Annotated in this window: 54 protein-coding genes and 1 other RNA gene (1 of these 55 only partly in view); 24 read left to right on the plus strand and 31 right to left on the minus strand. The window is 61.9% G+C overall.

The genetic code is table 11. From position 1 onward, the window contains the following. The 17 genes from ispD to rnpB all read right to left on the minus strand — a co-directional run. On the minus strand, positions 1-239 hold the beginning of the coding sequence (gene ispD, locus Q9Q94_RS00255; protein WP_305978012.1) for a 2-C-methyl-D-erythritol 4-phosphate cytidylyltransferase. 454 nt of this gene lie to the left of the window's left edge; 239 of the gene's 693 nt are visible here — the first part of the coding sequence; the start codon lies at positions 237-239; the stop codon falls past the left edge of the window. A gap of 70 nt (positions 240-309) precedes the next feature. Then, on the minus strand, positions 310-1,446 hold the full coding sequence (gene ftsZ, locus Q9Q94_RS00260) for a cell division protein FtsZ (RefSeq protein ID WP_371929824.1): 1,137 nt from the start codon (positions 1,444-1,446) through the stop codon (positions 310-312). Between the two features lie 157 nt (positions 1,447-1,603). Beyond that, on the minus strand, positions 1,604-2,833 hold the full coding sequence (gene ftsA / locus Q9Q94_RS00265; protein WP_305978014.1) for a cell division protein FtsA: 1,230 nt from the start codon (positions 2,831-2,833) through the stop codon (positions 1,604-1,606). Further along, positions 2,833-3,681, minus strand: coding sequence for a cell division protein FtsQ/DivIB (locus Q9Q94_RS00270; RefSeq protein WP_305978015.1), 849 nt, complete (start codon positions 3,679-3,681; stop codon positions 2,833-2,835). Before Q9Q94_RS00270 ends, ftsA begins: the two co-directional genes overlap by 1 nt. Beyond that, entirely contained in the window at positions 3,674-4,597 is a 924-nt protein-coding gene (locus Q9Q94_RS00275) for a D-alanine--D-alanine ligase (protein WP_371929805.1), read from the minus strand. Before Q9Q94_RS00275 ends, Q9Q94_RS00270 begins: the two co-directional genes overlap by 8 nt. An 18-nt stretch (positions 4,598-4,615) precedes the next feature. After that, positions 4,616-6,010 carry a UDP-N-acetylmuramate--L-alanine ligase gene (murC, locus tag Q9Q94_RS00280; protein WP_305978017.1) on the minus strand — a complete coding sequence of 465 codons (1,395 nt, stop codon included), beginning with the start codon at positions 6,008-6,010 and terminating at the stop codon, positions 4,616-4,618. A gap of 187 nt (positions 6,011-6,197) precedes the next feature. Continuing rightward, positions 6,198-7,259, minus strand: coding sequence for an undecaprenyldiphospho-muramoylpentapeptide beta-N-acetylglucosaminyltransferase (murG, locus tag Q9Q94_RS00285; protein ID WP_305979458.1), 1,062 nt, complete (start codon positions 7,257-7,259; stop codon positions 6,198-6,200). An 8-nt stretch (positions 7,260-7,267) separates the two neighbouring features. Continuing rightward, positions 7,268-8,467 carry a putative lipid II flippase FtsW gene (ftsW, locus tag Q9Q94_RS00290; RefSeq protein ID WP_371929806.1) on the minus strand — a complete coding sequence of 400 codons (1,200 nt, stop codon included), beginning with the start codon at positions 8,465-8,467 and terminating at the stop codon, positions 7,268-7,270. 35 nt (positions 8,468-8,502) lie between these two features. Then, a complete protein-coding gene (murD, locus tag Q9Q94_RS00295) occupies positions 8,503-9,897 on the minus strand; it encodes a UDP-N-acetylmuramoyl-L-alanine--D-glutamate ligase (RefSeq protein ID WP_305978018.1) in 1,395 nt (464 codons plus the stop codon). A gap of 102 nt (positions 9,898-9,999) precedes the next feature. Continuing rightward, positions 10,000-11,088: a phospho-N-acetylmuramoyl-pentapeptide-transferase gene (gene mraY, locus Q9Q94_RS00300; RefSeq protein ID WP_305978019.1), complete on the minus strand. Its 1,089-nt coding sequence runs from the start codon at positions 11,086-11,088 to the stop codon at positions 10,000-10,002. Between the two features lie 4 nt (positions 11,089-11,092). Then, positions 11,093-12,472 carry a UDP-N-acetylmuramoyl-tripeptide--D-alanyl-D-alanine ligase gene (gene murF, locus Q9Q94_RS00305; RefSeq protein ID WP_305978020.1) on the minus strand — a complete coding sequence of 460 codons (1,380 nt, stop codon included), beginning with the start codon at positions 12,470-12,472 and terminating at the stop codon, positions 11,093-11,095. Further along, positions 12,469-13,980 (minus strand): UDP-N-acetylmuramoyl-L-alanyl-D-glutamate--2,6-diaminopimelate ligase, encoded by a 1,512-nt coding sequence (locus Q9Q94_RS00310; protein ID WP_305978021.1) that lies wholly within the window; start codon positions 13,978-13,980, stop codon positions 12,469-12,471. The genes murF and Q9Q94_RS00310 overlap by 4 nt, the downstream gene beginning before the upstream one ends. Continuing rightward, positions 13,977-15,722: a penicillin-binding protein 2 gene (locus tag Q9Q94_RS00315; RefSeq protein WP_305978022.1), complete on the minus strand. Its 1,746-nt coding sequence runs from the start codon at positions 15,720-15,722 to the stop codon at positions 13,977-13,979. The genes Q9Q94_RS00310 and Q9Q94_RS00315 overlap by 4 nt, the downstream gene beginning before the upstream one ends. Continuing rightward, a complete protein-coding gene (ftsL, locus tag Q9Q94_RS00320) occupies positions 15,719-15,988 on the minus strand; it encodes a cell division protein FtsL (RefSeq protein ID WP_305978023.1) in 270 nt (89 codons plus the stop codon). The genes Q9Q94_RS00315 and ftsL overlap by 4 nt, the downstream gene beginning before the upstream one ends. Then, the gene (gene rsmH / locus Q9Q94_RS00325; RefSeq protein WP_305978024.1) at positions 15,985-16,947 is read right to left on the minus strand and encodes a 16S rRNA (cytosine(1402)-N(4))-methyltransferase RsmH; all 963 of its coding nucleotides are present in this window, start codon (positions 16,945-16,947) and stop codon (positions 15,985-15,987) included. Before rsmH ends, ftsL begins: the two co-directional genes overlap by 4 nt. Then, entirely contained in the window at positions 16,944-17,396 is a 453-nt protein-coding gene (gene mraZ, locus Q9Q94_RS00330; protein WP_305978025.1) for a division/cell wall cluster transcriptional repressor MraZ, read from the minus strand. The genes rsmH and mraZ overlap by 4 nt, the downstream gene beginning before the upstream one ends. 359 nt (positions 17,397-17,755) lie before the next feature. Next, positions 17,756-18,142: RNase P RNA component class A (gene rnpB / locus Q9Q94_RS00335), an RNA gene on the minus strand. Between the two features lie 115 nt (positions 18,143-18,257). Between rnpB and Q9Q94_RS00340 the strand changes: the two genes are divergently transcribed. Then, on the plus strand, positions 18,258-19,478 hold the full coding sequence (locus Q9Q94_RS00340) for an HD-GYP domain-containing protein (RefSeq protein WP_305978026.1): 1,221 nt from the start codon (positions 18,258-18,260) through the stop codon (positions 19,476-19,478). A gap of 3 nt (positions 19,479-19,481) precedes the next feature. On the opposite strand, the gene Q9Q94_RS00345 is transcribed toward Q9Q94_RS00340, so the two are convergent. The 3 genes from Q9Q94_RS00345 to pyrC form a co-directional block, all read right to left on the minus strand. Next, positions 19,482-20,000, minus strand: a complete 519-nt coding sequence (locus Q9Q94_RS00345; protein ID WP_305978027.1) for a YgjV family protein — start codon at positions 19,998-20,000, stop codon at positions 19,482-19,484. Positions 20,001-20,092: 92 nt separating this feature from the next. Continuing rightward, the gene (locus Q9Q94_RS00350; RefSeq protein ID WP_305978028.1) at positions 20,093-20,518 is read right to left on the minus strand and encodes a hypothetical protein; all 426 of its coding nucleotides are present in this window, start codon (positions 20,516-20,518) and stop codon (positions 20,093-20,095) included. Positions 20,519-20,532: 14 nt separating this feature from the next. Beyond that, a complete protein-coding gene (pyrC, locus tag Q9Q94_RS00355; protein WP_305978029.1) occupies positions 20,533-21,567 on the minus strand; it encodes a dihydroorotase in 1,035 nt (344 codons plus the stop codon). A 236-nt stretch (positions 21,568-21,803) separates the two neighbouring features. Between pyrC and Q9Q94_RS00360 the strand changes: the two genes are divergently transcribed. The 5 genes from Q9Q94_RS00360 to Q9Q94_RS00380 all read left to right on the plus strand — a co-directional run bounded on the left by Q9Q94_RS00360 (position 21,804) and on the right by Q9Q94_RS00380 (position 27,658). Then, positions 21,804-23,015 (plus strand): cation:proton antiporter, encoded by a 1,212-nt coding sequence (locus Q9Q94_RS00360; RefSeq protein ID WP_305978030.1) that lies wholly within the window; start codon positions 21,804-21,806, stop codon positions 23,013-23,015. After that, a complete protein-coding gene (locus Q9Q94_RS00365; RefSeq protein WP_305978031.1) occupies positions 23,012-24,136 on the plus strand; it encodes a YbdK family carboxylate-amine ligase in 1,125 nt (374 codons plus the stop codon). Before Q9Q94_RS00360 ends, Q9Q94_RS00365 begins: the two co-directional genes overlap by 4 nt. Before the next feature lie 140 nt (positions 24,137-24,276). Continuing rightward, the gene (locus Q9Q94_RS00370; protein ID WP_305978032.1) at positions 24,277-25,032 is read left to right on the plus strand and encodes a gamma-glutamyl-gamma-aminobutyrate hydrolase family protein; all 756 of its coding nucleotides are present in this window, start codon (positions 24,277-24,279) and stop codon (positions 25,030-25,032) included. 261 nt (positions 25,033-25,293) lie between these two features. Continuing rightward, positions 25,294-27,183 (plus strand): methyl-accepting chemotaxis protein, encoded by a 1,890-nt coding sequence (locus tag Q9Q94_RS00375; protein ID WP_305978033.1) that lies wholly within the window; start codon positions 25,294-25,296, stop codon positions 27,181-27,183. 202 nt (positions 27,184-27,385) lie between these two features. After that, positions 27,386-27,658: a DUF2164 domain-containing protein gene (locus tag Q9Q94_RS00380; RefSeq protein ID WP_305978034.1), complete on the plus strand. Its 273-nt coding sequence runs from the start codon at positions 27,386-27,388 to the stop codon at positions 27,656-27,658. Positions 27,659-27,710: 52 nt separating this feature from the next. Here the strand turns inward: Q9Q94_RS00380 and modC are convergent, their stop codons facing one another. From modC to Q9Q94_RS00400, 4 genes are read right to left on the minus strand one after another with little or no spacing between them, the layout of a single operon-like run. Next, the gene (gene modC / locus Q9Q94_RS00385) at positions 27,711-28,784 is read right to left on the minus strand and encodes a molybdenum ABC transporter ATP-binding protein (protein ID WP_305978035.1); all 1,074 of its coding nucleotides are present in this window, start codon (positions 28,782-28,784) and stop codon (positions 27,711-27,713) included. Then, positions 28,781-29,467, minus strand: coding sequence for a molybdate ABC transporter permease subunit (gene modB / locus Q9Q94_RS00390; RefSeq protein ID WP_305978036.1), 687 nt, complete (start codon positions 29,465-29,467; stop codon positions 28,781-28,783). Before modB ends, modC begins: the two co-directional genes overlap by 4 nt. Positions 29,468-29,482: 15 nt before the next feature. After that, complete coding sequence (gene modA, locus Q9Q94_RS00395) at positions 29,483-30,226, minus strand: molybdate ABC transporter substrate-binding protein (RefSeq protein ID WP_305978037.1); 744 nt, start codon at positions 30,224-30,226, stop codon at positions 29,483-29,485. A 45-nt stretch (positions 30,227-30,271) separates the two neighbouring features. Further along, a complete protein-coding gene (locus Q9Q94_RS00400) occupies positions 30,272-31,084 on the minus strand; it encodes a TOBE domain-containing protein (protein WP_305978038.1) in 813 nt (270 codons plus the stop codon). A 182-nt stretch (positions 31,085-31,266) separates the two neighbouring features. Between Q9Q94_RS00400 and Q9Q94_RS00405 the strand changes: the two genes are divergently transcribed. Further along, positions 31,267-31,695, plus strand: coding sequence for a molybdopterin-binding protein (locus Q9Q94_RS00405; protein WP_305978039.1), 429 nt, complete (start codon positions 31,267-31,269; stop codon positions 31,693-31,695). Between the two features lie 84 nt (positions 31,696-31,779). Here the strand turns inward: Q9Q94_RS00405 and Q9Q94_RS00410 are convergent, their stop codons facing one another. The 4 genes from Q9Q94_RS00410 to Q9Q94_RS00425 form a co-directional block, all read right to left on the minus strand. Next, positions 31,780-32,193: a hypothetical protein gene (locus Q9Q94_RS00410; RefSeq protein WP_305978040.1), complete on the minus strand. Its 414-nt coding sequence runs from the start codon at positions 32,191-32,193 to the stop codon at positions 31,780-31,782. A gap of 87 nt (positions 32,194-32,280) precedes the next feature. Continuing rightward, the gene (locus Q9Q94_RS00415; protein WP_305978041.1) at positions 32,281-32,415 is read right to left on the minus strand and encodes a hypothetical protein; all 135 of its coding nucleotides are present in this window, start codon (positions 32,413-32,415) and stop codon (positions 32,281-32,283) included. 83 nt (positions 32,416-32,498) lie between these two features. Then, positions 32,499-33,032, minus strand: coding sequence for a nitrogen fixation protein NifQ (locus tag Q9Q94_RS00420; RefSeq protein ID WP_305978042.1), 534 nt, complete (start codon positions 33,030-33,032; stop codon positions 32,499-32,501). A gap of 130 nt (positions 33,033-33,162) precedes the next feature. Next, positions 33,163-33,438 (minus strand): hypothetical protein, encoded by a 276-nt coding sequence (locus tag Q9Q94_RS00425; RefSeq protein ID WP_305978043.1) that lies wholly within the window; start codon positions 33,436-33,438, stop codon positions 33,163-33,165. Positions 33,439-33,657: 219 nt separating this feature from the next. On the opposite strand from Q9Q94_RS00425, the gene nifE reads away from it, so the two are divergent. The 7 genes from nifE to fdxB are packed head-to-tail and all read left to right on the plus strand — an operon-like array spanning position 33,658 to position 38,382. Then, entirely contained in the window at positions 33,658-35,064 is a 1,407-nt protein-coding gene (gene nifE, locus Q9Q94_RS00430) for a nitrogenase iron-molybdenum cofactor biosynthesis protein NifE (RefSeq protein WP_305978044.1), read from the plus strand. Next, positions 35,057-36,469 carry a nitrogenase iron-molybdenum cofactor biosynthesis protein NifN gene (gene nifN / locus Q9Q94_RS00435; protein WP_305978045.1) on the plus strand — a complete coding sequence of 471 codons (1,413 nt, stop codon included), beginning with the start codon at positions 35,057-35,059 and terminating at the stop codon, positions 36,467-36,469. Before nifE ends, nifN begins: the two co-directional genes overlap by 8 nt. 34 nt (positions 36,470-36,503) lie before the next feature. After that, on the plus strand, positions 36,504-36,911 hold the full coding sequence (locus Q9Q94_RS00440) for a NifB/NifX family molybdenum-iron cluster-binding protein (RefSeq protein WP_305978046.1): 408 nt from the start codon (positions 36,504-36,506) through the stop codon (positions 36,909-36,911). Then, positions 36,908-37,342, plus strand: a complete 435-nt coding sequence (locus Q9Q94_RS00445) for a SoxR reducing system RseC family protein (protein WP_305978047.1) — start codon at positions 36,908-36,910, stop codon at positions 37,340-37,342. The genes Q9Q94_RS00440 and Q9Q94_RS00445 overlap by 4 nt, the downstream gene beginning before the upstream one ends. Further along, positions 37,339-37,791, plus strand: coding sequence for a NifX-associated nitrogen fixation protein (locus Q9Q94_RS00450; protein WP_305978048.1), 453 nt, complete (start codon positions 37,339-37,341; stop codon positions 37,789-37,791). The genes Q9Q94_RS00445 and Q9Q94_RS00450 overlap by 4 nt, the downstream gene beginning before the upstream one ends. 11 nt (positions 37,792-37,802) lie before the next feature. Beyond that, complete coding sequence (locus Q9Q94_RS00455) at positions 37,803-38,033, plus strand: CCE_0567 family metalloprotein (protein WP_305978049.1); 231 nt, start codon at positions 37,803-37,805, stop codon at positions 38,031-38,033. A 49-nt stretch (positions 38,034-38,082) separates the two neighbouring features. Further along, positions 38,083-38,382, plus strand: a complete 300-nt coding sequence (gene fdxB / locus Q9Q94_RS00460; protein ID WP_305978050.1) for a ferredoxin III, nif-specific — start codon at positions 38,083-38,085, stop codon at positions 38,380-38,382. Positions 38,383-38,666: 284 nt separating this feature from the next. Here the strand turns inward: fdxB and Q9Q94_RS00465 are convergent, their stop codons facing one another. Further along, on the minus strand, positions 38,667-40,487 hold the full coding sequence (locus tag Q9Q94_RS00465; RefSeq protein WP_305978051.1) for a hypothetical protein: 1,821 nt from the start codon (positions 40,485-40,487) through the stop codon (positions 38,667-38,669). A gap of 576 nt (positions 40,488-41,063) precedes the next feature. Here Q9Q94_RS00465 and nifU point away from each other — a divergent pair. The 4 genes from nifU (at position 41,064) to Q9Q94_RS00485 (ending at position 47,855) form a co-directional block, all read left to right on the plus strand. Further along, a complete protein-coding gene (gene nifU / locus Q9Q94_RS00470; protein ID WP_305978052.1) occupies positions 41,064-41,978 on the plus strand; it encodes a Fe-S cluster assembly protein NifU in 915 nt (304 codons plus the stop codon). Positions 41,979-42,008: 30 nt separating this feature from the next. Further along, entirely contained in the window at positions 42,009-43,217 is a 1,209-nt protein-coding gene (gene nifS / locus Q9Q94_RS00475) for a cysteine desulfurase NifS (protein WP_305978053.1), read from the plus strand. Between the two features lie 185 nt (positions 43,218-43,402). Beyond that, the gene (locus Q9Q94_RS00480; RefSeq protein ID WP_305978054.1) at positions 43,403-46,939 is read left to right on the plus strand and encodes an ATP-binding protein; all 3,537 of its coding nucleotides are present in this window, start codon (positions 43,403-43,405) and stop codon (positions 46,937-46,939) included. After that, positions 46,920-47,855 (plus strand): response regulator transcription factor, encoded by a 936-nt coding sequence (locus Q9Q94_RS00485; protein WP_305978055.1) that lies wholly within the window; start codon positions 46,920-46,922, stop codon positions 47,853-47,855. Before Q9Q94_RS00480 ends, Q9Q94_RS00485 begins: the two co-directional genes overlap by 20 nt. A gap of 154 nt (positions 47,856-48,009) precedes the next feature. On the opposite strand, the gene Q9Q94_RS00490 is transcribed toward Q9Q94_RS00485, so the two are convergent. Beyond that, positions 48,010-48,894 (minus strand): LysR family transcriptional regulator, encoded by an 885-nt coding sequence (locus Q9Q94_RS00490; RefSeq protein ID WP_305978056.1) that lies wholly within the window; start codon positions 48,892-48,894, stop codon positions 48,010-48,012. A 126-nt stretch (positions 48,895-49,020) separates the two neighbouring features. Here Q9Q94_RS00490 and argC point away from each other — a divergent pair, with 126 nt between their 5' ends. Together argC and Q9Q94_RS00500 are read left to right on the plus strand one after the other, a co-directional pair. Next, positions 49,021-49,950, plus strand: a complete 930-nt coding sequence (argC, locus tag Q9Q94_RS00495) for an N-acetyl-gamma-glutamyl-phosphate reductase (protein WP_305978057.1) — start codon at positions 49,021-49,023, stop codon at positions 49,948-49,950. 130 nt (positions 49,951-50,080) lie between these two features. Beyond that, positions 50,081-50,890, plus strand: a complete 810-nt coding sequence (locus Q9Q94_RS00500) for a TIGR01458 family HAD-type hydrolase (RefSeq protein WP_305978058.1) — start codon at positions 50,081-50,083, stop codon at positions 50,888-50,890. Between the two features lie 224 nt (positions 50,891-51,114). On the opposite strand, the gene Q9Q94_RS00505 is transcribed toward Q9Q94_RS00500, so the two are convergent. Then, entirely contained in the window at positions 51,115-51,693 is a 579-nt protein-coding gene (locus tag Q9Q94_RS00505) for a hypothetical protein (protein ID WP_305978059.1), read from the minus strand. 950 nt (positions 51,694-52,643) lie between these two features. On the opposite strand from Q9Q94_RS00505, the gene urtA reads away from it, so the two are divergent. From urtA to urtD, 4 genes are all read left to right on the plus strand, one after another. After that, the gene (urtA, locus tag Q9Q94_RS00510) at positions 52,644-53,918 is read left to right on the plus strand and encodes an urea ABC transporter substrate-binding protein (RefSeq protein ID WP_305978060.1); all 1,275 of its coding nucleotides are present in this window, start codon (positions 52,644-52,646) and stop codon (positions 53,916-53,918) included. A gap of 149 nt (positions 53,919-54,067) precedes the next feature. Then, on the plus strand, positions 54,068-55,684 hold the full coding sequence (urtB, locus tag Q9Q94_RS00515; protein ID WP_305978061.1) for an urea ABC transporter permease subunit UrtB: 1,617 nt from the start codon (positions 54,068-54,070) through the stop codon (positions 55,682-55,684). 7 nt (positions 55,685-55,691) lie between these two features. Next, a complete protein-coding gene (gene urtC, locus Q9Q94_RS00520; protein WP_305978062.1) occupies positions 55,692-56,795 on the plus strand; it encodes an urea ABC transporter permease subunit UrtC in 1,104 nt (367 codons plus the stop codon). After that, the gene (gene urtD / locus Q9Q94_RS00525) at positions 56,792-57,658 is read left to right on the plus strand and encodes an urea ABC transporter ATP-binding protein UrtD (protein WP_305978063.1); all 867 of its coding nucleotides are present in this window, start codon (positions 56,792-56,794) and stop codon (positions 57,656-57,658) included. Before urtC ends, urtD begins: the two co-directional genes overlap by 4 nt. The last annotated feature ends 13 nt before the right edge of the window (positions 57,659-57,671 follow it).

Raw genomic sequence — 57,671 nt, forward strand, 5'->3', positions numbered from 1 at the left:
CCTCCCACGCGCAAAACCCGCAAGCGCGGCCCCAACCCCGTCCAATCGAAACTGTCCCACCACTCATCTTCCGGCGACAGCACAACAAACGCAGCGTCAATACGCGCCACCCTCGTCAGCGTAGCCAGTGCATGCCAGAGCAACGGCTTGCCACACAGGTCGAGGTATTGCTTGGGGCGCTCAGCCCCCATGCGGCTGCCGCTACCCGCGGCGGGAACGATGGCGAAATGGCGAGTCATGGCCGGAGTTTTAACGGATACAAAAAAGCCGGACGCTCGCGCCCGGCTTTCATGATGATCTCTCCCGATTTCAGTCGGCTTGTTTGCGCAGGAAGGCAGGGATGTCGTAGGTGCCGACGCCGTTCTCACTCATCGCCTGCACCGTATTGCGGGTGCTGCGGCGAATCACGGCCGGCATGGCCAGATCATCGTAATTGACTTCCATGGCAACGTTGTCGGTACCCGTCTTGACCATCTGGATCACCGGCTGACGTGCCACCGTCCGGGCGGCACCCAGCCCGGTTGCCAGCACGGTCACACGGATGCTGTCTTCCATGAGGTCATCGAACACCGTGCCATAGAACACCGTAGCGTCTTCGGTCGCAAAAGCGCGCACGGTCTGCACGGCTTCGCGCACCTCGGACATCTTCAGCGAACGGCTGGCGGTAATGTTGATCAGCACACCACGCGCACCGGACAACTCGACCCCTTCCAGCAGCGGGCTGGCAGCAGCCTGCTCGGCAGCAATGCGCGCACGGTCCATGCCGGACGCTTCCGCGGAGCCCATCATGGCACGTCCCATTTCGGCCATCAGCGTGCGGACATCCTGGAAATCGACGTTAACCAGACCCGGCACATTGATGATCTCGGCGATGCCGCCCACGGCCTTGAGAAGCACATCATCCGCATTCCGGAAGCACTCTTCCATGCTGGCGTCGTCGCCGTACACTTCCATCAGCTTGTCGTTGAGCACCACGATCAACGAATCGACGTGCTTGGAGAGTTCTTCCACGCCACTGTCCGCAACGCGGAGACGATTCTCGAAATCAAAGGGTTTGCTCACCACCGCAACGGTCAGAATGCCGAGCTCTTTGGCGATTTCGGCCACCACCGGTGCGGCACCGGTGCCGGTGCCACCGCCCATGCCGGCGGTAATGAACACCATGTGGGCGCCCTGCAGGGCAGAGGCAATCGCGTCGCGGGCCTCAAGGGCTTCGGCGCGCCCGGCTTCGGGCTTTGCCCCGGCGCCGAGACCGGACTGACCCAGCTGGATCTTGCGGGAAGCGAGGGAGCGTTTGAGCGCCTGGGCGTCAGTGTTGGCACAGAGGAATTCGACTCCCTGCACGCCTTCACGAATCATGTGATCAATTGCATTGCCGCCAGCACCGCCGACGCCGATCACCTTGATGACGGTACCACTCGGTTCTTTTTCGACAATCTCAATCAGATCCATATGCTCCCCTTTGCTGCTGTGTGAAGGTGTTTTGCCGCCTGTCAAAAACACCCTAAATGTAGTATATCGCCGTGAAGTTTACTACTAAATACGCGGGACGCGTACAAGTTATTCCCAAACGGTACAAACGACAATCCAAGTCCATGACAGATCAGAAGTTTTTCTCCAGCCACGCCTTCATGCGCTCGAAGCTGTGGCGGAAACTGCGCGTGTCGCGCGCCTGCAGACCCCGCCGGCGCTGGGCCGCGCCTTCGAGTACCAGCCCCATCACGTTGGCGTACTGCGGCTGGCACACCACATCGGCCAGCGAGCCCTGATAAGCGGGAACACCGACCCGCACCGGCAGATGGAACACCTCGTCGCCCAACTCGCAAATCCCCGCCAGTTGCGCGGTTCCCCCGCTCAGCACCAGTCCTGAGGAAAGCAACTCTTCGTAGCCGCTGCGACGCAATTCGCCCTGCACCAGCTCAAACAGTTCCTGCACGCGTGGCTGAATCACGGCAGCCAGACTTTCGCGCGACAGGCGACGCGGGGCACGATCACCCACGCTGGGTACATCGATAGCTTCCCCCGGATCAACCAGGCGTTGCATTGCGACACCGTAATCGAGCTTGATGCCTTCGGCTTCAGCGGTCGGGGTGCGCAAGGCCATGGCGATATCGTTGGTGATCTGGTCTCCGGCAATCGGGATCACGGCAGTGTGACGGATCGCACCTTGCGTAAACACGGCCAGATCAGTCGTTCCGCCCCCTACATCGACAAGACAAACCCCCAGATCCTTCTCGTCTTCGGACAGGGTCGCAAAGCTCGAAGCCAGCGGCTGCAGCACCAGATCAACGACTTCCAGCCCGCAGCGGCGCACGCACTTGACGAGATTCTGCGCTGCAGAAACCGCGCCGGTGATGATGTGCACCTTCACTTCGAGCTTGACGCCACTCATGCCGATCGGCTCGCGCACTCCATCCTGCCCGTCAATGATGAACTCCTGGGTCAGGATGTGCAGAATCTGCTGGTCGGCCGGGATCGGCATGGCGCGCGCCACTTCGATCACCCGCTCGACATCGAGTGGCGTGACTTCCTTGTCCTTGATCGCCACCATGCCGTTGGAGTTGAAACTGCGGATGTGGCTCCCTGCGATGCCGGTGTAAACATCGCGGATCTTGCAGTCGGCCATGAGTTCGACCTCCTGCACCACACGCGAGATGGCATCCACCGTCGCTTCGATGTTGACCACCACGCCCTTCTTCAGACCTGAAGAGGGCTGGGTTGCCACACCGATCACCTCAAGGCGGCCATCCGGGCGCAATTCAGCCACCATCGCGGTGACTTTGGAGGTGCCAACGTCCAGACCGACGATCAGATCCTTGCTGTCCTTGCTCATTATTTGCCTTTTCCTTGTTCGCTGTTCGCCATGCGCAGTGCAAATCCGCTCTGATAACGCAAATCCGCCACCAGCACCGGCCTCCCCAGTTTTTCCCGTGTTTGCGGCCACAGAGCGACAAACCGCGCAAGTCGCTCCTCTGGCGTCGCCTTGACCTTGCGGTCATCCTGATCCTTGCTCAGATCCTTGCCCAACTCGATCACCATGCCATCATCCAGCTTGAGTTGCCAGGCATGCCGGCCAGACAGACTCAGCGCCACGATCTTGCGCTGCATCGGTTGCAGCACTTCGTTCAGTTGACGCATTTCGGCAAGGATCTGGGCACTGCTGTCAGAGGGGCCACTGAACACCGGCATGCTGTCATTCGCCGCTGCATCGAAAAGCTCTCCGAAGCTATTTACCAGACGAGTATCCCCGGAATCCACGCTGCGCCAGTACGCCACCGCGACATGCTCTTCGAGCACGACTTCGATGGAACCCGGCCACAGCCGGCGCAATTGCGCATTGCGCACCCAGGGAAGATTCTCGAAGGCCTTGCGCGCACGATCAAGATCCACGGTAAAGAAATTGCCCCGCAACGAAGACGCCGCCACATAGCGCAGTTGCGCATGGGTGACATGCCCCAGCGGCGAAATCACCACGACTTCGCGCAAGGCGAACAGGGGCATCTTCACCACGACCTTGAATGCCACAATTCCGAACATCACCGACGCCAGCAGGATGAGGACGCCGGAGACCAGATTCATCCAGTCGGGACGGTGCCAGAATCCCCCGTCGGCCTGACGTGCGCTGGCCTCGCGACCCCGCGCTCCAGTCGTCTTGCCGAAGGCTGGCTGATGTTCAGTCAAGTTTTGCCTGTTCCAGAATGGTGAGACACAAGCGGGTAAAGTCGATCCCGGCAGCACGCGCGGCCATCGGCACCAACGAGTGTCCGGTCATGCCCGGCGCGGTATTCATTTCAAGGAAACTGTAGCTGCCATCAGGGCGCAAGATCACGTCAGCACGCGCCCAGCCACGACAGCCCAACACTTGGAAAGCACGCAATGCATCCTGCTGCACGGCCTCTTCGGTTTCCGGCGCGATCCCCGCCGGACAGTGATAGCGCACATTATCGGTGAAATACTTGTTCTGGTAGTCGTACTCACCCTGCAGCGGCTCGATGCGAACCAGCGGCAAAGCTACATCGCCCAGCACCGCCGCAGTCATTTCCTGCCCGCTGACAAATTCCTCGGCGATAACCAGCGGATCCAGCCTGTATGCGGCTTCAAACGCGGGCGCAAACTCGGCCGGAGAGCTGACCTTGCTGACCCCGATCGAGGAGCCTTCACGTGCCGGTTTGATGATCAGGGGCAAGCCCAGATCGTCCATGACATCGGAAAAGTCGGTTCCTGGCGCAAGCATGCGGAACTTCGGTGTCGGCACGCCCGTGGCCTGCCACACCAACTTGGTCCGCCATTTGTCCATCCCGATGGCCGAAGCCATCACACCGCTGCCGGTGTACGGGATTCCCATGCTCTGCAAAGCTCCTTGCACCGTGCCGTCCTCACCAAAACGGCCATGCAGGGTAATGAACGCCCGCGCGAAACCAGCCTGCTTGAGTTCCCAGACCGGACGCTCGGCAGGGTCAAAGGCATGTGCCTCGACACCCGCATCCAGCAATGCTTTCAGAACGGCATTGCCGGAGAGAAAGGAGATGTCCCGCTCCGCAGAGGGGCCTCCCATCAGAACCGCAACCTTGCCAAAGGTCTCTGCTGCACTTGTCACAAATCGTCCCTCAATTCATCAAGCTTCTGCGGCAACCAGCTTCGCCGGCACACCGCCAATCGAACCCGCGCCCATGGTCATCACCACATCCCCATCACGCGCCGCTTCGAGAATGCGGGCAGGCATGTCACCAATTTCTTCCACAAACACTGGCTCAACCTTGCCCGCCACGCGCAGCGCACGCGCCAAGGCCCGACCATCGGCAGCTATGATCGGCGCTTCTCCAGCGGCATAGACCTCGGCAAGCACCAGTGCATCGACCGTCCCCAGCACCTTGACGAAATCCTCGAAACAATCCCGGGTCCGCGTATAGCGATGCGGCTGGAAAGCCAGCAGCAAACGCTTGTCCGGAAAGGCGCCACGCGCCGCAGCAATCGTCGCCGCCATTTCGACCGGGTGATGCCCGTAATCGTCGATCACCGTACAAGTCCCGCCGGACGGCAGCACGGCTTCGCCATAGCGTTCAAAACGCCGGCCGACGCCGCGAAACTCTTCCAGCCCTTTCTGGATTGCCGCATCGGAGACCCCCAGTTCGGTCGCCACCGCAATGGTGGCCAACGCATTGAGCACGTTGTGCACACCCGGCAAGTTCAGAACGACCGGCATCCGTGAAACCTCACCGTTCTGCCGCACGCAATCGAAGTGCATCTGGCCGCCGACGGCACGCACGTTCTCGGCGCGGACCTGGGCGGACGGGTCGAGACCGTAGCGTACGATCTGTTTGGATACAAAGGGGATGATCTCGCGCACGTGCGGATCATCAACGCACAGCACGGCCACTCCGTAAAACGGCAGACGATGCAAAAAGTCGACGAACGCCTGCCGCAACTGGGAAAAATCGTGCCCGTAGGTATCCATGTGATCGGCGTCGATATTCGTCACCACCGACACCACCGGGCTCAGGAACAGGAAGGATTTATCCGATTCATCGGCCTCGGCCACCAGAAACTCGCCGCTGCCAAGTTTGGCATTGGCGCTTGCTGCATTCAGACGCCCGCCGATCACAAAAGTCGGGTCCAGCCCACCCTCTGCCAGCACGCTGGCAACCAGGCTGGTTGTTGTTGTCTTGCCGTGAGTCCCTGCTATCGCAATGCCTTGCTTGATGCGCATCAGTTCCGCGAGCATCTGGGCGCGCGGCACAACAGGGATCTGCCGGCTGCGTGCCTCGATCACCTCGGGATTGTCATTCTTCACAGCGGTGGACACCACGATGGCATTAGCCTGTGCCACATTTTCGGCGGCATGGCCGATATGTACCTGCACACCCAAAGACTGCAGGCGACGGGTCGCCGCCCCAGGCGCCAGGTCAGAACCGCTGACCTGATAGCCGAGATTGCTCAGCACCTCGGCGATACCGCTCATGCCTGCACCGCCAATGCCGACAAAGTGGATGCTTTTAACCTTGTGTTTCATGCGCGCACTCCAGTGCGAGCACCGTGAATATGGACCATTAAACTGCCTGTCTGCAAAATCGCCCAGCGCATCCATGCGCTGGCGCGCGCAGAGTGTCGCAAATTTTGTGCGCCAATACACGTCTTGACGGCTCCGGCGGCACACTCTCTCTGGCGTCCGTATTGGCTCGCGATGGATTTGTCTATTTTCAGCATCGGCACAGGCTGACACATAAATCCGCAACCTCGTCCGCCGCCTTGGGGCGCGCTACGGAACGTGCCGCTTGCGCCATTCTCAGCAGCTGAGCGCGATCCACTCTCTCCAGCCAGTCCGCCAAGCGCTGCGGACTCAGTTCCGACTGGGGAATCAGCTCGGCAGCTCCCTGTCCAGACAGAAAGCGTGCATTGCCTGTCTGATGATCATCCACAGCATGCGGCAACGGAATCAGGACGCTGGCAACACCAACTGCAGCGAGCTCGGCTACGGTCAGGGCGCCCGACCGACAGATCACCACATCGGCCGCCGCATAGCGTGCAGCCATATCCTCAATGAACGGCAGCAGTTCGCCTTCCACTCCCGCCCCGGCATACGCCTGGCGCAGGGAGTCAAGCTGATTGGCGCCCGACTGGTGGGTTACTACCGGGCGATTCTCTGCCGGCATCAGGGCCAGGGCTTGAGGGACCGTATCGTTCAATGCCTGCGCCCCCAGCGAACCGCCAACCACCAGCACCCGCAAGGGGCCACTTCGGCCAGCAAAACGCTCTTCGGGCTCAGGTAGGGCGGCAATATCGGCCCGCACCGGATTACCCAGCCAGACACCGCCCTTGATCACGTCAGGGAAGCCACTGACCACATGCCGGGTCACGCCAGCCAGAACCTTGTTGGCCAGGCCCGCGACCGAATTCTGTTCATGGATAACCAGCGGCTTGCCAAGCAGCGCGGCCATCATGCCGCCTGGAAAGGTGACATACCCGCCCATCCCCAGCACCACATCCGGCTGAACCCGTCGAATCGCTCGCAGTGCCTGCCAGAAGCCCCTCAGCAGATTCAGCGGCAGCAGGAACTTCTGCGCCAGCCCTTTTCCGCGCAACGCTCCAAAACGGATCCAGGCCAATTCATAGCCCAACGGTGGAACAATCTTCGCTTCCATGCGGTCGGCATTTCCCATCCAGGCAATCTGCCAACCTCGCTTGCGCAATGCCTCGGCTACAGCGACTCCCGGATAGATATGTCCTCCCGTACCGCCAGCCATCACCAACAACTTGGGGATACGCCTTGTCACGTCCCGCCTCCGCGTGTGACCTGCCGGTTTTCCCAGTCGATCCGTAGCAGGATCGCAAGAGCAAGGCAGTTTGCAAGAATACCGGACCCACCAAAACTCATCAGCGGCAATGTCAGACCTTTGGTTGGCAATACACCCATGTTCACCCCCATGTTGATGAGTGACTGGATCCCGAGCCACAACCCTACCCCCTGAGCCACCAGTCCGGCGAAATGCTTGTCCAGCTGGTGCGCACGACGGGCAATAGCGAACGCACGATGCACCAACACCGCAAACAGCGCGATCACGGCCATTACTCCCGCAAAGCCAAGCTCTTCGGCAATCACCGCAAGCAGAAAATCGGTATGCGCTTCAGGCAGGTAGAACAGTTTCTCGACGCTGGCCCCCAGACCGACTCCCAACCACTCGCCACGCCCGAAAGCGATCAACGCATGGGAGAGTTGGTAGCCACTTCCCAAGGAGTCCTTCCATGGATCGGCAAAACCGAACAGGCGTTCGCGTCGATACGGCGACAGCCAGATCAGCAACACGAAACCAACCAGCGCCACGACCAGCAGCAAACCAAAAATCCGTGCGTTCAGACCTCCGAGGAAAAGTATCCCGAAAGCGATGCAACTGATGACAACGAAGGCCCCGAAGTCAGGCTCGCGCAGCAGAAGTGCGCCAATCAGCAGGATCATGCTGGCCATGGGTAGAAATGCGCGCTTGAAACTCTTCATGTCCGGCAACTTGCGTGCGGTGTAGTCGGCCGCATACAGAACCACGAACAGCTTCATCAGCTCAGAGGGCTGAATATTGGCAAAGCCCAGAGGAATCCAGCGCCGCGCTCCATTCACCTCACGACCGATGTGCGGAATCAGGACCAGAACCAGCATCAGCAGTCCGGCTCCGGCCAGCCAGGGTGACAGCTGTTGCCATGTGCGCACCGGAACCTGAAAAGCAACGGCGCCGGAAACCAGCCCTACAGCCAGAAAGATGATGTGCTTCCACAGGAAGAACCCGGCCTGGTGGCCGGACATGCGACTGCCTTCGGCGTAAGCGATTGACGAGGAATACACCATCACCAGTCCGAAAATCAGCAGGAGCGCCGCGGACCAAAACAACAACGGGTCGAGTTCTCCCGGATGTGTCACTCGTCCCCCCAGTCGCCCGGAGGCCAGACTGGAAGCCCGTGTATCGAAAGGGTTCAAGCTCACCCCTCGGCCTGCCCAGGAAAGAATACCAGCAGCTCTCACTCGCTTACTCCTTGCAAACTCCGCACCGCTGCAATGAATACCTCGGCGCGATGCGCATAATTCCGGAACATGTCCAGGCTGGCACATGCCGGCGACAGAAGCACCACATCGCCGGCTTGAGCACACTGATTGGCGATCCGCACAGCCTCTTCCATGCTGCTGGCGTGCAGATACTCGACACCGCTGCCAGCTGTTTCCGCTTCGATTCGCGACGCATCACGCCCAATCAGGACAACTGCTCGCGCATGGGAGCGAAACGCTTCGCGCAAAGGAGAAAAGTCCTGTCCTTTGCCGTCTCCGCCAGCAATCAGTACCACTTTGCATCCCATTCCCTGCAGTGCTGCCAGGGTAGCGCCAACGTTGGTTCCTTTGGAGTCGTCGTAAAAGGCCACCCCATCGTCACGCAACGCGACACGCTCGACGCGATGCGGCAATCCACGAAACTCCTTCAGAGCTGCCAGCATCGGAGTCATCGGCAGCCCAATGGCAGCCCCAAGTGCCAAGGCCGCCAGTGCATTGGACAGGTTGTGTTCTCCAACCATCGGCAATCCGGCGCAGGGCAGCAACTGCTCGTCTCCGCGGACCATCCAGCGCACCCCGGCAACCTCACGAATGCCGAAGTCATTCTCCCCTGGAGGAAGATTCAGACCAAAACTCACCACCCGCCGCCCTGAACGCGCCATTTCCGACGACCATGCATCCTGACGATTGAGAACCTGCACGCCGCTACCGTCGAAAATCCGGGCTTTCTCATGCGCGTACTGAGCCATCGAACCATGGCGGTCCAGATGATCATCCGTAACGTTCAGCACGGTCGCAGCATCCGCCTGCAAGGCCGTAGTGGTTTCCATCTGGAAACTCGACAGTTCCAGAACCCACACCTGTGGCAATCTTCCTGCATCCATGCACCGCATCAATTCATCCAGCGCAGCGGGCGAAATATTCCCGGCAACCGACGTTTCCCTGCCTGCTGCACGCGCCAGCACGCCACACAGACTGGTGGTAGTGGTTTTGCCATTGGTTCCGGTAATCGCCAGCACTTTGCAGCGCTGACGCTCCCCCAGAGAAACCAGAGCCTGGGCAAAAAGTTCGATTTCGCCACAGACGGGAATCCCGCGCGAATGTGCTTCGCGCAGCAGGGGTGTATGAATCGACAACCCAGGGCTAAGTGCTACGACATTCACCCCGTCAAGCAGCGCTGACGAAAACGGGCCACATATCAACTCGGCGCCTGCACAGGATTCACGCAAGGTCTCGACCCCCGGCGGAATGGCTCGGGAGTCAGCGACACGCACCTGCGCACCACAGCGCAACAGCCATCTGACCATGGCAAGACCGGACTCACCGAGCCCCAGCACAAGATAGCGCCGAGCGCTGTAATCGGGCTTCATTCCTGCCCGCTCCTGCAACGCAAAATGCTGCACGCCTTGCGGGGTGCAGCATTTTGACTCATGGCGACAAACTTGCTGGCCATTCTCGAAAGCATCATTTTCTCATCGCAATTTCAGTGTGGACAAACCGAACAGGACCAGCATCAGGGTAATGATCCAGAAACGCACAACCACCTGGGTTTCCTTCCAGCCACTGAGTTCGTAATGATGATGCAGAGGCGCCATGCGGAAAATCCGTTTGCCGCCGGACCATTTGAAGTAGGCAACTTGCAGCATCACCGACAGGGTTTCGGCTACAAACAATCCACCCATGATGAACAGCACGACCTCCTGTCGCACCACGACAGCAACCGTACCCAGTGCGGCACCCAAGGCCAGAGCACCAACATCGCCCATGAACACATCTGCCGGATAGGCGTTGAACCACAGAAACCCGAGCCCCGCCCCCGCCATCGCGCCACAAAATACGGCCAGCTCGCCGGCCCCGGCGATATACGGCACGCCAAGATATTTCGAGAACCCCATGTGACCAGCAACATAGGCAAAGATCGCCAGCGCTGCAGCCACCATCACGGTCGGCATGATTGCCAGACCATCAAGGCCGTCCGTCAGGTTGACCGCATGGCTTGTTCCGTTGATCACGAAATAGGTCAGTGCCACAAAACCATAAATGCCGAGCGGATATGAAACAGTTTTGAAGAAGGGAACGATCAGCTGGGTATGCGCCGGAGTATCGGCCGTCATGGCCAGAAAGACGGCAGCACTAAGGGCAATCGTTGAAGTCCAGAAATATTTCCAGCGGCTGGCCAGACCTTTCGGATCACGATGAACAACCTTGCGCCAGTCGTCCACCCAGCCGACCGCGCCAAATCCCAGAGTAACAAGCAGCACTACCCAGATGTAACGATTCGACAGGTCTCCCCACAGCAAAGTGGTGATACCGATAGCGATCAGGATCAGGGCGCCTCCCATGGTAGGCGTACCGGCCTTGGTCAGATGCGACTTGGGGCCATCATCACGCACGGCTTGGCCAATTTTCTTGGCCGCCAGCCAGCGAATCAGCGGAGGGCCGAAGATGAAGGAAATGATCAGCGCAGTCAGCGCCGCAAGCATGGCACGCAAGGTGATGTAGCCGAACACGTTGAATGCGCGGATATCCTCACCCAGCCAGAGAGCAAGTTTGAGTAGCATCGGTCTATAGACCTCGTTGATTCTTGTCCTGCGGCAGGGCCAGGGCCTCTGCCACGCGTTCCATGCGCATGAAGCGCGACCCTTTTACCAGCACCACAACATCCGCTCCAAGCACAGGTCTGATGGCTTCAACCAATGCCTCAACACTGTCAAAATGCTCTCCACCACTGCCAAAATTCCTCGCCGCCAGCGCGCTCTGCTCGCCAAGGGCAAACAGAGCATCCACGCCTGAACTTTTGGCATAGCCACCAATTTCATCGTGATACTGAGCGCTCATCTCGCCGATTTCGCCCATGTCGCCGAGAACCAGAAGCTTGCGTCCCGGCGTGGCGGCAAGCACATCGATTCCGGCTCGCACGGAATCCGGATTGGCGTTGTACGTATCGTCGAGCAAGGTTGCTCCACCAATGGCCGGTTTGGGCTGCAAACGCCCCTTGGCTGCTACAAAACCGCTCAGCCCGGACACGACCGCATCAAGCGGTGATCCGGCAGCAAGACACGCCGCGGCGGCTCCCAGAGCATTGCGTGCGTTATGCAGTCCCGGCACAGGCAGGAAGAAACTCGCCACACCCTGTGGAGTCAGAACATCCATCCGGCTGCCCAGACCCTGTGCCTTGCATTGCGCAGAGGTATTAGCCGTATGCTCCAGCCCGAAGCTGCAGATATCGGCCTCGCCATGGTTCGCGTACCAGTACGCAGCATGCTCGTCATCTGCATTGATGACAGCCACCCCATCCGGCGCAAGAGCCCTGAAGATTTCACCCTTTTCTTCGGCCACTGCCTGCAGTCCGCCCATCCCGGCCAGATGAGCACGCTGCGCATTGGTAACAATGGCGACCGTCGGTCTGGCAAGTGCAGCGAGATAGGCTATCTCACCCGGGTGATTCATTCCCATCTCGATGACTGCAGCACGATGTGTCGTATTCAGGCGCAGAAGCATCTGCGGCAATCCGATGTCGTTATTCAGGTTTCCCTGAGTAGCCAATACACTTTCCGGACCTAGCCAGGCTCGCAGAATCGCTGCGCACATTTCCTTGACCGTAGTCTTGCCATTACTTCCCGTCACGCCAATCACGGGCAGCTTGAACTGATTGCGCCAGTAGCCAGCCAAAGCCCCCAGCGCCAGCCGGGTGTCGGCCACCTGCAACAGCGGCAAGCCAGCCGGCACTTGCAATCCTTCACGCGACTCGACCACTGCCGCCACAGCCCCCTGGGCAAGCGCTTGTGCAAGAAAGTCATGTGCATCGAAACGTTCGCCACGCAAGGCAACGAACAGCTTTCCAGCAAGATTCTCACGCGTATCGGTACTCACCGACTGGAACTCGACATTGTCACCAATAACCCTGCCGCCGACAGCCTGTGCTGCTTCCTGCAGCCACATCATTGGCGTGACTCCTGTTGTTGACGATTCCATGCGGTCAAGGCCGCCACCGCATGATCGGCATCACTGAAATGGTGTTTTTGCCCCTGAATTTCCTGATAATCCTCATGCCCCTTGCCGGCGATCAGAACAACATCATTTACACCAGCCTGCAGCACGCATTCGCGAATTGCCTCTGCCCGATCAATAATGCATCGGGCACCGGACGCCCCCTGCGCCACTTGCGCCACGATCCCGGCAGGGCTTTCACTGCGCGGATTGTCACTGGTAATCACCACTTGATCAGCCAGGCGGGCAGCAACTTCGCCCATCAACGGACGCTTGCCCGGATCGCGATCGCCGCCGCAGCCGAACACGCAAATCAGACGCCCTTGCCGTGACCCTACCGTGTGTCTGAGTGCAAACAGGGTCTGTTCCAGTGCATCTGGCGTATGGGCGTAATCGACCACCACAAGCGGCTCGCCAATACCACCTAGCGTTTGCATGCGACCTTCGGGTGGGGTGAGGTCCCGCGCAGCTTCGATCGCCTGTTCGAAGCTGTAGCCGGACTGAATCAACACACCGATCACGGCCAGCAGGTTGGATACATTGAACTGCCCGACCAGCCCCACGGACATCTCGGCGCGTTGCCCGTCAAACAGCACGTTAAAACGCATTCCAACTGTCGTGGTGCGCAGATTCTCGGCAATCAGCATGTGGTGCGCAGGCGCAGCAGACGCATTGTCCGGAATCAGGCTGTAGCCCATGATTTGCAGGTTGGTGTTGGCAGCCAGACGACGAGCCTGCACGACCCCCATAAGATCGTCAAAATTCAGCACCACCGACTTCAGCCCGGGCATATCGAACAGCCGCGCTTTGGCTGCCGCATAGGCATCCATGGAATGGTGATAGTCAAGATGATCACGGGTCAGATTGGTAAACACCGCAATATCCATGCAGCAACCGCTCACCCGCCCCTGGTCCAGACCAATGGATGAAACCTCCATCGCAACAGCTTGCGCACCATCAGTCACAAACCTTGCCAGATCCTCCTGAAGAACAATGGCATCCGGTGTCGTATTGCCCGTGGTGTTCAGACGCCCGGGAAAACCAGAGCCCAGTGTGCCAATCACGGCACACTTGCGCCCCAGCTGATTGAAAGCGCGTGCCACCCACTGAGAAATTGAAGTTTTTCCATTCGTGCCGGTCACCCCCACCATCCACAACTTTCCGGATGGATTGCCAAACACTTCGTCGGCAATGTCACTGGCCAGCCAGCGCAAATTATCGACAGGCAGGTTGGGCAGCTGCATGGAACCATCCCACTCGAAACCTTCACGCTCCCACAACACCGCAGCCGCACCGCGACTGATAGCGTCGCGAATGTACAAACGACCATCACTGGCGTGACCCGGATAGGCCAGAAACACATCACCAGGCTGAACTGCACGAGAGTCAGCCGACACGCGCCGCAGGCTGCCCGCCTCGGCACGCAGCAACGCCATGATTGCGCCGGCCAGACTGGAGGTCACATATCCTCCTTCACTGGATTGACCTTCTGCTGCGCCACCTGCATCGGCACGATCGGAGCGTCCGGCTGAATACCCAGCGCCCGCAACGATCCGGCAACCACCTGCGAAAACACCGGGGCAGCCACATCCCCACCAAAGTGCTGCGCCCCGCCCGGTTCATCAATGGCCACAGCCACGATCAGGCGTGGATTTGACGCAGGGGCAAACCCGACGAAAGACGACAGGTACTTGTTGGTGTACTGCCCATTGACCAGTTTGTAAGCCGTACCCGTCTTACCCGCAACACGATACCCAGGCACCTGCGCGCGCACCGCGGTTCCGCCCGGCTGAGTCACGGTTTCCAGCATGGCCCGAACCTGGCGCGCCACTTCTGGACTGAACACCTGCTTGCCATGCAATGCAGGGGCTTCCACGCGGGTCAGAGACAGGGGGACCAATTCCCCGTCGCGTGCAAACACCATGTAGGCATGCGCAAGCTGCATCATGGTCACGGACACACCATGACCATAAGCCATGGTTGCCTGCTCGATCGGGCGCCAGGTTTTCCAGGGTCTCAGACGCCCCCCCACCTCGCCCGGAAAGCCCAACTTGAGTGGTTGACCGAATCCGAGCGTATCGTAGAGTTGCCACATGTGCTGCGGAGGGAATGCCAAAGCGATTTTTGCGGCACCTACATTCGAAGACTTCTGGATGACCTGCGCAACCGACATCATCCCGCCACCGCCATGCGAGTCACCGATGGTCGCCCCATCAATCGTCAGTTTGCCACCCTGGGTATCGATCATCGAGTCGGCACGAAAACGGCTCGACTCAAGCGCCATGGCGGCAATGAACGGTTTCATGGTCGAACCCGGCTCAAAGCTATCCGTCATAACCCGATTGCGCAACTGCTCACCGGAAAGGCCCTTGCGGTTATTCGGATTGAAAGTCGGGCTATTCACCAACGCAAGCACTTCGCCGGTCCTGGCGTCCAGCACTACCGCCGCGCCAGCCTTGGCCTTGTTTGTCTGCACAGCCTGCTTGAGCGCGCTGTAGGCCAGATACTGGATCTTTGCGTCAAGCGCCAACTGCACGTCACGTCCATCCTGTGGACGCTGCATGGTTTCGACGTCTTCAACAATCTGCCCACGCCGGTCCTGAATAACCCGACGCGACCCTGATTGACCCGTCAGATCCGAGTTGAAGGCCAACTCGATACCTTCCTGTCCGCGATCATCCACATTGGTGAAACCCACCAGATGCGACGCCATCTCACCACTCGGATAGTAGCGGCGGAACTCCTGCTGCGCCTGCACTCCAGGCAGCTTGAGAGCCAGCGCACGCTCGGCCAGATCCGGCGAAACGCCACGAGCCAGGAAAACATAATCCTTGCCGCTATCCAGTTTGCGCCGAACTTCGCGCGGATCAAGTTCAAGAGCTCGTGCCAGTTGAACCAGTTCGGCTGGCGATGCCTTGACCAGATCAGGAATCGCGAAAATCGACTTGACCGGTGTGCTGGTCGCCAATGTGTCGCCATGGCGGTCCGTGACCTTGCCGCGATTGGCAGGCAACTCGAGGGTTCGCGCATAGCGCGACTCGCCCTTGCGCTGCAGGAAGTCTTTATTGACCCCTTGCAGATACATCGCTCGCCCGACCAGTGTGCAGGAGCCCGCCAGCAGCAGGATCAGCACGAAACGGGCACGCCACTGCGGCAACCGGTCAGACAGCAACGGATTATGGTTAAAGGTGTAGGTCTTTTTCATCGACGCCCCTCCCTTGAGAGGTCCAGCGAAATCTGGGTATCCTTGCCCGGCACATCCATGCGCAATGCTTTGCGCGCAAGCTTCTCGACCGTGGGCAAAGCCGCCACGGCCTGTTGTTCGATATCCAGCCGGGTAAATTCTTCCTGCAAGGCACGGGTATGCGCCTGCTCGCGCTCAATCTCGGTCACCAGCCGGCGTGATTCGTGCTGCGAACTCACCACGCCCAGCGAACACGCGATCACGGCCAGAATGAGAACTGCTGTCATGCGGACCATGCGGCACCTCCACCAAAGACCGCAGCGCTACGTTCGGCCACACGCATGATGGCGCTGCGTGAGCGTGGATTGGCGCGCACTTCGCCCTCGCTCGGACGCACCGCATCACCAATCAGCTGCAGCGGAGGCTGGGGTCTGTCCACTTCGCGCACCGGCAAACCCCTGGGGAGCGCAGGCGCCTTCGCGTGATCACGCATGAAGCGCTTCACGATCCGGTCTTCCAGCGAATGGAAAGAAATCACCACCAGTCTTCCCCCGGTCTTCAATCGCTGCACTGCCAGCGGCAGGATCAGCGACAACTCCTCAAGCTCGCCGTTGACGCAAATCCGTAGAGCCTGGAAGGTACGCGTCGCCGGATGCTGCCCCGGCTCGCGTGTGCGGACGGTCGCCGCAACGATCTCGGCAAGCTGTCCTGTGGTAGCAACATTGCCCCCCTGCCGAGCAGTGTCAATCGCCTTTGCAATCGCGTAAGCAAACCGCTCATCTCCGTAATCCCTCAGCACGTTTGACATCTCGGCCACACTCGCGCGGGCCAGCCACTGCGCGGCGCTCTCGCCCCGCGTCGGATCCATGCGCATGTCCAGCGGCGCATCGAACCTGAAACTCATTCCCCGGCTCGGATCGTCCAGTTGTGGCGACGACACGCCCAGATCCATCAACACCCCATCCACTGCATCCACGCCCAGCGCATCCAGCGTGCTGGCAAACTCCGAGAACGGCTCATGCACCAGCGTCAGGCGCGGATCGTTCAGCGCCTTGCCAGCTTCGATCGCTCGCGGATCGCGATCAAACGCAATCAGCCGCCCCTGCGCACCCAGTGCTGCCAGAATCCGCCCGCTGTGTCCGCCGCGCCCGAAGGTCGCATCTACGTACACACCGTCCGGCCTGATTGCCAGGGCCTCCACTGCCTCGTTCAGAAGGACAGTGATGTGACTGAATTCGCCACTCACAGCGAAAGGTTTTCAAAACCGGCCGGCAGTGCGCCGCTGGCAAACAAGGCAGCCGCCTCATCCTGCTGCGTGTTCCACGCCTCTTCCGACCACAACTCGAAGCAACGGCCTTGCCCCACCAGACGTACTTGCTTGTCCAGCTTCGCAAAGCCACGCAATTCCGGCGCCACCAGGACCCGCCCCGCAGCATCCATTTCTTCATCCCGTGCATTGCCGACAAGCAGGCGCTTGAGCGCTGCAGCGCCCCGGTCCAGCCCCGGCGCCGCCAGGATCTGATCGCGGATCGGCTCCCAGGCCGGCCGCGGATAGACCAGCAGGCAGCCGTGCGGGTGCGCGGTCAGCACCAGATTGCCGCCGCACTGACTCATCAGGGCGTCACGATGCCGCGCCGGGATCGCCAAACGACCCTTCGCATCGAGACTCAGTGCAGCTGCACCCTGAAAAGACATTGATTCCCCTCTGAAACCCCGGGAAGCGGCGATGGATACGAGCACCACTTCAGCGCCCAGTTAATCCACTCTCACCCCTTTTATCCCACTTCGCTCCACTTTAGTTGCAAAGAACAGACCGGTCAAGCACGGCTGACGGAAAACCGGCGAGCGAACAAGGACTTGCGCACAAGCCTCCAGCCGGCCAGCAGGGGCCAACAAGATGAATGTCGTCAGGACTTGTCAGAAGGGAGTCGAAGAGCCGCCACTGGCGTGGCTTTACAGCACATGGCAGCGCAGATGGCCGCAGGGAGCGGCTGCGCGAGAAGGGGGTCTGGAGAGCGCCACCAGAGGCGGCTCTTCGAGAGGAGTGAAGCGAAGTGGGAAGTTCGCCGATAAGCCGGGTTCTGTCGCGCCGGCTTGCGCCGACGGGGCAGTCATTCCTCTGGGCCTTACGTTACCGCAAGGCTCTAGCAGCCTACCCGGGGGCTCTGCGGGCCACATCAACGCCCCCCTATTTGGCCTTGCCCCGGATGGGGTTTGCCAAGCCAGAACGTGTCACCACGTCTGCGGTGGGCTCTTACCCCACCATTTCAACCTTACCTGATCTCCTTGCGGAGCCATCGGCGGTATGTTTTCTGTTGCACTTTCCGTCGCCTTGGGTCTTTCGACTTATAGCGCCCGGCCGTTAGCCGGCATCCTGCCCTGCGGGGCCCGGACTTTCCTCCATGTACGCACGCGCACACAGCGACTGCCTGGCGAACTTCCCGCCACGATTATACGGGCAGGCCGGCCCGAGCCCGGATAAAACCTTGTGCCTTCATTTTCAGCAGAAAGTGCCGTAGACAGGAGGGAACAGAAATTACCTCCCGAGAACCGAGCATGATCAAGAAGATCCCTTCTGCCGATTTGCGTCTGGGCATGTATATCCATGAACTGGATTGTGACTGGCTGACCCACCCGTTTCTCAAGAACCAGTTCAAGCTCAACAGTGATGCCCAGATCGAAAAGATCGTTGAAACCGGCATTCACTACGTCTACATCGACACGGACAAGGGACTCGATGTCCCCGATGCGCCAACCGAAGACGAGGTACGCGAGACCCTGCAGCAGGAGATGATCGATCTGGTCACGGCCGAGCAGCCGATGATCATTCACGCCACGCGTGACGAAGAAATCCAGCGCGCCCACGCCATCAAGGGCCGCGCCCAGGCGCTGGTGCGCAACGTGATGGCCGATGCCCGCCTCGGGCGCGCAGTCGAAGCCGAACAGGTCGACCACGTAGTGGAAAGCATCACCGAATCCATCCTGCGCAACAGTGGCGCCATCGTCGGCCTGCTCACCATCAAGAACAAGGACGACTACACCTTTTTGCATTGCGTCAGCGTCTGCGCACTGCTTGTTGCCTTCTGCCGCACCCTCGGGCTGGATGCTGAAACCACGCGCCAGGCCGGCATGGGCGGTTTGTTGCACGACACCGGCAAGGCGCTGGTGCCGGATGAAGTGCTCAACAAACCCGGCAAGCTGACGGATGAAGAATTCGAGCTGATCAAGCGTCATCCGCGGGACGGCTATGAAATCCTGCTGAAATCCCCCGAAATCGGTCCGATCCCGCTGGACATCACTCTGCACCACCACGAGCGCATGGACGGCAACGGCTACCCTGATAAATTGCCGCCGGACAAGATCCAGCAACTGGTGCGCATGTCCTCCATCGTCGACGTGTATGACGCGATCACCGCTGACCGCTGCTACCACCGCGGCATTCCGGCCACCGACGCGCTGCGCAAGCTGCACGAATGGAGCAGCTTCCACTTCGACCCGAAACTGGTTCAGGCCTTCATCCGTTGCGTGGGCATCTACCCGGTCGGCGCACTGGTCAAGCTGGAGTCAGGGCGGCTGGGCATCGTGGTCGAACAGAACGACAGCAGCCTGCTTCAGCCGCGCCTGAAGGTCGTGTTCAACGCCAAGACCAATAACCGCGTCGAGCCTTACGATCTGGACCTGTCCAAACCCATGGGATCAGGCGGTGCAGATCGCATCCTCGGCCACGAAGACCCGGTCAAATGGAAGATCGACACTACGCCATTCATCAGCGCATGAGTCTCAGGCTTCCTGCGCAGCCAGCTGCCGGTCGCGCCGCAGGCGGAAGATCGTCACGCAACTGACGATGGTGATCACAACCTCCATCGCCGTGCCGCCAATCGAGCCGGTCAGGATGTTATTGGCCAGCCACAGCAGGGTGGCGACCAGCATGCCGTAACGCAGCTGCAGCCCCTCCAGGCGGAACATCGACACGGTCGCCACCGCAACCGCCAGCAGCGGCAGCACATTCCAGGCAGACTTGACCACAAAAAGACTCAGCAGCAGATTGGCCGCCAGCAACACCCCGGCCACCCACAGGGCCCGCGTCCGCATCGACAGCAGGTTGCGCGCCATCGACAGCCCCATGCTGGCTACGGCTGCCGGATTGCCCATCAGGTAGAAATGCACGGCGTAGAGAAAATTCTGCGCCGTCAGCCAGCGCTTGAAATGCCCGTCGTGCTTGCGTGAGAAGGTGACCATGCCGAGCAGGAACGTGGCATAGCCGAACAGTTGCGGCAGGGAAAATATGTCGGAGTACAAGGCGTTACGGCGAGAAAGGATGGCCTCCAGTCTCGCAGCAGAGCGCTCCCGGATCAATCCGGTGTGCTACGTAGGCAGCAAGGCCAATCCGCCTACGGCCCGACGGCCAAGGGCGTGAAGACGAGCTGGCCGTCCTTCTTCTCGAAGCTGCCAATAAGGCGGCCGGGCGGGATCACCGGCGGCGGCTCCTTGAATTTCTGCAACTGGCACTCCTCGGTCCCCAGCGCGTACCAGGTCGAGCCCTGCTGCGCAGCGTAGAGCATCGGGCGGACTTCATAGAGATCGACCTTCACCATCTCGGTCGTAGCCGAATCGACGGTGTAGCGGCGCTGACATTCCGGAAAGCGGGAAATCACGAAACGCTGCTCGACCGGCCCCACCCAGGCCAGATTCTGCTCGCGCACCAGCGCAATCGAGTGATCCTTGGTGTTGTCGATCACATAAGAAGCTGCGTTGTTTTCACAGCCAGCCAGCAGCAGCGCGCAGGGCGTTGCAAGGAGACACAGCAGCTTCTTCATCGATCCACTCCTTTTCAGGTCATTCGCCAGGCAATCGTCTCGCCCGCGCGCAATGGCACCAGCGGGTCACCGGGCAGATAGTCCAGCGTCGCCGGCACCTGCCAGGCATCCTTCACCAGCGTGATGCGCTCTGCGTTGCGCGGCACGCCATACCAGTCCGGCCCGTTGAAGCTGGCAAAGGCTTCCAGCCTGTCCAGCGAGCCGGCCGCCTCGAATGCCTCGGCATACAGTTCGATGCCCGCATTGGCCGTGTAACAGCCGGCGCACCCACAGGCGTTTTCCTTGGTGCTCTGCGCGTGCGGCGCCGAATCCGTGCCGAGGAAGAAACGCGGGTTGCCAGAAATGGCCGCTTCCACCAGCGCCCGGCGATGCGTCTCGCGCTTCAGGACAGGCAAGCAGTAATGATGCGGGCGGATGCCGCCCGCAAAGATCGCATTGCGGTTCAGCAGCAGGTGGTGCGCGGTAATCGTGGCCGCCACGTTGGGGCCAGCCTCGCTCACGTATTGCGCCGCTTCCCGCGTCGTGATGTGCTCGAACACCGTACGCAAACCCGGCAGTCTTTGCGCCAGAGGTGCCAGTACGCGATCAATGAACACGCGCTCGCGGTCAAAAACATCCACGTCAGCATGAGTCACCTCCCCGTGCACGCACAAGGCCAGACCGAGATCCTGCATGTGTTCCAGCACGGAATACCGCTTCTCGATCGACGTCACGCCGGCATCCGAATTGGTTGTGGCGCCCGCGGGATACAGCTTCACCGCATGAATGAAGCCACTCTCTTTGGCCCGTTTCAGCTCGTCAGCCGTCGTGTTGTCTGTCAGGTACAACGTCATCAGCGGCTCGAACTTGAGACCTTCGGGCACTGCAGCCAGGATGCGGGCGCGGTAGGCAGCGGCCTGCTCGACGGTCGTGACGGGCGGGCGCAGATTCGGCATGATCAGGGCACGACCAAAGTGGCGCGCAGCGTCGCCCACGGTAGTCGGCAGCGAAGCTCCATCGCGCAGATGAAGGTGCCAGTCGTCGGGGCGGGTAATGGTAATTTGCTGCATGAATGACTTCTTGTAACAAGGCGGTGGCCGGATTGTAGTGGAAGCCTGCCGGCACGGCACGGGGAACTCTGACGCAGATCAGTAGTCACATCCTGCACAACAAGCATTAACGCGCCTCTTCAAACATCCTCCACGAAGAAGGCCGCCCATAGCCGGTCTTCGGCACACACCCTTGCAAACCCTTGCCACATGCGGCTTTGCAAGCAGTCTTACCACAGCAAGAAAGGAGCCCTTCCATGGCGTCTCTGCTTGATCTGCATTTCTGGCCAGACTGGCCACTCGCGCTTGATCCGCTGGCCTGCTTCGGCCTCATCCTGTTCCTCGCCATCGCGCTGGGCGAGCTGGCCAAGCGCCTGCACCTGCCGCGCATCAGCGCCTACATCGCCACCGGGGTGCTGCTCAGCTTCGCCCGCAGCGAACCGACGCTGACCGGCCTGCTGCCCGCCGCCCACGTCGTCTTCGAGCTGGCGTTTGCCTTGATCCTGTTCGAGCTCGGCCAGCGCATCGACCTGGGCTGGCTGCGCCGCAACCCCTGGCTGCTCGCCTCCAGCCTTGCGGAATCGCTGCTGGCCTTTCTGGCGGTGGGCGCGCTGATGCTGCTGTTTGATCAGCCGCTGATCCTTGCCGTGATGATCGCCGCCCTGGCCGCCTCCACCGGCCCGGCCGTGGTGCTGGGGGTCACGCGTGACAGCACCTCGCGCGGTCAGGTCACCGATCGCCTGTGCCTGCTCAGCGCGCTGTCGAGCTGCTACGGCTTCGTCGTGCTCGGCGTGGCGTACGCCTGGCAGCACAGCGAAACAGCCGCCCCGCTGGCCACCGCCCTGCTCCATCCGCTCTATCTGATCGCCGGCTCTGCCGCGCTGGGCGGACTGACCGCCTGGCTGGTGCTGCGCCTGCTCGCGCGCATCCGCCCCGGCAACTACAGCCAGCCACTGGCCGCAGTGGGGCTGATCATCATCGCCGTGGCGCTGGCCAAGACGCTGGAACTGTCGGTCGTGATCAGTCTGCTGTTTGCAGGCATCCTCAGCCGCAGCCTGGATCGCCAGCACCGCCTGCAGCCGATGGACTTCGGCCTGCTCTCGCGCCTCGCCCTGATCGTGGTGTTCGTCGCCACCGGCTCGCTGCTGGAGCCCAGCCAGTTCGTGGCGGCCCTGTTGCCTGCCGTCGGCCTGCTGGCGGCCCGCGCGCTGGGCAAGGGAATCGGCGTATTCCTGTTTGCGCGCCCCAGCGGGCTGTCACTGCGCAAGGCTTCGCTGCTGACCATCGGTTTGCTGCCCATGTCCGGCGCGGCCCTGCTGTGGGTTGAGCGCACGGCGGCAATCTGGCCCGAGCTGGGTGCCCAGCTTGCCGCCATCGTGCTGACGGCCCTGCTGATCATGGAATTCCTCGCCCCGCCTGCGCTGCAGTTTGCCCTGCGCCGCGCCAACGAGACCGGAGATACGCAATGACTGACACCTCACTCGAATTCACCCAATCGGCCGCGCTCTCGCTGGGCGTGGAACTGGAGCTGCAGATCATCAGCCGGCTGGATGGCGACCTCACCGGCGGCGCTACCGAGCTGCTGGCGCTGATCGAGCGCAAGAAGCACCGCGGCGACTTCAAGCCAGAAATGACCGAGAGCATGATCGAAGTCAGCACCGGCGTGCATCACGACGCGACCGAGCTGGGCGAAGAGTTGCTCGACGTGCGCCAGACCCTGCTCGCCGCCGCCGACAAGCTGAACCTGCTGATCAGCGGCGGCGGCGCGCATCCCTTCCAGCACTGGGCGGAGCGCAAGATTTTCGACAAGCCGCGCTTCCATCAGCTGGGCGAGCTGTATGGCTATCTCGCCAAGCAATTCACCGTATTCGGCCAGCACATCCACGTGGGCTGCCCGAACGGCGACGAAGCCATCTTCCTGCTCCACGGCCTGTCCCGCTTCCTGCCGCACTTCATCGCCCTGTCCGCCGCCTCGCCCTATTACCAAGGCGTGGACACAGCCTTCGAGTCCTCGCGCCTGAACGCCATCTCGGCCTTCCCGCTCTCGGGCCGGGCTCCGCTGGTGAAACGCTGGAGCGAATTCGTCAGCTATTACGACGAGATGAAGAGCTTCGGCGTGGTCGAAAGCATGAAGGATTTCTACTGGGACATCCGCCCCAAGCCGGAATTCGGCACGGTCGAAATCCGCATCTGCGACACCCCGCTGACCATTCAGCGCGCCACCGAACTCGCCGCCTACGCCCAGACGGTGTGCCGCTACCTGCTGGTCGAGCGCCCCTTCCTGATCGATGAATCGCTGTACGCGGTCTACACCTTCAACCGCTTCCAGGCCGCGCGTTTCGGTTTCGACGGCGGGCTGATCGACCCGGCCAGCAAGCAGAAAGCGCTGCTGCGTGAAGACTTCCTCGCCACGCTCGACAAGCTGATGCCGCACGCAGCCGAGCTGGGCACCAGCACTCACCTGCTGCGCCTGCGCAAAATTGCCGAACAGGGCAACGACACCCGCTGGATGCGCGACACTTATGCCCGCTCCGGCAGCTTGCCCGATCTGGTGTGGGAGCAGGCCCGGCTATGGCGCGACAGTCAGTAAATCCAGCTCCAGACAGAGACGAAACGCGAAGACGAGCCGACGACAGTGCTAAAGCACGGCAAGGCAAAGTCGACAAAGTGTCGTCTCTGTCTGGATCTGGAAAAAACCAGCCGCTGCGCATCGGGCTGTCAGCACGGCTGATGCACCGGCCGCCGCTGGAGCTCGGCTTTCGCGGCAAGACCCTGCAATACCTGGAGCAATCCATCGCCCACTGGATTCTCTCGGAAGGCGCGCTCGCCTTCATGCTGCCCACGCTGGAGAGCGGCGGCGGCCTGCACCGCAGCGCCGTACACATCCGCGATTACGTCCGCGCCATCGACGGCCTGGTGCTGCAAGGCGGCATGGACGTCAGCCCGGAAAGCTACGGCGAATCCGCCCTGCGCCCGGAGTGGGCCGGCGACCGCGTGCGCGACTTGTACGAGCTGGACCTGATCTGGGAATGCATCTTCCAGGGCAAGCCGGTGCTGGGCGTATGCCGCGGCTGCCAGCTGCTCAACGTCGCCTTTGGCGGCAGCCTGCATCAGGACATTCTCAGCCAGATCCCCGGCGCCATCGCCCACGTCGACGCCGAAGCCTACGACGCCCACACCCACCCGGTGCGCTTTGCCGACGAGTCGCTGCTGGCGCGCCTCTACCCGCACAGCGACGGGCAGGCGCGCATCTCCAGCATCCACCACCAGGCCATCAACCGGCTCGGCAACAGCCTTGTGATCGAAGCGCACTCCAGCGTCGACGGCATCGTCGAAGCCATCCGCTGGCAAGGCAACAGCTTCGTCTACGGCGTGCAGTGGCATCCGGAATTCCACGCCCCGGCCGACAACCAACTGCTCGACAGCAGTCCGCTGCTGCGCGAATTCCTGCGCCAGGCCACCAGCGCCAGACAGCAACCCGCCTGAAGAGCCGCATGCAGCGGACTTCTTCAGCACGCCATGCTGAAGACCGAACCCATATGCGAGCTGCGGGACTGGCATGCTGAAGACGCCCGCCGAAAGCGGCTCCCAGGCCACTCTCCACGCCTTTCCGCGTGCGCACCCGTTTGGGCAGGGCCAAAGGTTTCAGGTTTGCATCCGACCACCCGATACCTGAAATGCGGGTCTTTGCTCCGACCTGAATCGTCGCACCCGCCGCCAGCGGGAGGAACAGAAAGGATCGTCATCATGAACTTCCGCTCCATCCGGATTCGCCTGCTGACCATGATGGCGATCCTGGCGCTCGGCTTTGCTTTCTACCTCGCCCGCGAAATCGGCGTGAACTACCTCGCCATGCAGGAAAACCGGCACATCGCCGTCATCAGCGAAGTCGCGATTGCAGACAGTGCGCTGGTCCATGAGCTGCAGAAGGAGCGCGGCCTGTCTGCCGGTTTCATCGGCAGCAAGGGGCAACAGTTCCGCAGCGAGCTGGACGCCCAGCGCAAGGAAACCGACCAGCGGGTCAAGGCACTCGATGCTGCCATCAAATCCGGTGAAGCCTCGCTTCCGGAGAGTTTCCGCGAGCAACTGGGCAATGCGGCCCGGCATCTCGGCCAGCTCGACACCAGTCGCGCAGCCATCAGCGCGCTGACCCTGCCGGGACCTGACTCCTTTGCGTTCTTCACCCGGGCCATCGAGCTGGACCTGCTCGCCATCACCAGCGTCACGCCGCAGCTGAGCAACGCAGCCATCATGCGCCGCTTCATGGCCTACACCATGTTCCTGCAAGCCAAGGAGCAGGCCGGGCGCGAGCGCGCCACCCTGAACACGGCCTTTACCGCCGACAAGCCCTTTGATCTGGCGCTGCTGCGCCGCCTGGCCGGCATCGTCGCCAATCAGGACACCTACCTGGCCGATTTCACGAGTCTTGCAAGCCGTGACGACATTGCCGCACTGGAGCAGCTGCTTGCCGCCCCGCCTGCCCAGGAATCCGTCGAAATGCGCAACACAGCCCTGAGCAAAGCCGCAGAGGGCGGATACGGTATTGCCCCCGCAAACTGGTTTGCCACCATCACGCGGAAAATCGACGCCATGAAAACGCTGGAGGACCAGCTGGCCCAAGGCACCATCGCTGCAACAGAGGCGCTGCAGGGGGCATCCCGCAATGCACTGCTCGCCGCGGTGCTGCTGGGTATGCTGGCTTGCGCGCTTGCGGTGGTGTTCGCACGCCTGCTCTTCTGCATGCTTCGCGACGTGCAGCAGATTACCGACTCCGCCCTGCAGATCGCAGAAGGAGATCTCAGCCCAAGCGTCACCGTCGACCGCCACGACGAAATCGGTGACCTGCAGGGCGCGATTGCACGCACCATTACCAACCTCACCGGCATCATCGGTGAAGTCCACGCGGCAACCGACAACCTGAGCAACGCCGCTGCCCAGGTATCAGCCACCGCCCAGTCACTGGCCCAGTCCTCGTCGGCGCAAGCCAGCGGGGTGGAGCAGACCACGGCTTCCATGGAGCAGATGGGTGCTTCGATCGACCATAACGCCGATAACGCCCGCATGACTGACAACATGGCGGCACAAGCGGTCCGCGAAGCTCAGGAAACCGGTGCAGCGGTCACACAGACGGTCGAGCACATGCGCAGCATCGCCAGCAAGATCGGCATCATTGACGACATCGCCTACCAGACCAATCTCCTGGCACTGAACGCTGCGATTGAGGCGGCGCGCGCGGGGGCTCACGGCAAAGGCTTCGCCGTGGTGGCCGCCGAGGTTCGCAAGCTTGCGGAACGCTCGCAGGTAGCGGCGCGGGAAATCGACGAGCTCTCCGCCTCGTCTGTCCGGCAGGCCGAAGGGGCGCTGCAACGACTGAGCGCGATGGTGCCCAGCATCAACAGCACCTCGGGACTGGTGCAGCAGATCGTCACGGCCTCCGCCGAGCAATCAAGTGGAGTGGGACAGATCAATCAGGCCATGGGGCTGCTCAGCAACGCCACCCAGCAGAATGCGGCGGCATCCGAACAACTCGCGGCCACCGCCGAAGAGTTGGGGGCGCAGGCGCAGCAGCTGCAACAGACCATGACCTTCTTCAGTCTGGATGGCAGCCGGCAGCCTCGCTCACGAGCTCGTGCCTGAAACCCGCATACAACGGACCTCTGCAGCACGGCCTGCTGCGGAGCCGCACCGAGCGCAGATTTCCGGCAACACCTGCTGAAGAAGCCCGCCACATGCGGCTTTACAGCCACATGCCGAAAGAAAAGCTCAGCGCGTCGCCACCCGTGCGAAAATCCGGACTCGCGCCGCCCGGCGCCCACCTCCCTGCCAGACCCGCATCGTCATGAGCATCGAAATCTCCAAGGAATCCCGCGAGCAACTCATCGCCTCCATCCAGCGCTACTTCAAGGAGAACATGGACGAGCCGATCGGCAACCTCGCCGCCGGAGCACTCCTCGGCTTCTTCATCGACGAACTCGCCCCGCTCGCCTACAACCAGGCCGTCGCCGATGTGCAACAACGCCTGCAGGCCCGCGTCGCGGAAATCGACATGGAAGTCTATGCCGACGAATTCCAGTACTGGGGCAAACAGGCGCCGGGGCGCAAGAAGAAATAAGCACCGCCTGAAGAGCCGCCAGCAGCGTGCTTCTTCAGCAGGTCCGCCCGCCTCAGTCCAGCAGCGCCACCGCCTTCACCTGCGCCCACACGCCCTGCCCCACGGCCAGCCCGAGCTGCTCGGCCGCACGCCGGGTGATACGCGCCAGCAGCGGCACGCCGCCGGCCTGCAAACCGACCAGACATTGCGCCGGGTCTTCGGCGGGTGCGATGCCGGTGATCTGGCAGGCGAAACGGTTCTGGATGCTGGAGGCGTTGTCGCCGCTCATGGCGATGCTGATATCGCGCGCAAGAATGCGTACGCGCACCGCCTGGCCTTCGCGCAAAGGGCGCTGCGAGACATGGATGTCGCCACCAGCAAAGCGCAAGCGGGTCAGGTGCCAGGCGGGGTCATGATCCAGCACTTCGGCCGCAATCACAACGCTGGCATCCTGATCGCGCGCCAGCGGCGAATCGAGGCGTGACAGGGCTTCGTCCAGCGGTGCGCTGGTGACCACCTGCCCTCGCTCCAGCAAGACCAGGTGATCCGCCAGCCGCGCGGCCTCTTCAATCTGGTGCGTCACGTAAAGCACGGGAATTTCGAGCTCGTCATGCAGGCGCTCCAGGTAGGGCAGGATTTCCTGCTTGCGGGCGGCATCCAGCGCAGAGAGCGGTTCATCCATCAGCAACAGGCGTGGCCGCGTGAGCAAGGCGCGGGCAATCGCCACACGCTGGCGTTCGCCGCCGGACAGGCCATCGGGTTTGCGGGTCAGCAGATGTTCGATACCGAAGCGCTGCGCCATGGCGCGGATTTCGTCCTCACGCGCCGCCCCCGTCGCGCGTTTCATGCCGAAGGCGAGATTGCCCCGCACATCCAGATGCGAAAACAGGCTGGCTTCCTGGAACACGTAGCCGATCTCGCGCTGCCAGGTCGGCACAAAGACCTTGTCATCCTGCCAGCGGCTTCCGTTAACTTCGATGCGCGCCTGCCCGGCCCGCTCCAGCCCGGCGACGCAGCGCAGCAGCGTGGTCTTGCCCGAACCGGAGTGGCCGAACAGGACGGTGACGCCGCGCCCCGGCAATTGCAGGTCGACATCCAGCGTGAAGCCGGGGAAAGCATGTTGAACGCGCAGACTGATAGCGCTCATGCGGCCTTCCTCCGCGCATCCGGGTTCAGGGTGTAGAGCAGCAGGAGCACGGCAAACGAGAAGGCCACCATGCCCCCCGCCAGCCAGTGGGCCTGGGCGTATTCAAGCGCTTCTACGCGATCGAATATCTGCACCGAAATCACCCGGGTAACACCGGGAATGTTGCCGCCTATCATCAGCACCACCCCGAACTCGCCCACCGTGTGCGCGAAGCCCAGCACCGCAGCAGTCAGGAATCCCGGCCGGGCCAGCGGTACGACCACCGACCAGAACGTATCCCACGGCCGCGCACGCAGGGTCGCCGCCACTTCCAGCGGGCGCGGGCCGATGGCCTCAATGGCGTTCTGGATCGGTTGCACCACGAAGGGCAGCGAATAGAACGTGGAGGCCACCACCAGACCGGTAAAGGTGAACGGCAGGAGACCAATGCCCAGCGCCTGGGTGAGTTGTCCGACCGGGCCATGCGGCCCCAGCACGAGCAGCAGGTAAAAGCCCAGGACGGTGGGAGGCAGCACCAGCGGCATGGACACCAGCGCACTGACCGCACCACGCAGACGCGAGTGCGTGCGCGCCAGCCACCAGGCCAGCGGCGTGCCGAGAATCAGCAACAGCACGGTAACGGTGCTGGCAAGTTTGAGGGTCAGCCAGATGGCAGACCAGTCCTGGGAATCAGGTAGCAGCATGCGGCCCGGGAATCATCAGAATTCGTAACCGTAGGATTTGATCACAGCTTTGGCTTTGTCGCCCTGCAGATATTTCAGCAGCGCCTCGGCGGCAGGTTTGCCTGCACCGTTGGCAAGCAGGATGGCGTCCTGACGGATCGGCGCATAGTCAGCCTGGGGCACGATCCAGGCAGAGCCGCTTTTCAGCGCACCATCCTGCCACACCTGCGAGAGTGCCACGAAGCCCAGTTCGGCATTGCCCGTGCTGACAAACTGGAAGGCTTGCGAGATGTTTTCACCCTGCACGATCTTTGGCTGCACCGCATCGAACACGCCCAGTTTTTTCAGAACCTCAACGCCCGCTGCGCCATAGGGCGCTGTCTTGGGGTTCGCCAGCGAGAGCTTGGCGTAATCCCCTTTCTTCAACACTTCTCCCTTGGCATCGACGAAGCCGGGCTTGGCACTCCACAGCACCAGCTTGCCGATCGCATAGGTAAAGCGGCTGCCTTTCACGCCCGCACCTTCGGCTTCGAGCTTGGCAGGGGTTTCATCATCAGCCGAGAGGAAGACCTCGAACGGTGCGCCGTTCTTGATCTGGGCGTAGAAAGCACCGGTCGCCCCCGTGGAGACCAGCGCCTTGTGGCCGGTGTCTTTCTCGAACTCCGCCGCAATCTTCTGCATCGGCGCGGTGAAATTGGCGGCGACGGCGACTTTCACTTCGTCGGCGAACGCAGGAGCGGCCAGACCGGCCAGCAGGAACAGGGAGAAGAGCTTTTTCATGACAGACATCCTTTTCTTTTCGGGGAATGAAACTAACAAGAGCGCTCAATCAAATGCACAAAGCATCACGCTGGACGCCTTGAACAACGCACAGGCACGGCTGCCTTCGCGCAGATCCAGTTCAGAGAGGGATTCACGCGTGATGATCGCGCTGACCGTGCGCCCGGTCGGCAGCGCCAGCACCACATCCACGGCCACAGGCCCTTCGTGGATGCGGATGACGTCACCCCACAACTGATTACGCGCGGAAATACGCACGCTTTCGTCGGTGAGCAGAATGACCGCCGATGAATTCACCCAGGCATGCAGCTCACGGCCGATATTCAGACGCATCTGCTCGGCACCCTCGCGCGAAACCTGTGCCACGATTTCGTTGTGGCCATCAAAGCGGATGCCCACTTCAAAAGTCACCTCGCCCGCGCGCAGGGTGGTGACCGGGCCGATGAACTGATTACGCGCACTGGTCGTCACACCCACGCTGCGCATCAGGCGGCGCAGGGCCTGCGGATCGGCCGTCTCCGTGCCGGCAAGGCTGGCGGTGACGCGGTCCAGCGCCAGTTGATACTCGGCCTCCATGGCCCGGTACAGACTCACCACGCGCTTGCCGTAGTCGGTCAGCAAGGTGCCGCCGCCATGCCGCCCACCCACCGCGCGCTCCACCAGCGGCTGTTCGGCCAGATTGTTCATCGCGTCGACCGCATCCCAGGCCGCCTTGTAGGAGAGCGGCACGTCCTTGGCGGCTTGCGAGATAGAGCCACAGCGCTCGATCGCCTCCAGCAGGCGGATGCGCGTATCCCCGAGAAAGCTGCCGGCATCCAGATCCACGCCAAAGCGCCCGATCATCCTGTGTGCTTTCATTGCATGCGTTCCTTTGTCATTCGTTTCGTTATATCTTTGCATACATACCGACTTTCATCAAAAAAGGCCGGCTGGCCGTGAATTTCCGGCAAGCGCTGTGGTTGAAGCATCTCGCAAGCAGCCCCACCATTTGCATCGCGCGCTCGCTGCGCACTCCCTCTCACCACACAAGGCAGAACATCATGAAAATCAGCGCACGCAATGTATTCGAAGGCACGATCAGCGCACTCTCCAGCGGCCCGGTCAGTGCCGAAGTGGAAGTCAGCACCGCCGGTGGCGACAAGCTCGTCGCCACGATTACCCAGGGCAGTGTTGCCTCGCTGGGGCTGACTGTCGGCAAACCCGTCGTCGCCCTGATCAAGGCCAGCAACGTGATGGTGATGACCGACGCGACCGGTGTGAAACTCTCGGCGCGCAACTGCCTCGCTGGTACGGTAAAGAAACTGGTGCAAGGCCCGGTCAGTGCTGAGGTGATCATCGCCCTGCCCGGCGGCGCAGAAGTCTTCGCCAGCATCACCCGCGACGCCACCACGGAACTGGGTATCAAGGAAGGCGCTCCGGCGACCGCCGTGATCAAGGCTTCGTCGGTAATCATCGGCGTCAAGAGCTGAGCGCTTTGGCGTGATGTCCCGCCGGCCCGTCCGGCGGATAACACGTCCTCTGCTAACTGGCTTCGTCATGTTGTTCACGTCCAGTCAGCGCGGCATTTCATCCGCAAACGAAAAGAAGGATTGATGCTGCGGGCAGTCCTCGCCATGCGTGATGCGGCGATGGATCAGCCAGCGCCCGTCGACGAGTCGCCAGGCCACCAGATGCTCGCCATAGGTGGGCGCAAGGAAGTAAGTCTCGTCATCGTCTGAACGTACATCCGTGAGCACGAAGTAGTGTTCGCAGTAACAGGGCGAATCTTCGCCTTCGTGCTCGTGGCCGAGTACCCGCTCCGAAAAAATCTCGTAGTCGCGAAACCGCGAAAAGACCTTGGGCTCAACAACACTGGCCGCCCACTCGCGGGGCAACACGCTGCGCCAATCCGGCAGATCCTCTTTGCCATGACAGCGCCTCCGGTGCGGTGCTGCGCAACGCTGACTGGAAACATTCAAGTCGTGCATGGTGTTCTCCCTTCCGGAGCTTCCGGATTCGCTATGTTTGATCGTATATAGCGAATTGCATGCCAGAAAAGGAAAGGCCGATTGTTTTCAGAGCCGGGTAAAAATGACTTTCACGTCGCGCGGCGGCGCGAAATAAGGCGCGGAGCTGACCAGAAAATCCGCACCAGCGCTGGCGTAAGCCACGGCATTCTCCAGCGTCACACCGCCTGCCGGAGCCAGCAAGGCGCTGCATCCGTGCGCCGCAAGGGCCGTCTTGCACTCACTCAAGGCGGCCGGGCTGATCACTCAGACTGATTCGCATGGCATCAGATTTCCGGTCCGAAACAGGCCGGATGATCGACACAGACGCCACAGCTGGGTGATTTGCAGATCGGCACCCCGGCTTGCTGGCAAAGCTGGCGGTAGAAAAACTTCTTCCATTTCATGTCATCCACGTTCAGGGCGGCGAGAGTTGGAAAGCGTTCGCGCAGGATGGCGTTGAGCTCGCGCCGCGAGGGCAGGCCCATGTCCTGCCACAGGTGATTGTCACGCTGGGCTGCAGTGGCAATCGCAGCAGCCAGCCAGATGCTCATCTGGTCCAGCGGCGCAGCATGCTCGACAAGCAGCTCGAACAGTTCATCGAATTCATCGACGCCTGGCGCGGGGGCGCTGCCGTTATCCAGCATCACTCCGTCCAGGCAAACCATACGCAGGATGGAAAACGAAGCAGGCCCAAGACCGCGAATCATGGGGCTCGCCCCCACGCGCCGTGATTCGGCCACCATGCAGGCAATGACGAGTTGCGCCAAGGGTGGGCGGGCGGCAATCAGACGTGACAGGGCTGGCTCGGGTGCGTTCATCGCAAAGTCCTCCTGCCCGAATCCTTGCAAAGACCAGGCCATGCCTGCAGAGCCGCTCTGGGCGCGGCTCTTCAGGCATGCTTCAGGAACGGACTTGTCTCAATTTGTCGGACAGGCGACAAATTGACTCTCAGTACCTTGAACGCTCCCAGCGCCCGCGCTCCGGCTCGCGTTCCCGTGGCGACGGCTCCCGACGCTGCGGACCGGCACTGGCGCGGGGTGGCGGCGCGCTGAAGCGTGGCTCGTGATCGTGATCGCGGTATGCCGGCGCCAGAGGCCGATAGCCCGGCTCATCCCAATCCCGCCGACGATGGTAAGGCCCATCGGCCACCGGGTAAGCCACGCAGCCCTGCAGCACCAGGATGCCACACAGAAAACCCGCAAATTTCCAGACAGTTGCTTGCATTTTTGTTCTCCACCGGGACGCCCCGTCGCTGCCTGCAGCGTGGCAGAACAGGCTGACGCCGGCCTGACGACAGGCTGAACAAGGCCTGATCTGTGTCCTTGCCAACATTTTGTAGGGTTCGCCACAGACCGTATCAGCACCAATCCTCATGCAGATCAAGGCCTTGCGTACAGGCACAGGCTTTGCGACAGGCAGTCTGACCATCAATGGGATTGCGCCGTGAAAGCCTCCGAAATCACCGCTCTGCAAAACGAACCCGCCTGCTCCCACAACAAGGAGGAAAAGGCGGGATGCGCGCGCCCTAAGCCGGGCGCCACCGCCGGCGGCTGTGTGTTCGATGGCGCGCAGATCGCGTTGCTGCCAGTGGCCGACGTCGCTCACATCGTGCACGGCCCGATCGGCTGCTCCGGCAGCTCCTGGGATAACCGCGGCACACGCTCCTCCGGGCCGACCCTGTATCGCATCGGCATGACGACCGACCTGACTGAACAGGATGTGATCATGGGCCGCGGCGAGAAGCGTCTGTTCCATGCCATCAAGCAGGCCATCGACGAACATGCGCCGGCTGCCGTATTCGTCTACACCACCTGTGTCACTGCCGTGATCGGCGACGACACGGCGGCCGTGTGCAAGGCCGCCGAGGCGCGCTGGGGCGTGCCGGTGGTGCCCGTCGATTGCGCCGGTTTCTACGGCAGCAAGAATCTGGGCAACCGCATTGCCGGCGAAACCATGCTCAAACATGTGATCGGCACGCGCGAACCAGACCCGGCGCCTTACATCCCCGGCATGCGCGTGCATGATGTGAACCTGATCGGCGAATACAACATCGCCGGTGAATTCTGGAACGTCGCGCCGCTTTTCGATGAGCTGGGCCTGCGCATCATCGGCTCGCTATCCGGTGACGCACGCTATCGCGAAATTCAGACCATGCATCGCGCCGAAGCAAGCATGGTGGTATGCGCCAAGGCACTGCTCAACGTGGCGCGCAAGCTCAATGAAAAATGGCAGGTCCCCTTCTTCGAGGGCAGCTTCTACGGCGTGATGGATACCTCACAGGCGCTACGCGATTTCGCCAGCCTGCTCCACGACGGCGATCTCGCAGAGCGCACCGAAGCCCTGATCGCCCGCGAGGAAGCTTGGATCAAAGCCGCGCTGCAGCCCTGGCGCGAGCGCCTCGCCGGCAAGCGGGTGCTGCTCTACACCGGCGGGGTGAAATCCTGGTCCATCGTCTCGGCCCTGCAGGATCTGGGCATGACCGTGGTGGCCACCGGCACCAAGAAGTCGACAGCGGAAGACAAGGCGCGCATCCGCGAGCTGATGGGTGAAGACACCCTGATGATCGACGAAGGCAGCCCGAAGGCATTGCTCGGCGCCTACAAGGATCTGCGAGCGGACATTCTCATCGCCGGTGGCCGCAATCTCTACACCGCGCTGAAGGCGCGCATCCCCTTCCTCGATATCAATCAGGAACGCGAGTTCGGCTACGCCGGCTACCGCGGCATGCTGGAGCTGGCCCGGCAACTTGCCCTCTCCATGGAAAGCCCGGTGTGGGAGGCCGTGCGCAAGCCTGCGCCCTGGGCAAAATCGAAACAGGCCGGCACGCCAGTGGGGCTCAGCCATGACTGAAATCATCAAACGCAGCAAGGCACTGTCGGTCAATCCGCTCAAGGCCAGCTCCACGCTGGGCGCTTCGCTGGCCTTCCTCGGCCTGCGCCGGGCGATCCCGATGATGCACGGCTCGCAGGGCTGTACTGCCTTTGGCAAGGTCTTTTTCGTGCGCCATTTCCGCGAACCGATCCCGCTGCAGACCACCGCCATGGATCACGTCGCCACGGTGATGAGCTCGGACGAAAACGTCATCGAAGGCCTGCGCACCCTGTGCGAGAAAAGCCAGCCAGACGTCATCGGGCTACCCACCACCGGTCTGTCCGAAACCCAAGGCACGGATATCGCGCGGCTGGTACGCCAATTCCGCGAGCAGTATCCGCAATTCGAATCAGTCAGCATCGTGCCGGTGAATACGCCGGATTACATCGGCAGCCTGGAAAGCGGTTTTGCTCAGGCGGTGGAAGCGATCATCGAGGCGCTGGTGCCGGTCTCCAGTTGCGTCGGCCGCCGCCGTCGACAGGTCAATGTGCTGGCCAACGCTTCACTCACGCCTGGCGATATCGACGCCATCCGCGACTGGATCGAAGCCTTCGGCCTGCGTGCCGTGGTGCTGCCGGACATCGGCGACTCGCTTGATGGCCACCTGATCGACGCCGAGCACACACCGCTGACGCTCGGCGGCACCCCGCGCGAGGAAATCGCGGCGATGGGCGAGTCGATTGCCACGCTGGTCATCGGCGCCTCGCTGAACAAGGCGGCCGATGTACTGCGCACGCGCACTGGCGTACCGGATTACCGCTTCGACCACCTGATGGGACTGGATAGCTGCGATAGCTTCACCGAAATCCTGGCCGAGCTGGCCGGCGTGGCGGTTCCGGCGAAGATTGAACGCCAGCGCGCCCAGCTGCAGGACGCAATGGTGGACACACACTTCATGACCGGTTTTCTGCGCGTGGCCCTTGCCGCCGAACCCGACCTGCTTGCCGGTCTGTGTGCCCTGCTTGGCGGCTGTGGTGCGGAAGTCGTCGCGGCAGCCACGCCAATTAATGCTGATGTCCTCAAGCGTTTGCCTATCGCTCAAGTTCACATCGGCGACCTGCAGGATCTGGAGCAGGCCGCACGCGCCCATCTCGCCCAGTTGCTGATCGGCAGCTCGCACGCCGTGCAGAGCGCCCAGCGCCTGGAGATTCCCCTGCTGCGCGCGGGCTTCCCGCTGTATGACCGGCTTGGCGATTTCGCCCGGCCGTGGGTGGGCTATCGCGCTGCGCGCCAGGCCCTGTTCGACATCGCCAATCTCGTCCTGGAGCATCACCATGACACTCCCGCCTATCGCTCCGTTTTCTGGTCTGGCGGCCCCCGCGAGCGCGAAGAATCCGCCTCCTTCTCCGCTTCGCAAGCTCACGCTGGCCTGGTCCGCCACTGACCCTGAGCCGGGCACGCTACCGCCCGCTTTGAAAGTGGCTTTTGCGAGCCGCGACCGCGTGCACGTTGATCAGCACTTCGGCGCCGCAGAGGGTTTCGTCCTCTACACGGTCGACGCCGAGCGTGCCCGGCTGGCCGGTGTGCTGGAGTTCGCGGCAGAAGCCATGGATGGCAACGAGAACAAGCTGGCAGAAAAGATTTCCGCTCTGGCAGGCTGCGCCGCCGTCTATTGCCTCGCCGTCGGCGGCTCGGCCGTGCGCCAGTTGCTCGCCGCCGGCATCCAGCCGATGAAGCTGGACGAAGCCGAAGCCATCGAGCCCATCCTGCAGGCCATCAGTTGCGGCGTGCGTGAAGGCGGCGTCACCTGGATCGACAAGGCCCTGCGCCAACACGCCGATGACGGCCGCTTCGAGCGCATGGCCGAGGAAGGGTGGCAGGAATGATCGAACGCCAGGGCAGGATCATCGCCATCCACGCAAATCACATGGAGCTCGCCGTGCAGCCCGAAGCCGCCTGTTCGGCCTGCGGCGCTCGTCAGGCCTGTCAGGGGGAGAAAAACCGCACCGTGCTGAGCCTGCCCCTGCAACCCGGCCTCGCGGCAGGCGATCAAGTCGCCCTGAGCATGGAGGCCGGCACACTGACACGCTCGGCCCTTCTGGCCTACCTGTTGCCGGCCATCACCCTGATCCTGGGTGCGCAGCTCGGAGATTGGATCGGCCGGAGCAACGTCTTCGCCATGAGCGGCGCCGCGCTTGGCCTGGCGGCCGGCCTGCTCGCCGCACGGCTACTGGCGGGCTTCTTCAGCCATGTCGAGCTGCAGCCCAATGTACACGCTTGTTTTCAGACCCCCACCCTTCGGAGCCCCGCACCATGAGCACGACCGACCCGCTTTTCGACACCGATTTCATGAAGGAAATGCTGCGCCAGGTGCGCGCACTGGACAGCTACGGCGTCTATGACGGCAAATCAGCCGAGCAATTGCTGGCCCCCTATGTGCTGAGCAAGGAGGCGCGCGCGGCCATCCCCATCCTGGGCGACCCGGACGCCGTCACCCTGTCGCGCGTACGCGCCTTCTACAACGCCATCGCCGTACTGGTCGAAAAAGAGTGCGGACAGATGGCCGTGCCGCTGGTGCATCTGTCGCACGAAGGCTTCGGACGCGTGCTGATCACGGTGGGCAAGCTCGTCGTACTGGACCGTGCATTGCGCGATGCGCACCGCTTCGGCTTCGAGAGCTTCTCGAAGATGAAGACGGAGGCCGACAAGCAGCTCGGTCTGGCCATCGAAATCGTTGGCCGCTACGCCGAAGTCGCCGGACTCTGAGGAGCACGGTCATGGACGAAGTGGCCCTGCGCGAACTGGACAAGGACGTCAAACGCCTGAAGCGGATCGCCTCGGAATGGGCAGGTCAGCTTCACGATCTGGTCGAAGACCGCCTGCCTGCGGCGTTTGAAGAAATTCCCGGAATATCCAAAAGCACTTACGAAGCCTGCAAGGCCTGGGCTGATGCAAACGCGCGTCTGCTCCATGCCCAGCGGGACGCCACACCCACCGAGACACCCTGATTCATCGACTTTCAACTCCCTGCTTATCACTCATATCTGGAGCTTTATCATGGCTGAAATCACCGGCATCACCCGTGGGGGCACGACCTGGACCCCCGAATTCGCCGTCGCCCTGGACGCCAAGAAATGCATCGGCTGTGGCCGTTGCTACAAGGTGTGCACGCGCAGTGTGCTCGAACTGATCGACCGTAGCGAAGAAGACATCTCGGAAGACGATGACGACGACAGCGAAAGCATTTCGTCCGTCATGTCACTGGCCGACGCCATGGACTGCACCGGTTGCGGCGCCTGTTCACGCGTCTGCCCGAAAGCCTGTTTCACCCACAGCGCAATGCCGGTCGGCGCCTGAGTAGCGATGCTGCGGGAGTGGCGCGCCGCTCCCGCAGACGTCCCGATTCATGCCGATGCTATGAACACCTGATCTGCAACCCGCCTGTAACCCGCCTGCAGCGTGCGTCTTCAGGCATCTACCCCGAAAACAGGCGCCCAGCCATCATCTCCAGCATGCCAGGCTGAAAACCATTTACAGAAGCGGCTCTTCGGGCATGGTCTGTACAAGCAGCGCACACTAATGAAAACGGCCATTTGCCCGCAATCGCGCGCAAATGGCCGTCGCTTCAAACTACAGGATGCTTACTGGTAGTATTTCTCGTACAGCGGTGCCGTACCGGTCACGCCTTCCAGCAGGTGCACGCGGTAGTCGTACTTGGCCTTGCGCGTCGCCTCACCGTTGTAGATGTAATCAGTGCTGGTCGCCACGCCCACCACCACACCGTTCTTCGGAGCCTTGCTCAGATCGAGGCAGGACTCACCGCTCTCCACCGGCTTGCTGTACACCGCCGTACCATCGGCAGCGCGATACGCCAGCTGGAAGCGCATGTTGTTGCCCAGCGGCTGGAAGTTCACGCGCACCTTGTTGCCACTCACCTTCAGCGGAATCTGGTTGGCGCCGCTCCAGCCAGGCAGGGTGTCGGTCGCCGGAATCAGCGTCGTGCCACTTTGCACCGTGGAAGCGTAGAAGCTCAGCTTGTGGCTGGTCTGCTTGTTCATGCCGCCGGCCGAACTCTCGGAGACGATGGTACGCGCCCAGTTGTCATTGATTGGCACCTTGAAGCCGGCAGTCCACTCGCCGAAATCAACCATCGCCTGACGCGCGCGATATTCGGCAATCAGGCTGCGGGTCTGTGCATCGCCCAGGCCATCAGCCAGCGAGGCAAGGATGTTGTTCTTGGTGCCCTTCTTCCAGATCCAGGCATTCGAGCCCTTGGAGAGGTAGAGCGCAATGAAGTGCGAGAAAGCCGCGTTGTACTGATTGCCGCCGAGGTATTCGCGCCAGGTGCCGATCTGCAGGCCGGCAGCCGTCTCCATGTGCACACCTTCAGCGTTCGGGCCGCCAAACGTGCCGTCCTGCAGCCAGCCGCTGTAGTTCTCGATCGGCATGTGCGGAGCCAGGAAGGGAGCGCCATCCAGGAAGCCCACACCCCGCACGCCCGTGCGATTGCCGGTCATGGTCATCTGCAGCCAGGTGTTGGAGCCTTCGTTGAACCAGGCCGCCTTGCCGCCCATGCTGGCCATGATGGCGTGAATGTATTCATGCGTCACGCCACCGAATTCGCTGGCGGTGATCACCGGGTAATACGACAGCAGCACCATCGGGTAGCCGTTGAGGCCGCTCTGCCAGCCGCCCTTCTCGGTGTTGGCGGCACTGTCGGTGCATAGCCCCGAACCGAACAGGTACACGTTGCTGAAGTAGCCTTGCTGCTGCAGCTTGTCGACCGGCCAGCCCATGACGTTGTGGATGTAATCAGCATCCTTGTTCATGCTGGCGAGCAGCGCATCGATGTGCGCATCGGTGATCGCTGGATTGCGGTTCTTGCCCCAGATGAAGGCAAAGCGGCCGGAGGTTTTGTAACCAGCGACCAGGCTGGCGTTACAGCCCAGATACAGCTTGAAGTTCGCCGGATTCACCGTGGCGTTGGTGGTGTCGGTCTTGATGTCGTAGTTCAGGTTCGGCGTGTAGCCCGGCGCCGTATAAGGCGAGCACTGTGCAGCCGTGCCGCCGCTGGAGCTGGAGGAAGAGCTGGAAGACGATGAAGAACTGGACGAGGAGCTGCTCGACGAGGAGCTGGAGGAAGAACTGCTGCTCGAAGAGCTCGATGAGGAGCTGCTGCTTGACGAGGAGCTGGAGCCCGAAGCACCACTGGGCACGGAGCATTCATTCACGCCTCCGGCAATACGCCCGCCAAAGGTGGACTCGTTGCACATGAACGAACCACTCAGCGATTTGTAGAGGAACACGCCGGACCGGCCGAACGCCACCTTGGTGACAGCCGCCACAGAGCAGCTTTTCCCTTCCTTGCAGATCGTGGTGTAGCCATTCGGGCGATTAGCCGCCGCTGCAGGAAAACTCAGCAGCGCGGCTGTCAGCCCCAGAAACAGGGATCTCAAAATCATCGAAGCCTCCAGATACAGAAATTCTCAGGCATCCCCGCGACGACGCACCCTGTCGCCGTGAAATGCCATCGGTTTTTTAGGAACACACATGCTCTGGGAGAACATCCCGGGTGTCCACGCAAAATCCTCTCAACTGCCGGTTCGCCCCGACATAAGGAGCCGGGCAGTCAGTCACCGCGCCGGCACCACCAGAGCCCCCACGGCCCGGACACGCGCCTCAGCGTGGCGCATGACGCTCTCCCCTGCAGGGCGGAAGTCCGCGCCGGGGCATTCTTGTCTGCTTTGAGACAAGGCTGTCTGACCTCTCCAGCATCTCCCGGCCCGGAGGGGTTTTCACGCTCCCGTCAATGTCGCAAGTGTGACAAGAGGCTCATCTCACTCCGCCACAAGACCCGCGCCCATACTCATTCTTCAGGCAGCACCCGGTGCGTGGCACATCCCTTGCATTAAGCCTTGTACCCAACAGGAGAGTGAGCAGGCTGACCCTGTTTCGTTACGGTTTCGAGACTCCCAGCCTGACCTGCCGAATCATCGTTGCGTTCATCGCACTGCCCGTTTGTCATCAAGGAGCCCGTCATGTGGGATTACACCGACAAGGTCAAGGAACACTTCTTCAACCCGCGTAACGCAGGCGTCCTCGAAAATGCCAATGCCGTTGGCGATATCGGCTCCATCCAGTGCGGCGATGCGTTACGCCTGATGCTCAAGGTCGAGCCCGAAACCGACGTCATCCTCGATGCGAGCTTCCAGACTTTCGGCTGCGGCTCGGCGATTGCGTCGAGCTCCGCGCTGACCGAAATCATCAAGGGCATGACGCTGGACGAGGCCTGGAAGGTCAGCAACCAGGACATCGCCGAGTATCTGGATGGTTTGCCGCCCGAGAAGATGCACTGCTCGGTGATGGGGCGTGAGGCGCTGCAGGCGGCGATCTCCAACTATCGCGGCGTCGAATGGAAAGACGATCACGAAGAGGGCGAGCTGATCTGCAAATGCTACGCGATTGATTCAAAGCTGATCGAGCAGGTGGTACGCGACAACGGCCTGAGCACGGTGGCCGAAGTCACCAACTACACCAAGGCCGGCGGCGCCTGTGCGGCCTGTCACGAGAAGATCGAAGACGCGCTGGTACGCATCCTCAAGGACACCGGCAAGGCGCCGGTGATCGAGCGCAGCATCCCCACGCAGCCCCCGGCCGCCGCCCCCGCCGTCCCCCCACTCGCCGCCGGCGACAAGCCGAAACTGACCAATCTGCAGCGCATGCGCCGGATCGAGGAAATCATCGAATCCGTGCGCCCCACGCTGCAACGCGACCATGGCGACATCGAGATCGTCGACATCATCGGCAAGAACATCTACGTCAATCTGAAGGGCGCCTGCATGGGCTGCGCGCTCGAAGCCGCGACGCTCGGCGGCATCCAGCAGAAGCTCTTCGAGGAGCTGGGCGAGTACGTGCGCCTGCTTCCAGCCAGCATGATGGAAATGAGCAACTGAACCCGCCAGACGCCACAGAGAGGCATCGCCATGAAACCCATCTATCTCGACAACAACGCCACCACCGCCTGTGATCCGGCGGTGGTCGAAGCCATGCTGCCATTTTTCACCGAGCAGTTCGGCAACGCTTCTTCCATCCACAGCTTCGGCAATCAGGTGGGTCAGGCGCTGAAGAAGGCGCGCGCGCAGATCCAGGCGCTGCTTGGCGCCGAGCAGGAGTCCGAGATCATCTTCACCTCGGGCGGCACCGAATCGGACAACACCGCCATCCTCTCCGCCTTGAAAGCGCAGCCCGAGCGCAATCAGGTGATCACCACGGTGGTCGAACACCCGGCCGTGCTGGCCCTGTGTGACCGGCTGGAGAAGGACGGCTACGTGGTGCACAAGCTGCGTGTGGATGGCCGGGGCCGCCTCGATCTGGACGAATACAAGTCGATGCTGAACGACCGCGTCGCCATCGTCTCGGCAATGTGGGCCAACAACGAGACCGGCACGATCTTTCCGGTCGAGCAGATGGCCGAGATAGCCCATGCCCGTGGCATCCAGTTTCACACCGATGCGGTGCAGGCGGTGGGCAAGATCCCGATCGACCTCAAGCGCAGCCAGATCGACATGCTCTCGCTGTCCGGCCACAAGCTGCACGGCCCCAAGGGCATCGGCGTGCTATACCTGCGGCGCGGCACGCGTTTTCGCAGCCTGATCCATGGTGGCCAGCAGGAACGCGGTCGCCGCCCCGGCACCGAGAACTCGCCCGCCATCATGGGTCTGGGCAAGGCGGCAGAACTAGTCATGCAGCACTTCGAAACCGAGAACAACGAAGTCCGCTACCTGCGCGACAAGCTGGAGAAAGGCATCCTCGCCAAGGTACCGCGCGCCTACCCGACCGGCGACCTGCACAACCGTCTGCCGAATACCAGCAGCATCGCCTTCGAGTTCGTCGAGGGCGAAGGCATCCTGTTGATGCTCAACAAACTGGGCATCGCCGCTTCCTCGGGTTCGGCCTGCACCTCGGGCTCGCTGGAGCCCTCGCATGTCATGCGCGCCATGGGCATTCCCTACACCGCCGCCCACGGCACGATCCGCTTCTCGCTGTCGCGCTACAACACGCTGGCAGAGGTGGAGCGGGTGATCGAAGCCGTGCCGCCGATCATCGCCCAGCTGCGCAAGATCTCGCCCTACTGGGGCGAAGCCGGCCCGGTGGCCGACCCGGAGAAAATGTTCGCGCCGGCCTACGGCTGAACAGGCTGAGCGCACATGGTCCGGAGGCGTCAGGCGCCTCCGGATAACCCCATGGCGGTGCCCCGGCTTGCCCAGACTGGTGCATGGCAGGTTTGAAACGCCCCTCGATCCGTTCTGAATCGGTCAAAAATCCATATTAATCAATCCCATGCAAGCGCAGGCACGCAGCCTGCATCGTTTCAGGGATGAGCCAGAACATCCCGCCCCGGAACAGTGCCAGCATCGACCCCGACGCCATCCAGCGCGTGGTCAAGGTGCGGCGCGACTACAACACCTGGGTCGCCAACGAGAGCATTGAGGACTACGCCCTGCGCTACACGCCCAAGAGCTTTCGCAAGCTCTCGGAATGGCAGGTGGCGAACACCGCGTTTGGCGCAGCCGCCTTTCTGGTGCTGGAGGCCGTCGGGGCGACCCTGCTGGTCAATTACGGATTCACCAACGCCGCGCTCGCCATCCTCGCCACCGGGCTGATCATCTTCCTGTGTGGCACCCCGATCAGCTTGTACGCCGCGCGCTACGGGCTGGACATGGATCTGCTCACGCGCGGTGCGGGCTTCGGTTATATCGGCTCGACCATCACCTCGCTGATCTACGCCAGCTTCACCTTCATCTTCTTCGCGCTCGAAGCGGCGGTGATGGCCTATGCGCTGGAACTCGCCTTCGACATTCCGCCGGCCTGGGGCTACCTGCTGTGCGCACTCGCGGTGATTCCACTGGTGACCCACGGCGTGACCATGATCAGCCGCCTGCAGCGCCTCACCCAGCCGGTATGGCTGATCCTGCTGGCCCTGCCCTTCATCTTCGTGCTCGCCAAAAACCCCGGCGTTCTCGGCGAACTGAGTCAGTACGCCGGCACCAGAGGCGAAGGTGGCGGCTTCAACATGCATCTGTTCGGCGCCGCGCTCACCGTGGGCATTGCGCTGATCACCCAGATGGGCGAGCAGGTCGATTACCTGCGCTTCATGCCGGCACGTACAGAGAGCAATCGCAAAAGCTGGCTCGCCGCCGTGCTGGTCGGCGGGCCGGGCTGGGTGCTGATGGGCGTGGCCAAGATGCTGGGCGGCTGCCTGCTGGCGTATCTGGCAATCCGCAACTCGGTGCCGATCGACCGGGCCGTCGACCCGAACCAGATGTACCTCGTCGGTTTCGAGGCCGTGTTCAGCCATCCCGGCTGGGCCGTGGCGGCCACCGCGCTGTTCGTGATCATTTCGCAGCTCAAGATCAACGTCACCAATGCCTACGCGGGCTCACTGGCGTGGAGCAATTTCTTCGCCCGCCTCACCCACAGCCACCCCGGCCGCGTGGTGTGGATGGTGTTCAACACCGTCATCGCGCTGATGCTGATGGAGCTGGACGTTTTTCAGGCGCTGGGGCAGGTGCTTGGGCTGTATTCCAACATCGCGATTGCCTGGCTGGTGGCGGTTGTCGCCGATCTGGTCATCAACAAGCCACTGGGCCTGTCGCCCCCGGGCATCGAATTCAAGCGCGCGCATCTCTACGACATCAACCCGGTGGGCGTGGGTGCCATGCTGATTGCGTCAACGCTGTCGATCATGGCCTACCTCGGCGCTTTCGGCGCCAACGCGCAGGCCTTCGCCAGCTTCATCGCGCTGGCGACAGCGCTGATGGCTTCGCCACTGATTGCCTGGGCGACCGGGGGCAAGTATTACCTCGCGCGCAAGCCTGATATTTGTGGTGGTGGCGCCCCTCCTCAAACCCCTCCCGACCTCCCCTTGACAGGGGAGGAGCAAACCAAGCCGAGCCTGATCGAACACCCTCCCCTGTCAAGGGGAGGGCTGGGGAGGGGTTTAAATGCTCGCACCTGCGTCATCTGCGAGCGCGCCTATGAAGGTGACGACATGGCGCATTGCCCGGCGTATCAGGGCCACATCTGCTCGCTGTGCTGCTCGCTGGATGCGCGCTGCCACGATCTGTGCAAGCCCGATGCGCGATTGTCCGCACAGTGGTCAGCCGGAATGCGCCACCTCCTGCCGCGCCCGATGTGGCCCTACATCGACAGCGGGCTGGGCCACTACCTGTTGCTGATGGGCGCCGTGGTCGCAGGCCTCGCCGCCCTGCTCGGCGTGCTGTATTACCAGCAGGCCCAGACGCTCGCCGATCCCGTGCTGCTGCCCGCATTGAGATCCGGTTTCATCAAGGTGTTCAGCGTCCTGCTGCTGGCCAGCGGCATCATCGCCTGGTGGCTGGTGCTCACCCACAAGAGCCGCCAGGTGGCGCAGGAGGAGTCCAATCGCCAGACCCATCTGCTGATGCGCGAGATCGCCTCCCACCAGCAGACCGACGAAGCCCTGCAGGAGGCCAAGCGCATCGCCGATGCGGCCAATCAGGCCAAGAGCCGCTACATCACCACCATCAGTCACGAGCTGCGCACGCCGCTGAACTCGATCCTCGGTTACGCCCAGATACTCGATGGCGACCCGACCATCCCCAGCCATCGCCAGCAGGCGATCCGCGTGATCCGCCGCAGCGGCGATCATCTCCTGTCTTTGATCGAGGGCACGCTGGACATCGCCCGCATCGAAGGCGGCAAGCTCAGCCTGGACACCCGCGCCATCGATTTCCGCGCGTTGCTCGAACAGCTCGTCCAAATGTTCAGCCTGCAGGCCGAGCACAAGGGTCTCGCCTTCGATTACCAGTGCGCCAGCGAACCGCCCGCCGTGGTGCGGGCCGACGAAAAGCGCCTGCGCCAGATCCTCATCAACCTGCTCGGCAACGCGGTGAAATTCACCCGCGAGGGCGGCGTTAAATTCCGCCTGCGCCACAGCCGTGACATGGCCACCTTCGAGATCGAAGACAGCGGCCCCGGCATCACCCCCGAGGAACTGGAGCGCATCTTCGAGCCCTTCTCGCGCGGCAGCAGTGCGCAAAGCACCAGCGGCACCGGACTTGGGCTGACCATCGCACGCATGCTCACCGATCTGATGGGCGGCGAACTCACCGTGAAGAGCACGCCCGGCAGCGGCACGCTGTTCACCGTGCGCCTGTTCCTGCCGCAAGTGCATGCTGCTCAGGCCGCGCAGGAACTGCCCCGGCGCCATTACACGGGCTATGCCGGCGAACGCCGGCGCATCCTGATCGTGGACAACGAAGCCACCGACCGCGAACTGCTCGCCAGCGTGCTCGCACCGCTCGGCTTCGAGCTGGATCAGGCCGCCTCCGGCATCGAATGCCTGGAGGTGCTGCCGCGCTTCCAGCCGCACCTCATCTTCATGGATCTGGCCATGCCCGGCATCGACGGCTGGGAGACCATCCGCCGCATCCGCGCCGGCAAGCTGAGCGAAGCGAAGATCGCCATCCTCTCGGCGAATGCCTTCGACAAGGGCCTGGAGAACGACGCCGGCATCCCCACCGAGGACTTCATCCTCAAACCCTTCAAGGTGGCCGAGCTGCTCGAATGGCTGGGCCACAAGCTGGCGCTGGAATGGCTGGAGACCGCCCGCGAAGCCGCGCCGGACGGACTTATGCAGACCATGCCCCGGGAAGCCGCGCCCGCATTGCCTGCGCGCGAGCTCCTCGAACAGCTCGCCCATCAGCTCAACCTCGGCTACGTGCGTGGCGTGCACGCCGTGCTGGACCGGATCGCCACCGATGCCACCGGCCAGCGCTACGCCGAGCCGCTTCGAAAAATGCTCATGGATTTCGAACTGGACACCATGACGACACTCATCAAGAGGGATCTCGATGCCGCCACTTGCCATTGACCGCAGCAACACCAACATCGTGCTGATTGTCGATGACGTACCGGACAACCTCTCGGTGCTGCACGATGCGCTGGACGAGTCCGGCTACTCGGTGCTGGTCGCCATCAACGGCGAATCGGCGCTGACCCGCGCGCGCCAAAGCCTGCCGGACATCATCCTGCTCGACGCGATGATGCCCGGCATGGACGGCTTCGAAGTGGCCCGGCGGCTGAAAGCCGATTTCGCCACGGCTCACATCCCGATCATCTTCATGACCGGCCTGACCGAAACCGAGCACATCGTCGCCGCCTTCAAGGCCGGCGGCACCGATTACGTAACCAAGCCCGTGCGCACCGGCGAAGTCATCGCCCGCATCGCCACGCATCTGGCCAGCGCCCGCCAGATGACCCAGGCCCGCAGCGCTCTTGATGCCTTCGGCCAGGCCACGCTGTCGGTAGTCCCGGAGACCGGGCGGATCACCTGGCAGACGCCGCTCGCGCGCGACCTGATCGGGCGCTACTTCAACATCCACATCGAACTCGTCCCGCCCATCGTGCGCAACTGGCTGCGCGCCAGCATCGACAGCCTGCGCAAGCAACCGGGCGTGCCGCTGCAGCCGCTCAACGTGATCCAGGCCGCCAGCCGCGTGATCTTCACCCTGCACAGCCAGAGCAACGAAGATGAATGGCTGCTGGTGCTGCGCGAGGAAAGCGACGCGGCCCAGATCGAAGCGCTGATCTCGGCCTTCAGCCTGACCCGCAAGGAAGCCGAGGTGCTCTACTGGGTGTGCAAGGGCAAGACCAGCCCGGACATCGGCGACATCCTCGGCTCCAGCCCGCGCACGGTGAACAAGCACCTCGAACACATCTACGAAAAGCTCGGCGTGGAAACCCGCACGGCGGCAGCCAATCTGGCGCAGGAAAAATTGCGGCGCTGAACAGCACACCCCGCCAAGCCTCATGCAGCGGACGTCTACAGGCAGGCATTCCGGAGAGCCAATACCGAAGAGCTTTTCTGGCATGCCAGCCTGCAAACCAAGACTGGAAGCGGCTCTCCAGACATGCTGAGCGTGCCGACTTCAGCGAAAGTCTCTAGCCCTGCCGCAAACGCCACAGCACATCCAGCACATGCTGCGTGGGGCGCTCGATGCTGCCCGTGCGGTGGGCGATCCCCAGCTCGCGCCACAAGGCCGGGCGCAGCGGGCGCATGGCTATGCGCGGGTCCGGCTGCAGGGCGCTGGCTTCGTGCGGCAGCAGCGAGGCACCATAGCCTGCAGCAACCAGACTCTTGATGGCATCGTTGTAATTGAGCTGGATGCGCGGCACGGGATGCTGGCCGCCGACCGCGAACCACTCGGTCGTGATACGGGCGAGCCGGGTGCTCGCATCGTTGAGGATGAGCGGCCGGGCAGCCAGCCAGGCCGGCGAAATGCGGGCCGGCGCCGGCCAGTCAGCTGGCATGAAGGCCAGCACCGGATCGCGGCGCCAGGGCTCGACAAGCAGCCCCGCCACCGGCGACTGCGGCAGCGCGACAAGACCGGCATCGAGTGAGCCTGCCACAAGCCGGGCCAGCGTTTCCTGCGACGTCAGCACGGCCACCTGCACATCGATGCCGGGATGCTGCTGCCCAAGGATTTCCAGCGCCTGCGGGAGCAGATGAGCGATGACACCGGTGGAGGCGCCGATCCGCACACGGCCTCCGGTGCCCTGCACCTGACGCTGCACATCATCCAGCGCCAGTTCGGTGTCGGCGAGCAGGCGACGGGCATGCTTCAGCAGGGTTTCACCAATGGAAGAAGGCTGCACCTGGCCACGCTTGCGCGACAGCAGGGGCGCGCCAATGCGCTCTTCGAGCTCGGTAATGTGCAGGCTGACCGTAGGCGGCGCCAGGTTCAGGCTCCGGGCGGCCGCGGCAAAGGAGCCAAGGTCGGCAATGGCAACGAAGGTCCGCAAGCGGTCCAGACTGATTTCACGCACACCGCCTCCTTGTTCAGAAAACCTGAACATAAAAGTCATTAAATTCAACTTTTCTTATTTTAAGCGTGACCGGAAGATTGCGCCGTTGTCTTTCTCATCACCACGATTCGCGGAGGATCTTCCAGCATGTCTTCTCCCACCATTTTCATTGACGGCGACCAGGGCACAACCGGCCTGCAGATCCACGAGCGCCTGCGGCAGCGGACGGATCTGCAGCTTTTCACGCTGCCGGCCGCGGAACGCAAGGATTCAGGACGGCGCGCCGAGGCCATCAACGCCTGCGACATCGCGATCCTGTGCCTGCCGGACGAAGCCGCACGGGAGGCCGTTCTGGCCGTAAGAAACCCCTCCGTGCGGGTGATTGATGCCAGCTCGGCCCACCGCACTTCGCCGGGCTGGGTCTACGGTTTTCCCGAGATGTGCGCCGGACAGCCGGAGCTCATCGCGCAAGCACAGCGGGTGAGCAATCCCGGCTGCTACCCCACCGGCGCCATCGGCTTGCTGCGCCCGCTGATCGAGGCCGGCCTCCTGCCGCGCGACTACCCGGTGAGCATTCATGCAGTGTCGGGCTACTCGGGCGGCGGGCGCCCTGCGGTAGACGCGCACGAAGGTGCTGACGCCACCCGTGCGCTGCCGTTCAGGATCTACAGCCTCGCCCTCGATCACAAGCATCCTCCGGAGATCCGGCATTACACGGGGCTCGCCCAGCGCCCGGTGTTCGTGCCCGCATATGGCAATTTCCGGCAGGGCATCGTGCTGACCGTGGCACTGGAAACCCGCCTTCTGCCAGCAGGCGTGAGTGGCGAAGCACTGCATGCCGGTCTGGCATCCCGTTACGCCGGGGCGCCCCATGTGAAGATCGTGCCATTTGCGGACGCACAGCGCATGACACATCTGGACCCGCAGATGCTCAACGGCAGCAACGACATGGAACTGGGCGTCCTGAACAATGCCGAACACGGGCAGATCCTCCTGTTCGCCGTATTCGACAATCTCGGCAAGGGCGCAGCAGGCGCGGCCGTGCAGAATCTCGACCTGATGCTCGCGCGAGGCTGACATGGCACCGACCCGATACCTCTCCGGACGCCATTCCTGAAGACAACCGCGGATCACAGATCCGTGTGCCAGCCCAGTGAACTCGTTTGATTCTTGCTTGTCTGAAGGTCTGTACGGCACAGGAGGATGAATGATGGCAGCTCAGGCATTCGGGTCCGACCGCCCCAAGGGCATCCTGATCGACCTTGCCGGTGTGCTGCACACCGGCAATACGCCCATTCCACGTTCACTCGCGGCACTGCACTACCTGCGGCGGGCGAAGATCCCGCTGCGCTTCCTGACCAACACCACGCGCAGCCCACGCACCAGCATCGTGCGCATGCTTGCCGGGATGGGCTTTGACGTGGAGGAATCCGAAATCATCACCGCCGTGCACGCCACCCGCCAGCATGTACAGGCCCGAGGCCTGCACCCGCACTGGCTGGTGCATCCGGACGTGCGCGACGAAGTCGGCCCGGACGCCACGGAGCCCAACGTCGTGCTGCTCGGCGACGCCGGCCCGCACTTCAGCTTCGAAGCGATGAACACCGCCTTCCGCCTGCTCATGCGCGGCCTGCCGCTGATTGCCATGGCGCGCAACCGCTATTTCCAGGAAGCCGACGGACTCACCCTCGACATGGGCGCCTACGTCACCGCCCTCGAATACTCCGCTGGCGTGCAGGCAACGATCATCGGCAAGCCGGCCCCCGCCTTCTTCGCGGCAGCACTCGCAGACATGAATGCCGCCGCCGAAGATGCACTGATGATCGGCGACGACCTGCGCGACGACGTGCAGGGCGCACAGGCTGCGGGCATCCGCGCCATCCTCGTGCGCACCGGTAAATACCGCCCGCAGGATGAAACCGCCCCCGGCGAGCGGCCGGCACTGATCGCCGACGACTTCGCCGCCGCAGTCTCCGCCATCCTCGGCGACAGCAGCCTGCGCCTGCCGACAACCTGAGTGGCATGAGGGGCAGCAATACCACCCGCAGGAATGCTGGCTTGATATGATCGGGCGGAGATCGGCCGGGGAGGACGGCCGCTGTGCGAGCCGAACGCGGGCATTCGTAGGGTGGGTTCGGAGCGCAGCGACAACCCACCATCAAAGCTTGGCAAGGTTCATGGTGGGTTGCTTCGCGAACTCTTCCTACCTGATTTACCCACCTTACGCGCCACCTTTATTCGTTATGCATCGTATTCCAGACAATGTAGTCCGACGCCTTTTGCCAGTCTAATTATTGGCTCTGCCTTTTCAAGATGATTGTAAAAAACGACGTTTGTATCATCCCAAGAGGCTACGATTATGCAATCAAACTCTGGCAACAGGACGACTTGGGTTGGCGCCTTCTTGGGATCAAACCTACATTGCCGCAAGAATCCGTCTCTATCCAAATACTCTTTGAACACTCTTTTTGATTTGTGCGGCCACCTGCCACGAGAGCGAATTGTAAAAACTGGTGTTGCATCGAAAATTGCTGCCCAATGGTTAAGAAATTTCCGATCGCGGTTTATTCTTTCTGGCCCCTCAAAGCAATCCATCAAGTGCCATTCGCTTTCGTCACGAAGCCAATGATCAAATACTGAAATTGCGGCCTTCCCCATTCCATTCGGCTTTACCTCTAAGACCGCCTCCAAATCGGGAAACAGGGCTTCAAGGGATGCCTGAACCTCCTTGCTTGCTTTCCTAAAAAGCCTCATAGCATGCCTAACGAGTGTGTAGAAAAACCTACCGGAACCCGCATCCTGCCGCGAACGATTTGTCATTGCAAGACTCCAAGTCGTGTTGACTTGGGAGGCTTGCGGATGGCACGCTACAAACACATCGACACCAGCCCGCGCTTTCTCGCGGTGGATCTGGAGAAACAAAGCCTTGTAGCCTTGTAAGGGCGGGTCATTGACCCGCGCTGACAACCCGTTCGTTCTGGCAGGATTCACCTATTCCGCGCGGGTTACGCCTACGGCTAACCCGCCCTACGCCTGAACGCTTGCTTTTCAACTTCCCGACCGACCGTCCGCTACAGGTCGAAATCGCCTCCCCCCTGAAGAGCCTCACCCTGTCTGCCTCTCCCGCCCCCCTGCCTGAAGGACAAGGCTTCACGCGGCTCTTCAGGCACGCCGCCGGGCGCGCCTCCCCCCTCTCAAGGCCGTAACCCAGCCTTGTAGGGTGCGCACCGCGCACGCGGAACCCATGTTCTATCCTCGCTCGGCGTTTTTATCTTCCACGGCGAAGGATGCTTTTTGGGAATGGTGCGCAATGCGCACCCTACGAATTGAACTTCTGCTTCCCTGTTTTCTGACGGTCCGCACCGGGTCGAAAGCCCCCTCCCCGCACACCCGCACCATGCCTGCCTCTCCCGCCCCCCCTGCCCAACCCCATTAAGAGTCAAGCGCCAAACCCTATCAATTGGCGTCATTCCGGCGAAGGCCGGAATCCAGCGTAGCAGGGAAAGTCTCTGGATCCCGGCCTACGCCGGGATGACGGCAATGGACTCACTTAATGGCATTGAAACCCTGCCTGAAGAACAAGGCGGGGCGCGGCTCTTCGAGCATGCCGCCGAGCGCCCCTTCGTCCTCAGCACTCATTGCTCAATCCTCTGCCGCAGGCAGCCACTACGCACTCTGACGTATTCAAGCCAAGAGGCTGACTCCCTACAGTGGCATCACGCGGCAAGGACATGCCGCCAGCACACCACCAATTCGCAAGGGAGCCTCACATGCAATCTCGTCGCAGCTTCATCAAGGTCTCGGCCCTTTCCGCCGCCATGGCGCTGGCCGGTCTCGCATCCTTCGGCGTGTCTGCCGCCGAAACCATCAAGGTGGGCGTGCTGCACTCGCTCTCCGGCACGATGGCCATTTCCGAAACCGTGTTGAAAGACACTGTGCTGATGGCGATTGATGAAATCAACGCCAAGGGCGGCGTGCTCGGCAAGAAGCTGGAGCCGGTGGTGGTCGATCCGGCCTCCAACTGGCCGCTGTTCGCCGAAAAGGCCCGCCAGCTGATCTCCAAGGACAAGGTTGCGGTGACCTTCGGTTGCTGGACCTCGGTGTCGCGCAAGTCGGTGCTGCCGGTGTATGAAGAACTGAACTCGCTGCTGTTCTACCCGGTGCAGTACGAAGGTGAAGAGCTGTCGAAGAACGTGTTCTACACGGGCGCTGCACCGAATCAGCAAGCCATTCCGGCCGTGGAATACCTGATGAGCAAGGACGGCGGCGGCGCCAAGCGCTTCGTGCTGCTGGGCACCGACTATGTGTATCCGCGCACCACCAACAAGATCCTGCGCGCCTTCCTGAAGAGCAAGGGCGTGGCGGATGCGGACATCATGGAGGAATACACCCCCTTCGGTCACAGCGATTACCAGACCATCATCGCCAAGATCAAGAAGTTCTCCTCCGAAGGCAAGAAGACTGCTGTGGTGTCGACCATCAACGGCGACTCCAACGTGCCCTTCTACAAGGAACTGGGCAACCAGGGCCTGAAGGCGACCGACGTGCCGGTGGTGGCTTTCTCGGTGGGTGAAGAAGAACTGCGCGGCGTGGATACCAAACCGCTGGTGGGCCACCTGGCCGCCTGGAACTACTTCATGAGCATCAAGAACCCGACCAACACCGCGTTCGTGAAGCAATGGAGCGACTACGCCAAGGCCAAGGGCATCGCCGGCCACAAGGACAAGCCGCTGACCAATGACCCGATGGAAGCCACTTACATCGGCATCAAGATGTGGGCCCAGGCGGTCGAGAAGGCCAAGAGCACCGATACCGACAAGGTGATCGCCGCGATGGCCGGCCAGACCGTGAAGGCCCCGGGCGGTTTCGTCTCCACCATGGACCCGAAGAACCACCACCTGCACAAGCCGGTGTTCATCGGCGAGATCAAGGCGGATGGTCAGTTCAAGGTGGTGTGGAAGACGCCGGGCCCGGTCAAGGCTCAACCCTGGAGCCCGTTCGTTGAAGGCAACGACAAGAAGAAGGATGAGCCGGAGAAGAAGTAATCCGGAAGTCGTCTGCTGTTGAATCAAGGGCGTCATTCCGGCGAAAGCCGGAATCCAGAACGAAGCTCCGCAAGAGCGCTGGATCCCGGCTTTCGCCGGGATGACGCCTGTCTCGTTTGACCCATCGCGTCACCATGCCACGAGCCGCCATGACCTTCATGCGCCCCACCTTCCTCGCACTGCTGACGCTGGTCGTTTGCGTAGTCAGTCCGGCCAGCTTCGCAAAACCCGCCCCCGAACTGGTGCTCCAGCTCGCTACCGGCGACAACGACGCCAAGGTCGCCGCGCTCTATGCGATTGCCGGCAGCGCCGATCCGGAAGCCCTGCCTATCCTCGAAGCGTTGCGCGACGACACGCTCAAGTCGCTCGGTGGCAAGCAGGCCATCATTTACGATGGCGAAACCGCCATTGATGCCGTCACCGGCGCGAAGCTCGCCAAAGTGCCGGACGAACTCGAAGATGTGGTCAGCAACAACCGCGTCACCAATGCGCTTGAAGGTGCGCTCGCCGCGCTCGACCTGATTTCGCCGGACAAGGCGCTGCGCCTTGCTGCGGTGAAGAAACTGCAGGACTCGGCCAACCCGGCCATCCTGCCTTTGCTGGACAAGGCCCTGGCTGTTGAGACCGATCCACAGACCATCACGCTGCTGCGCCTGACCCAGGCAGCGGCGCAATTGCAGCATCCTGACAAGGCAACGCGGCTGGCCGCCATTGAGACGCTGGGCGCCAGCGGCGAGCCGAACGCCAAACAACTACTCGCCGCCCTGCTGGAAAAGGACGGAGCGAACTACAAGGAAGCTGACGAGAGCGTACGCGTCGCTGCGCAGCAAGGCATCAACAGCATCAACTCGCATCTCAAGCTTGGCGAGACTCTTGGCGGGCTGTTTACCGGCCTGTCGCTGGGCAGCATCCTGCTGCTCGCCGCGCTGGGACTGGCGATCACCTACGGCCTGATGGGGGTGATCAACATGGCCCACGGCGAGCTGATCATGATCGGAGCCTACGCCGCCTACGCCGTACAGAATGTCATCCGCGCCCACGCACCGGGCCTGTTCGAGTATTACCCGCTGATCGCCATTCCGGTGGCATTCATGGTCTCTGCGCTGGTTGGCGTGCTGATGGAGCGTCTGGTCATCCGCTTCCTCTATGGCCGCCCGCTGGAGACCTTGCTGGCCACCTGGGGCATCAGCCTGATGCTGATCCAGGCCGTGCGCAGCCTCTTCGGGGCGCAAAACGTGATGGTCGAAAACCCGGCATGGCTGTCCGGGGGCATCCAGGTGATGGGCAACCTGATCCTGCCTTACAACCGCCTCGCCATCATCGCCTTCGCCGTGCTGGTCGTACTCGGCATGGGTCTGATCCTCACCCGTACGCGGCTGGGCCTGTTCGTGCGTGCCGTCACCCAGAACCGCCAGATGGCGAGCTGTGTGGGCGTCGCAACACCACGCGTCGATACCGTGGCCTTTGCACTCGGCTCAGGCATCGCCGGGCTGGCCGGTTGCGCACTGAGCCAGGTTGGCAATGTCGGGCCAGATCTCGGACAAGGCTACATCATCGATTCCTTCATGGTCGTGGTGCTCGGCGGCGTCGGCCAGCTTGCCGGCACGGTGTATGCCGCGCTGGGCCTCGGTGTGCTCAACAAGCTGCTGGAAGGATTCGCCGGCGCAGTGCTGGCCAAGATCGCCGTGCTCGTCTTCATCATCATCTTCATCCAGAAGCGTCCTCAGGGACTGTTCGCGGTGAAGGGCCGGTTTGTGGAGCAATAAGAAGATCATGGAAAAAACCCTCACTTCCCGCCTCTTCGGCCCCAAAGCATGGGCCGCACTGGCCGCCTTCTCGGCCGTGACGCTGATCCTCGTGCCGATCCTCAATCTGCTCGTGCCGGAAGGCAGCGCGCTGCACCTCTCGACTTACTGGGTGACACTGATCGGCAAGATCATGTGCTACGCCATCGTGGCGCTGGCCATGGATCTGGTGTGGGGCTATACCGGCATTCTCTCGCTGGGTCACGGCATTTTCTTCGCGCTGGGTGGTTACGGCATGGGCATGTACCTGATGCGCGCCATCGGCCGCGAGGGTAACTACCAGAGCGATCTGCCGGACTTCATGGTCTTCCTGAACTGGAAAGAGCTGCCCTGGTACTGGCAAGGTACCGAGCACTTCCTGTGGGCCATGCTGCTGGTGGTCGTCGTGCCGGGGCTGCTGGCCTTCATCTTCGGCTACTTCGCCTTCCGCTCGCGCATCAAGGGGGTGTATTTCTCGATCATCACCCAAGCCATGACTTATGCCGCGATGCTCCTGTTCTTCCGCAACGAAACCGGCTTCGGCGGCAACAACGGCTTCACCGACTTCAAGCGCATCCTCGGCTTTCACATCACCGCACCGGAGACCCGCATCGTGCTCTTCGGGCTCACCGCCACAGCACTGATCGGTTTTCTGCTGCTGGGCCGCTACATCGTCAGCAGCAAGCTCGGCCGCGTGCTCGCGGCAATTCGGGACGCCGAGTCACGCGTGATGTTCTCCGGCTACAACCCGCTGCCCTACAAGCTCTTCATCTGGACCGTATCCGCCGTGATCTGCGCGATAGCGGGCGCACTGTATGTGCCACAGGTGGGCATCATCAACCCGGGTGAAATGAGCCCGGCCAACTCGATCGAGATCGCCATCTGGACCGCCGTGGGCGGGCGCGGCACCCTGATCGGCCCGCTGATCGGTGCCGGCCTCATCAACGGCGTGAAGAGCTATTTCACCGTGGCCTTCCCCGAATACTGGCTGTATTTCCTCGGTCTGATCTTCATCCTCGTCACCCTGTGGCTGCCGCGCGGCGTGGTCGGCCAGATCCAGACTTATTTCAGCAAGCAGGAGAAGCGCGCATGAACGCCGCCCTCGCCATCGACAAGAAACCCGGCCTGCCGATCTCCGGCGCCGAGAGTGCATTTGACCGGGCAGTGGGCCTGGAGCGCCCGGTGGATGCCAGCCAGCTCGACACCACCCACGGCGTGATCCTTTATCTCGAAGGCATCACCGTGTCTTTCGACGGTTTCAAGGCCATCAACAATCTGAACCTCGCCATCGACAAGGGCGAGCTGCGCTCCATCATCGGCCCCAACGGCGCCGGCAAGACCACCATGATGGACGTGATTACCGGCAAAACACGGCCCAGTGCCGGCACCGCCTTCTTCGGCCAGACCATCGACCTGACCAAACTCAACGAGGCGCAGATCGCCCACACCGGCATCGGCCGGAAATTCCAGAAACCCACGGTTTTTGAAGAGCTGAGCGTCTTCGAGAACCTCGAACTGGCAATGAAAACCGACAAGGGCATCTGGTCGAGCCTGTTCTTCAAACTCAGCGGTGAAGCGCGCAGCAAGATCGAACAGAAGCTCGAACTCATCCGCCTCAAGGATCAGGCCCATCGGCCCGCCGGCTTGCTCTCGCACGGCCAGAAGCAATGGCTGGAAATCGGCATGCTGCTCATGCAGGAGCCACTTCTGCTCTTGCTGGATGAACCTGCTGCCGGCATGACGGATGAGGAAACCGAGCGCAGCGGCGAGCTGTTTCTGGAACTCGCCGGCGACTACACCCTGGTGGTGGTCGAGCACGACATGGATTTCATCAAGCAGATCTCCGCGCGCAACGGCAAGGTCACCTGCCTGCACGAAGGTAGCGTGCTGGCTGAAGGTTCGCTTGAGCAGGTGCAGAACGATGAACGCGTAATTGAGGTGTATCTCGGCCGCTAGCCGGGATATGTAG

Source organism: Uliginosibacterium sp. 31-16 (genome assembly GCF_030730865.1).
Taxonomy (GTDB): domain Bacteria; phylum Pseudomonadota; class Gammaproteobacteria; order Burkholderiales; family Rhodocyclaceae; genus Uliginosibacterium.

Bases quoted from the DNA above. Each gene is read 5' to 3' on its own strand.
- murD (WP_305978018.1), bottom strand. From the start codon at position 9,897: ATGAAGCCCGATTACAGCGCTCGGCGCTATCTTGTGCTGGGGCTCGGT.
- nifU (WP_305978052.1), top strand. From the start codon at position 41,064: ATGTGGGATTACACCGACAAGGTCAAGGAACACTTCTTCAACCCGCGT.
- Q9Q94_RS00340 (WP_305978026.1), top strand. From the start codon at position 18,258: ATGATCAAGAAGATCCCTTCTGCCGATTTGCGTCTGGGCATGTATATC.
- Q9Q94_RS00500 (WP_305978058.1), top strand. From the start codon at position 50,081: ATGATGGCAGCTCAGGCATTCGGGTCCGACCGCCCCAAGGGCATCCTG.
- murC (WP_305978017.1), bottom strand. From the start codon at position 6,010: ATGAAACACAAGGTTAAAAGCATCCACTTTGTCGGCATTGGCGGTGCA.
- Q9Q94_RS00365 (WP_305978031.1), top strand. From the start codon at position 23,012: ATGACTGACACCTCACTCGAATTCACCCAATCGGCCGCGCTCTCGCTG.
- argC (WP_305978057.1), top strand. From the start codon at position 49,021: ATGTCTTCTCCCACCATTTTCATTGACGGCGACCAGGGCACAACCGGC.
- Q9Q94_RS00425 (WP_305978043.1), bottom strand. From the start codon at position 33,438: ATGCAAGCAACTGTCTGGAAATTTGCGGGTTTTCTGTGTGGCATCCTG.
- urtB (WP_305978061.1), top strand. From the start codon at position 54,068: ATGACCTTCATGCGCCCCACCTTCCTCGCACTGCTGACGCTGGTCGTT.
- modC (WP_305978035.1), bottom strand. From the start codon at position 28,784: ATGAGCGCTATCAGTCTGCGCGTTCAACATGCTTTCCCCGGCTTCACG.
- Q9Q94_RS00420 (WP_305978042.1), bottom strand. From the start codon at position 33,032: ATGAACGCACCCGAGCCAGCCCTGTCACGTCTGATTGCCGCCCGCCCA.
- urtC (WP_305978062.1), top strand. From the start codon at position 55,692: ATGGAAAAAACCCTCACTTCCCGCCTCTTCGGCCCCAAAGCATGGGCC.
- mraY (WP_305978019.1), bottom strand. From the start codon at position 11,088: ATGCTACTCAAACTTGCTCTCTGGCTGGGTGAGGATATCCGCGCATTC.
- modA (WP_305978037.1), bottom strand. From the start codon at position 30,226: ATGAAAAAGCTCTTCTCCCTGTTCCTGCTGGCCGGTCTGGCCGCTCCT.
- Q9Q94_RS00505 (WP_305978059.1), bottom strand. From the start codon at position 51,693: ATGACAAATCGTTCGCGGCAGGATGCGGGTTCCGGTAGGTTTTTCTAC.
- Q9Q94_RS00375 (WP_305978033.1), top strand. From the start codon at position 25,294: ATGAACTTCCGCTCCATCCGGATTCGCCTGCTGACCATGATGGCGATC.
- ftsA (WP_305978014.1), bottom strand. From the start codon at position 2,833: ATGAGCAAGGACAGCAAGGATCTGATCGTCGGTCTGGACGTTGGCACC.
- modB (WP_305978036.1), bottom strand. From the start codon at position 29,467: ATGCTGCTACCTGATTCCCAGGACTGGTCTGCCATCTGGCTGACCCTC.
- Q9Q94_RS00485 (WP_305978055.1), top strand. From the start codon at position 46,920: ATGCCGCCACTTGCCATTGACCGCAGCAACACCAACATCGTGCTGATT.
- mraZ (WP_305978025.1), bottom strand. From the start codon at position 17,396: ATGTCTTTTCAGGGTGCAGCTGCACTGAGTCTCGATGCGAAGGGTCGT.
- Q9Q94_RS00405 (WP_305978039.1), top strand. From the start codon at position 31,267: ATGAAAATCAGCGCACGCAATGTATTCGAAGGCACGATCAGCGCACTC.
- ftsL (WP_305978023.1), bottom strand. From the start codon at position 15,988: ATGACAGCAGTTCTCATTCTGGCCGTGATCGCGTGTTCGCTGGGCGTG.
- pyrC (WP_305978029.1), bottom strand. From the start codon at position 21,567: ATGCAGCAAATTACCATTACCCGCCCCGACGACTGGCACCTTCATCTG.
- Q9Q94_RS00480 (WP_305978054.1), top strand. From the start codon at position 43,403: ATGAGCCAGAACATCCCGCCCCGGAACAGTGCCAGCATCGACCCCGAC.
- Q9Q94_RS00450 (WP_305978048.1), top strand. From the start codon at position 37,339: ATGAGCACGACCGACCCGCTTTTCGACACCGATTTCATGAAGGAAATG.
- urtD (WP_305978063.1), top strand. From the start codon at position 56,792: ATGAACGCCGCCCTCGCCATCGACAAGAAACCCGGCCTGCCGATCTCC.
- Q9Q94_RS00360 (WP_305978030.1), top strand. From the start codon at position 21,804: ATGGCGTCTCTGCTTGATCTGCATTTCTGGCCAGACTGGCCACTCGCG.
- nifS (WP_305978053.1), top strand. From the start codon at position 42,009: ATGAAACCCATCTATCTCGACAACAACGCCACCACCGCCTGTGATCCG.
- urtA (WP_305978060.1), top strand. From the start codon at position 52,644: ATGCAATCTCGTCGCAGCTTCATCAAGGTCTCGGCCCTTTCCGCCGCC.
- Q9Q94_RS00455 (WP_305978049.1), top strand. From the start codon at position 37,803: ATGGACGAAGTGGCCCTGCGCGAACTGGACAAGGACGTCAAACGCCTG.
- Q9Q94_RS00410 (WP_305978040.1), bottom strand. From the start codon at position 32,193: ATGCACGACTTGAATGTTTCCAGTCAGCGTTGCGCAGCACCGCACCGG.
- Q9Q94_RS00370 (WP_305978032.1), top strand. From the start codon at position 24,277: ATGCACCGGCCGCCGCTGGAGCTCGGCTTTCGCGGCAAGACCCTGCAA.
- Q9Q94_RS00350 (WP_305978028.1), bottom strand. From the start codon at position 20,518: ATGAAGAAGCTGCTGTGTCTCCTTGCAACGCCCTGCGCGCTGCTGCTG.
- murF (WP_305978020.1), bottom strand. From the start codon at position 12,472: ATGATGTGGCTGCAGGAAGCAGCACAGGCTGTCGGCGGCAGGGTTATT.
- nifN (WP_305978045.1), top strand. From the start codon at position 35,057: ATGACTGAAATCATCAAACGCAGCAAGGCACTGTCGGTCAATCCGCTC.
- Q9Q94_RS00465 (WP_305978051.1), bottom strand. From the start codon at position 40,487: ATGATTTTGAGATCCCTGTTTCTGGGGCTGACAGCCGCGCTGCTGAGT.
- Q9Q94_RS00445 (WP_305978047.1), top strand. From the start codon at position 36,908: ATGATCGAACGCCAGGGCAGGATCATCGCCATCCACGCAAATCACATG.
- Q9Q94_RS00400 (WP_305978038.1), bottom strand. From the start codon at position 31,084: ATGAAAGCACACAGGATGATCGGGCGCTTTGGCGTGGATCTGGATGCC.
- Q9Q94_RS00315 (WP_305978022.1), bottom strand. From the start codon at position 15,722: ATGAAAAAGACCTACACCTTTAACCATAATCCGTTGCTGTCTGACCGG.
- fdxB (WP_305978050.1), top strand. From the start codon at position 38,083: ATGGCTGAAATCACCGGCATCACCCGTGGGGGCACGACCTGGACCCCC.
- Q9Q94_RS00380 (WP_305978034.1), top strand. From the start codon at position 27,386: ATGAGCATCGAAATCTCCAAGGAATCCCGCGAGCAACTCATCGCCTCC.